Raw genomic sequence first — 47,154 nt, 5'->3', positions numbered from 1 at the left:
AGCCCCGATCGAGGCTTCGGGCGCTCTAGTGATCAATATTTCAAACACGCCCTAGGCGTACTGCCGTCGCGGCACCGTGATGTGGTAGCCGGAATCCAGCAGTTGCGGCAGATAGCCGCGCAGCGCCCGTACGCTCTGCGAGCGGTCGCCGCCCGCGTCGTGCGAGAGCACCACGACGCCCGGGGCGGCACCGCCCTCCACCCGGTTGACGATCGTGCGGGTGCCGGGGGCCGTCCAGTCGAGTGTGTCGACCGTCCAGGCCAGCGGCTCCATACCCAGGTCGGCGCCGAGCTGAAAGGCCGCCCGGTTCCAGGCCCCGTAGGGCGCGCGGAACCAGGTGGGCGGTTCACCGTAGGCGTCGTCGATGACCTCACAGGTGCGTTCCATCTCGGAGTGGATCGCCGAGCGGGAGAGCTTGGTCAGCAGCGGATGGGACCAGGTGTGGTTGCCGACGGTGTGTCCGTCGTCGGCCATCTCGCGCAGCAGGTCCTTGTTGTCGACGGCCATCTCCCCGCACACGAAGAACATCGCCCGCACGTCGTAGTCGCGCAGGGTGCGGAGGATGTCCGGCGTGTAGCGCGGATCGGGGCCGTCGTCGAAGGTCAGCACCATGCTGCGGCCGCGCCCGGAGATACGCAGGAACGGCTCGTGGCGGACGAGGGTCCGCCCGGCCCTGGCGCGCGGCGGACCGTATCCGGTCATGGGCTGGAGCCGGTAGGCGGAGGGCTTGACGGCACTGCGGGCCTGCGGGCCCGAGGCGGGTGGGGCACTGCGTACCGGGTGCGTGGCCGGTTCGGCGGTGAGGACGTGGGCCGTGGCCGCCGCACCGGCCGCCCCCAGGACGGCGGCACCGGCGATCAACGCCCGGCGCCGGGTAAGCAGCTGATCCTTTTTCATGACTCATCAGTCACCCAGTTGAGGGGCGGTGCTGTTCAGCAACACCGGTGCGGGCCCACGAAAGCACCCGATGGGACCATTTCGGCGGCGGCGCACCAATGGCCCCGCGAATTCAGGTGACCCGGGCCGCGGGTGCCCAGGTGGCTCCCGGACCTGGAGGTGGCGATAACCTCGCAGCCGTGACGGAACAGCAGCACTCGCAGGGGTTCGAGCGGGGCACGGACGGTCCCAAGGTCATAGTCGTCGGAGTGGACGGCTCCGACTCCTCTCTCCGCGCGATGGCATACGCGGGAGGCCTGGCCCGACGCCAGCACGCGTTGCTCGCCGTGGTCTATGTCCAGCCCGTGATGGCGGCGGGCGCGGCGATGGGGGTGCCGATCGCCGAGACGACGGACGAGATCGCCGAGGATCTCGTCGCGCAGATCCGGGACTCCGCCGAGCGGCTCAAGGGCATATTCGAGGTGCGCTGGGAGTTCCACACCTTCCGCGGCGACCCGTACAACGGCCTGGTGACCGCGGCGGACCAGCTCAAGGCGGACGCCGTGGTGGTGGGCGCCTCCGAGCAGGCGGGCCACCGGATCGTCGGGTCCGTGGCGATCCGGCTGGTGAAGGCGGGACGCTGGCCGGTCACTGTCGTGCCGTAACAGCACGTCGGTAGCCGGCCTACCGCCCATCAGCAGACCGTCCTGGGCCGCGCCCCGGCTGAGGACGACGGACCCGATCCGGTCGCGTACGCCGACGACCTCGGCCCCCTGCGCGAGGGCGGCGTTGAGGTTGACCACGCGGCCGGCGTCGAGGTCGAATGCCTGCGGGATGAACTCGGCCTTCTTCGCCCCTCGGCCATCTCCGGCGGGGACTTGAAGGTCGGGTAGCCCGTGTGGTCGCCGTCCGCGCCGTACACGGTCTCCATGTGACAGATCGCCAGGCCGGCGCCGGACACGACGGGCCGGACTCCGGCGAGCATCGGCCGGAAGTCGTATCCGTTGCCGCCCGCGTCCGCCTCGCCCGCTCGATGATCGCGGTGTGCGGCAGTACGTCACCGGGGGCGACGAGGGTGAACTCGCGAGGGTCGGAGGATGCTGCGGGCTGCCCACTCTCCCGGACCGGCGGGTCCTGGGCGGCCTGACAGACCGTTACGACGAGTACGGCCGCGATGGCCAGGCTAGTCTGTCGTCCGCGTGTGGTCATACCCAGCCCCGATGCAGTCATATGTACGTCTGAAGTGACACGAATCCACGTCCACGCGTACTCAGGAGTCAGGGAGCAACGCACGCCTTCTGCCCGTCCGGCGTCCGAGGACGAGCCCTCCGGGCGAAAGGGGGCCTGGGCGCAGTCCCCCGCAGCGGGACAGCGCCTCACCGCCCCGATGAACCGCTCACCGCACCGTTCACCGACTGCTTCGACCGCCCAGCGCACAACCGTGTGCCGACCCTGTCCTCACGGAGCGACACCGGCTGGCATACACGCCATGACGGCCGGAGCCACCACCATCACCCGCGGAACGACCGCCGAGCACGAGCTGGCCGCACTCCAGCGCGAGCACGGTCGGCCCCTCTTCGCGCTGCTCCTGCGGCTCTCCGACGGCGACCGGCAGCGCGCCGAGGACCTGGTGCAGGAGACTTTCGTACGGGCCTGGCAGAACCCCGAGGCGCTGCGTGCCGACGCCTTCGACTCCGTACGCCCCTGGCTGCTCACCGTCGCGAGGCGGCTGGCGATCGACGCGCGGCGGGCCCGCCAGGCGCGGCCCGCGGAGGTCGGGGACGCGGTGCTGGAAAGTGCGCGCGTCTGCGCCGATCACGCCGAAAGGTCCGCGGCGACGCTCGATGTGCGGGAGGCTGTGAAGACTCTCACTCCCGAGCACCGTGAAGTCCTGGTGCAGGTGTACTTCCACGGGGCGAGTGTGGCGGAGGCCGCCGCGGCGCTCGGAATTCCGCCCGGTACGGTGAAGTCCCGCGCTTACTACGCGCTCCGCGCCCTGCGCCGGGTACTTCCCGGATACGCGGCCGACCTGCGATGAAACCAAAGGTCGAGTCAAATTTCGGTAAAGCGCCTGCCGAGGACCATGGTTGGGCAATCTGCTGTCTTCATCCGTGTTCCGGACTGGGGCCCGGGGTCGGGCCACGCGCACGCACCGGAGGAAGGCAGGAAGGGATGCTGCACAGAGGTCAAGAGAGCACGGATGGCACCGGAGGCGGCGAACTCACCGTCCCCATGGCGTGGTTGTACGCCGAGTACATCGCCGACGAACTGCTGCGGACCGGCGACCTGATGCCGCCCACATCCTTCGAGTTCCGCGCAGGGCGGGATGCCCTGGCGCTGACCATCTTCCTGTCCGACGCCGGCGGCGAGCTCTCCGGCATCAGGGTCATCACCCAGCTGGAGACCTGGCTTTCGCTGACGGCGTACGACCAGCCGTGGCGGGACTGGGTGCGCGAACACCTGGCGCGGCTCGCTGCCCGGGCCATCGACTCGAGCGCACCGGACCCGGACCTGGAGCTGGCCTCGGCGGCCTGGCGCTGGCTGGAGGAGACCGAACTGCTCGCCCCCGACCTGGACGCCGTGCCTGGCGGCGGGCCTGTCCCGGGCGAGGACGACGGTCCGAAGGTGTGGACGCCGGCCTGGCGACTGGGGCTGCCGCTGGGGCATCTGGCGATCCATCTCTTCTGACCATCCGCCCCGCTCGCCAAACCATTCCGTGCCCGCACCAATCCGCGGGCCCCCTCGCTCCGAACGTCCTGGTCGCCATTCCGAACGAGTCTTGAGTGATTCGGCGGTCTGGTGCGTACCGGTGGGCAACAGCACTCCCACCCCGCACCATCACCCCCATCGCCACGAGGATTCGGTAATCGGTATGAGGTCCCTGGAACGGCATCGCGACGTCGGCGCCTACGCGCTCGGCGTGCTGAACGAGGCGGATGCCTTCCGCTTCGAGGATCACCTCATGGAGTGCCCTCAGTGCGCCGCCCATGTGAGTGAATTCCGGCCCGCGGCACGGCAGTTGATGCTGTACCGGGGTGCCACCCCGCGCTCGGTGCACCCCTTCGCCGCCCCCGGGCCGCGGCTTCTGGACCGGTTGCTCGGCGAGGTGGCGACCCGTCACAAGGCCGGCCGGCGACGGTGGCTGTACGCCGTGGCCGCCTCCGTGGTGTTCGCGGCGGGCGGGCCCGCGATCGCGATCGCCACGGCGGACGGCACCCCCACCACACAGGTCGCCGCGACGGACGCGGAAACCGGTGTATGGGCCCAGGTCACCTCCGAGGATCGGGTCTGGGGCAGCCAGGTCGATGTGCAGGTCAAGGACTCGGCAGGACCGCGGCCCTGCCAGCTCGTCGCGATCGGCAAGGACGGTTCCGAGCAGACGGTGACGAGCTGGATGGCACGCGGGGAGACCAGCCAGACCACCAGCATGCAGGGCGGCGCCGCGCTGCAGTCCAAGGAGATCAGCCGGTTCGAGGTGCGCACGACCGACGGCGAGCACCTGGTGACGCTCGATCCGGGCACCGGCAGCTGACGTCAGGACCAGTCGGTGCGGGGCTACTTCAGGAGCCTTGACATCCGACGGTCCGCGAGCGGCTTCCCGCCTGTCTGGCAGGTCGGGCAGTACTGCAGCGCGGAGTCGCTGAAGGACACCTCGCGGATCGTGTCGCCGCACACCGGACAGGGCTCCCCGGCTCGTCCGTGCACCCGCAGTCCGCTCTTCTTCTCCTTCTTCAGGCGCCCGGCGGCCAGCCCGTGGGAGCGCTCCACGGCCTCGGTGAGCGTGGCGCGCAGCGCCTCGTACAGGCGGCCGGTCTCCTCGGCGTTCAGTGTGGCGGCGAGCTTGAAGGGCGACATTTTGGCGGCGTGCAGGATCTCGTCGCTGTACGCGTTCCCCACGCCCGCGATCAGGCTCTGGTCGCGCAGCGCGCCCTTCAACTGGCGCCGCTCGCCTGCCAGCAGCTCGGCGAACCGCACCTCGTCGAAGTCGTCGGCGAGCGGGTCGGGGCCGAGGCGGGCGACGCCGGGGACATCCGCCGGGTCCCGTACGACGTACACGGCGAGCTTCTTCTGGGTGCCGGCCTCGGTGAGGTCGAAGCCCTCGCCGGTCGCCAGGGCGACCCGCAGCGCGAGAGGGCCCTTGCCGGGGCGGGGCGGCCCGTCCGGCAGGGTGTCCTTCCAGTGCAGCCAGCCCGCGCGGGCCAGGTGCGTCACGAAGTGCAGTCCGTCGGCCTCGATGTCGAGGAACTTGCCGTGCCGGTAGACGGCGGTGACCTCGCGGCCCTCGAAGGCGCTGACCGGAGGGTCGTACGTCTTCAGCACGCTGATGGCGACGGGCAGCACGCGCACGACCTCACGGCCGACGAGGTGGTCGGCCAGGAAGTCCTTCAGCGCTTCGACCTCGGGCAGTTCCGGCATACGTCCAGGGTGCCACCCGGCGCCGACATCACCAGGTGGACCGTTGGTCAGTCCGGTTCCGGCACGGTGAACTCGCACCACACGCACTTGCCGCCACCGCGGGCCTCCACGCCCCAGACGTCGGTGAGCCGGTCGACGAGGAGGAGACCGCGGCCCGAGACGCCGGACTCACCGGCCTCGCGGCGCCGCGGCAGGGCGCTGGAGGAGTCCTCGACCTCGACGCGCAGCCGGCGTTCGGTGCCCGTCAGGACGCGGAGAGTGACGATCGCGGGACCCTCGGTGTGCATCAGGGCATTGGTGATCAGTTCATCGGCGACCAGCTCGATCTCGTCGGCACGCTCCCCCGCACCCCAGGAGGTGACGGCGGCCCGGATCATGTGCCGGGCCTCGGCCAGCGCCTCCGGGTCACCTGCCGCGACATGCTGCTGAAGGCGCCCGCCGGCCTGCTGGGCGGTGAGGGTGCGGCGGCGCAGGAGGAGCAGCGCGACATCGTCGTCGCCGCCGCGGTCCTCGGCCACGTCGATGAGCCGGTCCGCGAGGTCGTGGACGTCGTCCGGGCCGGTGCGGATGAGCGCCCGGAGGGTGCGCATGCCTTCGTCGAGGTCGATGCCCGGCTGCTCGACCAGGCCGTCGGTGTACATCAGCAGGGTCTGTCCGGGGTCCAGCTCGAAGGTGCCGACCGGGTACTCCAGGCGCCCGAACTCGGCGGACAGACCGAGCGGCAGGCCTCCTGCCACGGGCAGGGGATAGCAGCTGCCGTCGACCCGCCGGACCAGTGGGTCGATGTGGCCGGCCCGGACCAGCTGGACGACACCGGTGGACAGGTCGGCCTCCGCGTACAGGCAGGTGGCGAAGCGCTGGGTGTCGAGTTCCTTGAGGAAGACCGAGGCGCGGGCCATCACGGTGGCCGGGGTGTGGCCCTCGGCGGCGTAGGCGCGCAGCACGATGCGCAGCTGGCCCATGACGGCGGCGGCGTGCGTGTCATGGCCCTGGACGTCGCCGATGACGGCGCCGACGCGACCGCCGGGCAGCGGAATCACGTCGTACCAGTCGCCGCCGATGTCCCTGCCGAGCGAGGCGGAGCGGTAGCGGACGGCGATGTCTGCGCCGGGCACGCCGGGGATGGAGCGCGGCAGCATGGCCTGCTGGAGGCCCTGGGCGAGGTCTTTCTCCTGCTCGTAGAACATGGCCCGCTGGAGGCTCTGCGCGATGCTGCTGCCGAGCGCGAGGAGGACGTTGCGGTCCTCCTCGGAGAAGCCGTGCCGGTCGTCGTAGAGCAGTCCGATCGCGCCGATCGGCCGGGCCTGCACGATGAGCGGCAGATACGCGGCCGCGGTGATCTTCAGGTCGGTGATGTGCGGCCACAGGAGGGGGTATGCCTCGGCGAACTCCTCCGGTGACTCGATGAAGTGCGGTACGAGGGTCCGTACGACCTCGTTCATCGGGTACTGCGCGTCCATGCGCGTGATCCGGGTGCCCGGCACGTAGCTGTCCTCGGGGCCGGCGGCGACCATGTTGATGCGGCCGGCCTCCACCAGGCCCATGACCAGGCTCGTCGCCCCGAGATGGGTGATGCCGTGGGTGTCGTCCAGCACGTCGATGACGTCCTGGACGGTGCGGGCGTGGGCCAGTGCCGCCGTGGTGATCTGTACGACGCTCGTCTGCTGGCGGCGGAACTGGTCCTGGGCGGCCTGCTCACGGCGCGCCGCGCGCTCGCTCAGCTCCTGCGTGGCGTCCCGGACGATGCCGATGATCCGGCGGGGTCTGCCGGTACCGTCGCGGCGGATGTAGCCCTGCGTGTGGGTCCAGCGCAGGGAGCCCTCGCGGGTGCGGATACGGAAGTAGGCGCCGTAGTTCTCGCTGCCGTCCTTGAGCGCCTGGGAGACCAGGGTGTCCAGGCGTATGCCCTCGGCCGGAGGCACGCGTATGGCCAGGGTCCTCGGGTTCCCGTCGTACTCCTCGGGAAACACGTCGAAGACCTCGTGGGCCTGGGCGTCCATCTGGAACAGGCCCGTGTCCAGGTCCCAGTCGAAGCTGCCCATGCGGTTGAGCGCCAGGATCGGATCCGGGTGGGCGGGCCAGTCGTCCGGGAGTGACAGGGCGCTCGCTCCCCGATCAACCATGTGGCCACTTTGTCAGGATTTGCCGGATTATTCGACCGCGACTTACAGGGCGAGGGCTCCGGAGTCCATGGCCGAGCGGACGCTCAGGCGCCGGTCACGGCGGTCGCGGCGTCGAAGACGCTGTCCGAGGGGGTCGGGTCGTCGGGGATCAGGCCGCCGCCGTCCGGCGGATCGGGGCTTTCCGGGACGGTGTCGGGGCCGACCTCCTCACTCGATGTCGTCGGGTCCAGCGGGAAGGAGGGCTCGTCGGGGGTGCCGGTCTCCTCCGGTGAGGTGAGGTTTTCGCTGGTCGAGGGGTCCTCGGGGGTGGACTGGCCGGGAGTGATCGTTCCCGTCTCCGGGGAGATGCTCTCGTCCCAGGGGGTCAGGGTGCTTCCGGGATCCGTCGTGGGCGGAGCGGTGACGGTGGCCGTGGCGCAGTCCGCGGGTTCGTCCTGAGTACGGTCCGACGGGTCGGCCGGAGCGCTCCCGGTCTCGCCCGGAGTGACCGTCACGGTCGGTGTCACGCAGTGGGACGCCGTCTCGTCCGGGCGGGTGCCGTCCGGCCTCGGGTGACCGCCCGAGGCCGGGCCCTCGGGCTCCGGGGACCGTGTCCAGTCGTCCGGCCGCGGTACGGCGTGGTCGTGGCGGCCGTCGTCGCCGATCCGTCGCTCGATCCAGGTGTTGTTGACGATGTTGATGATCGTGATGTTGGTGATGACCGTGGACGCCGGGTTCACGACGACGACCTCGGCGGTCCGGTACCCGGACCAGGCCTGTCCGTGGGTGGCCGGGGACCGCCCGGACTCGACGGGCGGCTTCAGCGGGTTTCCGCAGGCGCAGCGGACACGCGGCACTCCCCGGTTGTCGACGAGTACGGCGGTGCCCGCCTGGAGGACCGACTGACGGCCGGTCGCCCGCTCACCGCTGAGGCCATGGTTCGTGACCCGTGTGTCGGCCCGCAGCACGACCGAGGTCAGGCCCCGCAGATAGCTCGGGAGCGAGGCCTGGGAAACGCCGGTGACCTGCGCGAAGGCGCGGGCCTTGGTCCGGTCCGCGGTGAGGAGGGCGACCTGCCGCCCGACGTCGCAGCTGCCGACGGAGGGGACGCCGCCGTAGAGGCCCGGCGTGGAGCCCGAGAGAGAGCGTACGGAGCCGCTGCCGGCGGGGGCCGGTTGCTGCGTTCGGGTGACGGGGGGCGGGGTCGCGGGGGAATCGGCGGTGGAGTCCGTGAAGGGAGCGTCGCCCCGAGCCGCGACGGGCTCCAGGAACAGCTCACCGCCGCCGGACGCCTGGTCCCTGTCCCCGTCGTCGTCGCCGCCGCACCCCGCGACGAGGAACGCCGCCGAGAGAGCGCAGGCCGTGACGAGGGTTCTGGCGGGTGTGTGCACCACGTTCTCCCGTCCATGCCGGGCAGTTCGTCCACCATTGTCAGCGTCACCCGCTTGGGTCACGCAAGCGGAGGCGGTCACCCGGCGTCACACTGGGAATGAGAGGAGCACGCCCGTCGTGGAGTGGTTCGTCGCACCCGAGTACTGGCTGAGCCGACTGGTCTTCCAGCGGGCGCTCGCCGTGCTGTACCTCGTCGCGTTCCTGGGCGCGGCGTTGCAGTTCCGTGCGCTGATCGGGGAGCGCGGGATGCTGCCGGTCCCCCGCTTCGTGGCACGGACGCCGTTCCGCCGGGCGCCGAGCGTGTTCCAACTTCGCTACTCGGACCGCTTCTTCGCCGCCTGGTGCTGGACGGGCTGCGCGGTGTCGGTGGCTCTGATCGCGGGCCTGGACTCTCAACTGCCGCTCTGGGGCGCCATGGTGCTGTGGCTCGTCCCGTGGGTGCTGTACCTGTCCGTCGTCAACGTCGGTCAGACCTGGTACTCGTTCGGCTGGGAGTCGCTGCTCCTGGAGGTCGGCTTCCTCGCCGTCTTCCTCGGCAACGACCAGGTGGCGCCGCCCATCGTCGTGCTCTTCCTGCTGCGCTGGGTGCTGTTCCGCGTCGAGTTCGGCGCCGGGCTGATCAAGATGCGGGGCGACGAGTGCTGGCGGAAGCTGACCTGCCTCGACCACCACCACGAGACCCAGCCGATGCCGGGCCCGCTCAGCTGGTTCTTCCACCACCTCCCGGGGCCCTTCCACCCCGTCGAGGTGGCCGCCAACCATGTCACCCAACTGGCGGTCCCCTTCCTGCTGTTCACCCCACAGCCGATCGCCACGGCCGCCGCCTCGCTGATGATCCTCACGCAGCTGTGGCTGATCCTGTCCGGCAACTTCTCCTGGCTGAACTGGATCACGATCGTGCTGGCCCTGTCGGCGGTCGAGTTCCCCGCCACCGCACCGGAGGTGTCCGGGACACCACTCTGGTACGAGGTCGTGGTCCTCGCCGTGGCCGCGGCGCTGCTGGCACTCGGCTACCACCCGGTCCGCAACATGCTCTCCCGGCACCAGGTCATGAACCGCTCCTTCGACCCGCTCCATCTGGTCAATACCTACGGAGCGTTCGGCAGTGTCAGCCGAGTGCGCCACGAGGTGATCATCGAGGGCACGACGGACGACCTGCCGCGGGAGGACTCGGACTGGCGGGAGTACGAGTTCAGGGGCAAGCCGGGCGATCCGCACCACTGGCCGCGCCAGTTCGCGCCGTACCATCTGCGGCTCGACTGGATGATGTGGTTCGCGGCGCTTTCCCCCGCGTACGCCGAGTCCTGGTTCGCGGGTCTCGTGGAGCGGCTGCTGGAGAACGACCGGGACACGCTACGGCTGCTGCGCCGCTCCCCGTTCCCCGCCGACTCGCCGCCCCGCTATGTCCGCGCGAGCCTCTACCGTTACCGCTACACGACCTGGCGCGAGCTGCGCGAGTCGGGCGCGTGCTGGCACCGGACGTACGTGCGCGAGTTCCTGCCGCCGACCCGGCTCGACTCGGTGGCTCAGAGGCGGTAGACGCGGGTGGCGGTGTCCGTGAAGACCTGCTCACGCTCATCTGCGCTGAGACCGGCGGTCAACTCCCGTGCGGCGTCGGCCACTTGGTCGTAGGTCGCCGCCAGGACGCACACCGGCCAGTCGGAGCCGAACATCAGGCGGTGCGGTCCGAAGGCGTCCAGGACGGTGTTCGCATACGGGCGCAGGTCGTCCGGCGTCCACTTCGCGGGGTCCGCCTCCGTCACCATGCCCGAGAGCTTGCACACCGTGTTGGGCCGGGCGGCCAGGGCGCGGACGTCGGATGCCCAGGGTTCGAGCTCGCCGGCGGCGATGGGCGGCTTGCCCGCATGGTCCAGTACGAAGGTGAGTTCGGGCAGCGCCGCCGCCACCTTGGCGCTGGAGGGCAGTTGGTGGGGCTGGACGATCAGGTCGTAGACGAGCCCCGCCTCCGCGAGGGCGACAAGTCCGCGCCGTACGTCCGGACGCAGCAGCCACTCGGGGTCGGGCTCCCCCTGGACCTGATGACGGATGCCCTTGAGGTACCGGCCGCCCGGCAACTCCCGCAGCCGCGCGAGCTCGTCGGCGACCTCGGGTGCGGTCAGATCGGTCCAGCCGACCACTCCCCCGATCAGCTCGCTCTCGGCCGCCAGGGCGAGGAACTCGGGGGTTTCCTCAGCCACGGTGATGGTCTGCACGAGGACCGTGCGGTCGACTCCGGCGGCCCGCGCTTCGGGTTCCAGGTCCGCGATGGTGAAGTTCCGGCGCAGGGGCTGGAGTTCGGGTCCGGTGATCCAGTCCTGGTCCCGTACGGAGAGGTCCCAGACGTGGTGGTGGGCGTCGACGGTCATGGCAGCTCCCATACGACAGGCAGGGCAGCCTTCGCACCCTCGCCCGAGTAGTCGTGTACGACGTCGAGGAGTTGCGTCATCCTGGCCTGCCAGGCGATGTTGACGGGCAGCTTCTCCAGTTCGGCGAGCATCCGGTCGTAGTCCTCGCACTCCAGGAGGTGGAAGAGGTCGGTGCCGCTGCGCCAGATCGTCCAGGAGGTGGCTCCTGCGGCCCGGATCGCCCTGGTCAGTTCGGCGGGGACCTTGCGATGGGCCGCTTCGTACTCGGCGACGCGGTCCGCGCGGACCTTGGTGTGCAGCGCGACTCTCATGACGGCTCCTGTACGGGTACGGGGGCGTCGCGGGGCAGCAGGTTCTCGGCGCGCAGTTCCTGCCAGAAGGCCGTCGGTACCGCGGTCGCGAACTGCTCGACGCAGTCGCGGACTTCGTGCGAAGAGCGGGCGCCGACGAGGACGCTCGCCACCGCCGGGTGCGCGGCGGGGAAGGCCAGGGCGGCGGCACGCAGGCTCGTGCCGTGCCGTTCGGCGATCGCCTTCAGCCGCAGGGCGCGGTCCAGCAACTCGGGTGGCGCGGCGGCGTAGTTGTAGGTTGCTCCCGGTTTCGGGTCCGCCAGCAGGCCGGAGTTGAAGGCGCCGCCGATGACGACGGACGTGCCGCGGTCCTGGGCGGCGGGTAGCAGGTCGGTGAGGGCGCGGTGGTCGAGCAGGGTGTACCGGCCGGCGCACAGGACCACGTCGACGTCCGTGTCGCGTACGAAGCGGGTCAGCATCTCGGTCTGGTTCATGCCCACGCCGATCGCGCCCAGCACACCTGCCGCACGCAGCTTCTCCAGGGCCGGGTAGGCCTCGCGGAAGGCCTGCTCGGCATGGTCGTCGGGGTCGTGGAGGTAGACGGCGTCCACGTGGTCGAGGCCGAGGCGTTCGAGGCTGGCGTCCAGGCTCCGCCGTACGCCGTCCGCGCTGAAGTCCCAGACACGATGGTGGGTGGCGGGCACGGCGAAGCCGTTGTCCAGGTCGTCGCCGCCGGCATCCCCGTCCGTTGGCTCCAGGAGGCGGCCCGCCTTGGTGGAGACGGTGTACTCGGCGCGTGGCCGGTCGCGCAGGGCCGCGCCGAGGCGTCGCTCGGCGAGGCCGATGCCGTAGTGCGGGGCCGTGTCGAAGTAGCGGATGCCGCCCGACCAGGCGGCGTCCACAGCCTCGTACGCCTGCTCGTCGCCCACGGCGGTGAACAGGTTGCCGATGGCGGCGGCGCCGAAGGCCAGGGGGCTGACCTCGACGCCGTTCTTCCCGAGCGTGCTCACCGGCCCGCCGGGCGCAGCCGCAGGCCCTGCATGCCGCCGTCGACGGCGAGTGAGGTGCCGGTGGTGGCGCCGGACAGCGGGCTCGCCAAGTAGGCGATGGCGCCCGCGACTTCGGCTGCCGAGACGAGGCGCCCTGAGGGCTGGCGGGCCTCCAGGGCGGCGCGTTCGGCGGCGGGGTCGGGGGCCGCGTCGAGGAGGCGGCTCACCCATGGGGTGTCCGCCGTGCCGGGGTTGACGCAGTTGACGCGGACGCCTTCGCGGAGGTGGTCGGCGGCCATCGCGAGGGTGAGGGAGAGGACGGCGCCCTTGGTGGCGGAGTACAGGGCGCGTTGCGGGAGTCCGGCGGTGGCGGCGATGGAGCAGGTGTTCACGATCGCCGCGTGCTCGGAGTCACGCAGGTGGGGCAGGGCCGCGCGGGTCGTACGGACGATGCCGACGACGTTGACGTCCAGGACGCGGTGCCACTGCTCGTCGTCGTTGTCCTCGACGGTGCCGGCGGCGCCGATGCCCGCGTTGTTGATCAGAATGTCGAGTCCGCCCAGCTCCGCGACGGCGGCGGCCACGGCCTCGCGTACGGAGGCGTCGACGGAGACATCGGCGCGGTAGCCGAGGAGCGGCTTCTCGACGGAGGACGGGTCCAGGTCGAGGACGGCGACCTGGGCGCCACGGGCGGCGAGCAGGTCGGCGGCGGCCCGGCCGATTCCGGAGGCGCCTCCTGTGACGAGTGCCTTGAGTCCTTCGAAGTCGGTCATGCCGCTGCTCCCTTCGGGTCGGTGAGTGACTGCTCGGCGAGGTCGGCGGCCCAGAAGGTGCCGTCGGGGAAGGTGAACTCCGCGATGGACTCGGGCCGCATGGTGGCCGAGAAGCCGGGTGCGGCGGGGGCCGCGTAGTGACCCTCGCGGATCACCACCGGGTCGAGGAAGTGGCCGTGCAGATGGTCGACGTACTCGATGACCCGGTCCTCGGTGGTGCCGGAGAGGGCCACGTAGTCGAACATCGAGAGGTGCTGGACGAGTTCGCACAGGCCGACGCCGCCCGCGTGCGGGCAGACCGGCACGCCGAACTTGGCGGCGAGCAGCAGGATGGCGAGGTTCTCGTTGACGCCGCCGACACGGGCCGCGTCGATCTGGAGGACGTCGATGGCGCCGGCCTGGAGGAGCTGCTTGAAGATGATGCGGTTCTGGACGTGCTCGCCGGTGGCGACCTTGACCGGTGCGACGGCCTTGCGGATGGCGGCGTGGCCGAGGACGTCGTCGGGGCTGGTGGGCTCCTCGATCCAGTAGGGCTCGAACTCGGTGAGGGCCTTCGTCCAGGCGATGGCCTCGTCGACATTCCAGCGCTGGTTGGCGTCGACCGCGATGCGGATGTCGGGGCCGACCACGGAACGGGCGACCCGGCAGCGGCGTATGTCGTCCGCCAGGTCGGCGCCGACCTTCAGCTTGATCTGGGTGAAGCCGTCGGCGACGGCCTGGGATGCGAGGCGGGTGAGCTTCTCGTCGCTGTAGCCGAGCCAGCCGGGTGAGGTGGTGTAGGCGGGGAAGCCGCGCTCGACGAGCCGGGCCTGGCGGTCCTCTGCGCCCTGTCTGGCGCGCCGCAGCAGGTCGAGCGCCTCCTCGGGGGTGAGCGCGTCCGTGATGTAGCGGAAGTCGACCTGACCCACCAGCCACTCGGGCTCGGCGTCGGCGAGCAGCTGCCACAGCGGCTTGCCCGCGCGCTTGGCCACCAGATCCCACACGGCGTTGACCACGGCGCCGATCGCCATGTGCATCACGCCCTTCTCGGGACCGAGCCAGCGCAGCTGGCTGTCGCCGATCAGGTCGCGGCCCAGCGAGCCCGGGTCGGCGCACAGCTCGTCGACGGACCGTCCGACCACATGCCCGCGCAGCGCGTCGATCGCGGCGACCTGGACATCGTTGCCCCGCCCGATGGTGAAGGTGAAACCGTGCCCCTCGATGCCGTCGGCCGCGTCGGTGCGCAGGACGACGTACGCCGCCGAATAGTCGGGGTCTGGGTTCATCGCGTCGGAGCCGTCGAGCTCGCGCGAGGTGGGGAAGCGGATGTCGTAGGTGTCGACCGCGGTGACGCGGGCGGGGATCGGGGACACGGAAGGCCTTTCGATCGGTGACAGGGGTCCTCGGTGACCGTGGGGGGGGCGGGGTGACCAAGTGGAGTGGGGTGCCCCTGCGGTGCGGGCTGTCAGTCCTGGGCGCGGCCCGTGGTCACACGGGCGATCATCAGGGCGACCAGGATGATTCCGCCGTAGATGGCCTGGATCCAGAAGGACGGCACCTGGGCGAGGGTGAGCAGGTTCTGTACGACGCCGAGGAGCAGGACGCCGGTCAGGGCGCCGAACATGGTGCCTTTGCCGCCGTCGAGGCTGATGCCGCCGATGACCGCGGCCGCGAACACGGTGAAGATCATGTTGTTGCCCTGGTTGGCGCTGATCGCCCCCACGTACCCGGTCTGCATGATTCCGCCGATGGCGGCGAGGACGCCCGCGACGACGAAGACGCCGAGCATCACGCGCTCGACGCGGATACCGGCCGCGCGGGCCGCGTCCGGGTTGCCGCCGATGGCGTACAGGGCGCGTCCGATGCGGTGGTACCTGAGGATCAGACCCGCGACGCCGAAGGCGACGGCAGCCAGCCACACCGACATCGGGATGCGCAGGAAGGTGGTGGTGGCCAGCGAGAAGAACGAGTCGGGCATCCCGAACAGCGTCTTGCCCTCGGTGGCGCCGACCAGCAGTCCGCGCAGGACGATCAGCATCGCGAGGGTGACGATGAAGGCGTTGAGCTTGAGCTTCACGACCAGGAGGCCGTTGAAGGCGCCGACGACCCCGCCCACCACGAGCATCGCGAGGATGGCGACCACGGCGGGGAACTCCGTGCCCCAGCCGGAGGACGCGACGGGCAGCACAAGGAGCGCGCCGACGGCCGGCGCTATACCGACGACCGACTCGAGCGACAGGTCGAACTTGCCGGTGATGAGGACGAGCGACTCGGCGAGCACCACCATCGCGAGCGCCGCCGAGGCGCCCAGGATGGAGATCAGATTGCGCTCGGTGAGGAAGGAGTCGTTGACGAACGCGCCGAGCACCAGGAGCAGCAACAGGGCTGGTACGAGGGCGAGTTCGCGAGCCCGGCGGAGCAGTACCGCCTTGGCGGCGCGGGGGTCGGGCACGCGTACGGGGGTGGCGGTCGAGGCCGACGGGGCCTTCGTGTCAGCCATGGTCCACTCCTTCGATGGAGGCGATGAGCTCGTGGTCGCGCCAGCCCGCCGGATGTTCGGCGACGACGCGGCCGTGGAAGAGGACGAGGACCCGGTCGCAGCGGCGCAGGTCGTCGAGTTCGTCGGAGACGACGAGGACCGCGGTGCCGTCCTCGCTGGCGCTGTCCACACGGGACAGCAGGGACTCCTTGGACTTCACGTCGACGCCCGCGGTGGGGTTGACGAGGACGAGAAGGCGGGGATCGGAGGCGAGGGCGCGGGCCATGACGACCTTCTGCGCGTTGCCTCCGGAGAGGTCGGACACGGGCTGGTCGGGGCCCTCGGTGTGGATGTCGAGGCGTTCGATCAGCTCGGTGGCGAAGCCGCGTTTGCGGTCGGTGCCGATGAAGCCGTAGCGGCCCAGGCGGTTCAGGACGGTCATGGTGGCGTTGTCACCGATGGTCATCCCGGAGACGAGGCCCTGCTCGTGCCGGTCGCGCGGGACAAAGCCGACGCCCGCCTTGAGCGTGGCCTGTACGTCACCGAACGGGAGCCGTTCGCCGTCGAGTTGAACGGTGCCGCCGGTCGGCGTGTGCAGTCCGGCGAACGACTCGGCCAGCTCGATCTTCCCGCTCCCGCTGGAGCCGGCGAGCCCGACGACCTCGCCGCGGCGGACGGTGAGATCGACGTTCTCGTACGCGTCCGAGGTGAGCCCCTTGGCGTCGAGGATGACCGGCGCCTGCTGGTCCGCCTTCCTGATCTGCACGGACTGTTCGGCGATCACCTCGCCCGCCATGGCCTCCACCAGCGCGGCGCGCGGCAGATCGGCCACCGGAGCGGTGGTGATCCAGCGAGCGTCGCGCAGGACGGTGACCGTCTGGCACACCTCGTACACCTCCTGGAGGTGGTGCGAGATGAACAGGAAGGTGACGCCGGATTCCTGGAGTGCGCGCATGCGGGTGAAGAGCCGCTCGATCTCGCGGTTGTCGAGCTGCGCGGTCGGCTCGTCCAGGACGATGAAGCGGGCGCCGAAGCTCAACGCCCGTGCGATCTCGACCATTTGGCGGTCCTCGACCTTGAGGTCGGCGGTCCGCGCGTCTGGGTCGACGTGCACGTCCCAGGTGTCCAGGACCTCCGCGGCCTCGGACTTCAGCCTGCGCCAGCTGATGAGGCCGCCGCGCCCGGTGGGCTGCCGGTTGATGAAGAGGTTCTCGGCGACCGTCAACTCGGGTACGACGGTGGGCTTCTGGTAGACGCAGGCCACCTTGCGGCGCCAGGCGTCACGGTCGGCGAGCGGGGGCGCCGGTTCGCCGTCGAAGCGGACCGTGCCCTCGTCGGCGGCCTGGAGGCCGGTGAGGATGGTGACGAGGGTCGACTTGCCCGCGCCGTTACGGCCGACGAGGGCGTGCGACTCACCGGGGAGCACGGTGAGTTGGCCGTCTTGGAGGGCGACGGTGGGGCCGTACCGCTTGGCCACCCCCCGTGCCTCCACCAGTGGTGTACTCATCAGACCGTGTTGCCCCAGAGCGAGGCGTCGTCCACGTTGTCCTTGGTCACCAGCGGCGCGGGCAGCTGGTCCTCAAGGATGCCGCTGGGCAGCTTGACGATCGTGGAGTCGTGGTCCGTCGGGCCCGGCTTGAACGTCTTGCCCTGCATCGCCGCCTTGATGTAGTACATGCCGTACTTGGCGTACAGGTCGGCGGGCTGCGAGACGGTGGCGTCTATCTCGCCCTTGCGGATCGCGTCGTACTCCTGCGGGATGCCGTCGTTCGAGACGATGGTGATGTGGCCCGCCTGGCCGACCGTCTTCAGCATTCCCTTGGACTTGAGGGTCTGCAGGGTGGGCGCGAGGTAGACGCCGCCGGCCTGCATGTAGATGCCCTTGATGTCCGGGTTGGCGTTCAGGAGGGTGTCCAGCTTGGAGGCCGCGGTGTCGGACTCCCACTTTGCCGGGATCTCCAGGACCGACAGCTTCGGGTACTTCTCCTTCACACAGGCGCGGAAGGCCTCCGAGCGGTCACGCCCGTTGACCGACGCCAGGTCGCCCATGATCTGGACGACCTTGCCGGACTTGACCTGCTCCCCGAGGTACTCGCAGGCCTTCTCGCCGTACGCCACGTTGTCGGCGCGTACGACCATGGCGACCTTGCCCTTCTCGGGCGCCACGTCGACGGCGACCACGGGGACGCCCTTGCGCTCGGCCTGGTCGAGGCCCGCGGCGATCGCGGCGCTGTCCAGGGGGGCCACGACGATGCCCTTCACGCCCTGGTTGAGCTGGTTGTTGATGTCGGTGATCTGCTGCGACGGGTCGCTGTTGGAGTTGACGGTCTTGAGCGCGTCCACGCCTTCGGACTTCGCCATCTTCGGCACGTAGTCGTTGTACGACTGCCAGAACGGCGAGGTCAGCAGGGGCAGGATCACCCCGACCTTGCCGTTGCCGTCGCCTCCTGCGTCGCCCGAGGCGACGTCGTCCTTGGTGCTTCCGCAAGCCGCGAGCACGAGGGTGGCGCACGCGGCCGCAGCCGCCGCACGCACCGCTCGCGACGAGATTCGCCTGTTCCGCACGGTTCTGCCGGCCATCTGACGGCTCCTCATTGAGCGAGATCGAGCAGGACGCGTGGCCGGAGAGTCCCTCTTCCAGCCGCCGCGACGAATATTTATCAGACCACTTCGGGGTCACAACACCCCCTGACGCCAAATTTTCCTTGTTTTCGGCCGTAGTGGTCCGACCACTTGCCTGGTTAGACTGCGGCGCACCCGGCAACAGGAGGTAGACGCGTGGACGAGCCCGCCCCGCAGAAGGGCACCGTGACGCAGCGCGCCATCGAGCGGATCAAGGCGATGATCGGCGAGGGCAAGCTGGAGCCGGGTCAGCGACTGCCGACCGAGCGCGATCTGGCCGCCCAGCTGGGCATGTCCCGCAGCTCGATGCGCGAGGCGATCCGCGCGCTCACCGTCCTCGGGGTGCTGGAGGCGCGGCACGGATCGGGTATCTACGTCACGCAGCTGGAGGCCGGGGACCTCCTGGAGACCTTCGGCGTGGTGGCCGATCTGTCCCGGGGGCCTCGCCTGGTCGAGCTCCTTGAGATCCGCCGGATCCTGGAGTCGACGGCGACCGCGCTGGCCGCGGCTCGGATCACCGCGGACCAGCTCGCCGACGTGGAGAAACACCTCGCGGCGATGAACGCGACGGACGACCCGGAGGAGATCCTCTCGCACGACCTCGCCTTCCATCGCGCCATCGCCGGCGCGGCCGGAAACGAGACGATGGCGGCCATACTGGAGGGCCTCTCCTCCCGCACCTTCCGCGCCCGGGTCTGGCGCGGCTACCAGGAGGAGGGTGCCTTCGAGCGCACCCGGCGCGAGCACGCGGCGATCCACCGGGCGCTCGTCGCGCACGACCCGGAGGCGGCCAGGGCGGCCGCCGCCGCGCACGTGGGCGAGGTGGAACAGTGGCTGCGGTCCCAGCTCACCTCGGAGCCGGAACCGCCCACGTCGGGCGAGCCGCGATGAGCACGGGCCACAACGGCTGAACCGCGCTCAGCACGGCCGCACCGGACGAACCTCGGTCACCACAGCCCACACCGGATGCCAGGAGTGCCAGGAGCTTCTCAGGCTCGCGTCAGCCGTAGCGTCACCAGCTCGAAGGCACGCAGGCGCAGGGTGATGCGGTCGCCGACCAGCTCGGGCACGGCAGCGTCCGCCAACGGGCGTTCCAGCAAGTCGGTCACCGTGACATCCGCGACCTCGAAGCCCGTCGTCAGCGTGGCGCTCGTACGGGCTCCGCGTGACTCGTGGAAGCGGACGATCACGTCACCGCTGCCGTCGTCGGCCAGCTTGAGCGCCGTGACGACGACGGCGTCCTGGTCGACGGTCACCAGCGGCGCGACCTCCTGGGAGCCGGTCACCCGTCGCTCCGGCAGGTTGATCCGCCAGCCCTCGCGCACCGCGTCCCCGATCGCCGCGCCCGCCACCAGCGCGTGCCGGAAACGGTGCACGCCCTGGTCCGTCTCGGGGTCGGGGAAGCGCGGGGCGCGGAGAAGCGAGACGCGCACGGTGGTGGTCGTCCCGGAGTCGGTGTCACGGACGGTGCGGGTCACGTCGTGCCCGTACGTCGAGTCGTTGACGAGCGCGACGCCCCACCCCGGTTCCTCGATGTGCACGAACCGATGGTTGCACGCCTCGAACTTGGCCGCCTCCCAGCTGGTGTTGGTGTGCGTGGGCCGGTAGAAGTGCCCGAAGTGGGTCTCGGACGCGTACCGCTCGGCGTGCACGTCGAGCGGGAAGGCGAGCTTCAGGAATTTCTCGGTCTCGTGCCAGTCGACCTCGGTGTCGATGCCGAGCCGCCGCTCGCCCGGCGCGAGCGACAGCACCTGGGTGACCCGCGACGCGCCGAAGGACCGGACGATCCGGACCGACACGCCGTCCGCGCCGGGCACGACCTCGTCGGCGTCGACCAGGTCGGTGACGGTGTTGCGGTAGAACTCGTCGACGTCCCAGGCGTCCCACATGTTCGGGAAGTCCGGGTGCAGTTGGAGCAGGTTCGCGGCCTGACCCGGCGCGACCGTCTCCCGGTCGGCCTCGATGTCGTACGCCGATACGACGAGCCCCTGTGCGTCGATGCCGACCCGCAGCAGCCCGTTGTCGAGGACGAACCCGCCGTTGACGCGGGGCGCGAGTGCGACGCTTCCGTCGATGGCCGGGGTCCGCGCGCCGCCCGCCGGAACGCCGTCGCGCAGATGCGGCGCCGAGTTGAAGACCAGATCGGCCGAGCCCTCGCCGGCCAGGGCTTGCTGGGCCGCGTCGATGATGCCGTTCAGCTCGCCGGCAAGACGCTCGTAGGTGGCGCGTGCCTCGCGGTGCACCCAGGCGATGGAGGAGCCGGGCAGGATGTCGTGGAACTGATGGAGCAGCACCGTCTTCCAGATGCGGTCCAACTCCTCGTACGGATAGGGGAATCCGGTCCGTACGGCCGCGGTCGCCGCCCACAGCTCGGCCTCGCGCAGGAGGTGTTCGCTGCGCCGGTTGCCCTGCTTGGTCTTCGCCTGGCTGGTGAGCGTGGCGCGGTGGAGTTCGAGGTACAACTCGCCGACCCAGACCGGGGCGTTGGGGTATTCGGCCTCCGCCTGCTTGAAGAACTCCTCGGGCGTCTCCCACACCACCGTGGCGGAGCCTTCGAGGTCCTTGAGCCGGGCCGCCTTGGCGATCATCTCCCGTGTGGTGCCGCCGCCTCCGTCACCCCAGCCGGTCGGGGCGAGGGAGTGCCGGGCGACGCCCTTGTCCTTGAAGTTGCTCGCCGCGTGGGCGATCTCGCTGCCCTTCATGGAGCAGTTGTAGGTGTCGACGGGCGGGAAGTGCGTGAAGATGCGGGTACCGTCGATGCCTTCCCACTGGAAGGTGTGGTGGGGGAACTTGTTGGTCTGGGACCAGGAGATCTTCTGGGTCAGCAACCACTTGGAGCCCGCCGCCTTGATGATCTGCGGCAGGCCTGCGGCAAAGCCGAAGGTGTCGGGCAGCCAGGCCTCGTCGTTCTCGATGCCGAACTCGTCGAGGAAGAACCGCTTGCCGTGCACGAACTGACGGGCCATCGCCTCCGAACCCGGCATGTTCGTGTCCGACTCGACCCACATGCCGCCCGCGGGCACGAACCGCCCCTCCGCGACCGCCTTCTTGACCTTCGCCCACACCTCGGGCCGGTGCTCCTTCACCCAGGCCCACTGCTGGGCCTGCGACATGGCGAAGACGAAGTCCGGTTCGTCCTCGATGAGCGCGGTCATGTTGGACGTCGTCCGGGCCACCTTGCGGACCGTCTCGCGCAGCGGCCACAGCCACGCCGAGTCGATGTGCGCGTGCCCGACGGCGCTGATCCGGTGCGCGGACGGCACGGCGGGCTCGGCCAGCACCCCGGCCAGCCGTGAACGTGCCGCTTCCGCCGTGCCGTTGACGTCCTGGAGATCGACGGCGTCCAGCGCCCGCTCCACGGCCCGCAGGATGTCCCAGCGCCGCGCGGACTCCACCGGCAGCTCGGCCATCAGCTCGCCGAGCACCTCCAGGTCGAGGACGAGGTGCCACACGTTCTCGTCGAAGACCGCAAGGTCCATGCGCTCCAGCTTGTACTGGGGTTCACTGCCCGCCGTCTCCTTGTCGCCCAACTGGGTCGGCAGGAAGGGGTGGTAGTCGAGGATGACCGGGTTGGAGGCAGCCTCGATGTGCAGCCGGACCTCCTCGCCGCCCTCGACGGCGGCGCCGACCCGGACCCACTGGTTGCGTGGGTTGAGACCCTTCACCGGCGTCCCGTCGGGCCGGTAGACGAGCCCCTCGCACTGGAAGCCCGGCATGTTCTCGTCGAAGCCGAGGTCCAGCAGGGCCTCCACGGCCTTGCCGGCCCACGCCGCCGGGACGGTCCCGGTGACGCGGAACCAACTGGTGCCCCACGGAACACCCCAGCGCGCGCCCACCTCGATCGGCTCCGTGGTGGCCGCGAGTCCCTCGGCCACCGGCACCGGCTCGCCGGGCGCGTGCCACACCGCGACCTCGAGCGGGACGGACTCGGGATACACGGCGGGACGGATGCGCTCGTCGAGAACGCGCTTGAGGCGGGCTTCGACCAGGGTGCGGTCGTCATGCATGAGAGTGCTCCGTGGGGTGAGGGTGGTGCCTGTTACCAGGTGTGGGTGGTCGTGGTGGGAGTCGAGACGGTGAACAGTTCCCCCACCGCACGCAGTTCGAACCGCGCCTCGGTCTCTCCCTGCTCGGGGACGAGACCGCCGACGTAGAACGCGCGCTGGCAGGTGCCACCGAGGAAGCGCCGGGTGCCGTCGGGGAGCGTCCGGTACAGCTCGTAGTGGCGTACGGGGCCGGGGGCGCCGTCCCAGGCGAAGCGCAGGTTGCCCGTGTCGGCGTCCGTGACGCGCAGGCCGGTGGGCTCGGCGGGGGTCACCACCTCGTCGCGCACCGCGAGCCCGCCCAGCCGCCAGCGCACCGGACCGCTGATCGCGGTGAGCCGGACGCCGATGGCACGTATCTCCCCCGAGAGTCCTGTCAGCTGCACGGTTGAAGTCTCCCAGCCGTCGCCCGTGCTCACGGGGAAGTACGTGTAAGGGGGCTCCCCTCCCGCCGTGTCCGGCTCGGCGGTGGCGACAGCCAGCTCGACCTGCACGCTTCCGGAGTCGACGCGGTGGGTCAGCTCGACCACCGTGTCCGCGCCCAGCGGCAACCGTGTCCCGTACAGGTCCAGTGTGGTCGGGGCGTCGAGGGCGCCGTCGACGAGGACACTGCTGCCGCCGCGCCAGGCGTCCGCGAAGTCGAAGGTGACGGCGGGGCGTTGGCCCGTGGTCCGCACCACCCAGCGGCGGGACGGCAGCCGGTCCTGGAGACCGAGGTGGTTCCAGGCCGCGTCCGAGACCGCCGCGCCGTCCTCGTACCACTTCAGGCCGTGGCCGGTGTTGAAGGCGGTCGCGAAGGGCATGGAGCTGACGGTCGAGCGGTCGGCGACGGAGACGGCCGGGGCACGCCAGGTGGCCGTGAGGTTGGGCTTGGAGGGGTCGAGGGTGGCGCCGGTCCAGAACAGGTCGTCCGAGGCGTGGAAGTCGCCGGGGGTGCGGCTCGCGGGCAGGTGGTTGCGGGTCCACTCGGGCCGGTAGAAGCCGATGGAGGTGATGTGGGCCGCGGTGGTCGGCACGATCGCGTTCCAGTTGACCGACTTGCTCGTGCCGCTGGCCTCCACGTCGACGCCCGCCCACAACTCGTAGCGGTTGCGCCCGAGTTGCCCTGCCAGCGTGCCCGACGAGGCCAGGGTGGTCTGCGACCAGCGGAAGTCGATGAACATGGAGTCGGCGGACTGGAAGAAGGTCTGGTTCTGGCTGTTGAGCGCGCCCTGCCAGCTCACCGAGCCGCCGACGGTCATCGAGTCGTACCAGGTGACCCGCTGTCCCTTCGCCGTGCCGAGCGCCTTGAGCTCCTTCAGGAAGCCGAGCATGTCGGTGGCGAGCGCGGCGTTACCGCCGCTCGTCTCGGCGTTGACGAACCAGCCGTCGAAGCCGTACGCCTCGGCGACCGCGACGAGTTGGGCGGCCAGCGGGTAGTGCCCGGTGGCGTCCTTCTGGACCAGGTCGCGGGTCCACTGGAGCTGTCCCCCGTAGGCGGCGGGCGGCAGAAAGACGTTGCCGAGGACGGGCACGCCGTGGCGGTGGGCCGCGTCGACGACGGGTGCGTTCGGGGCGAGGATCAGGCCCTCGCCCGACGAGCCGCCCCAGAAGATGAGTTCGTCGACGTACGCCCAGTGGGTGAGCGCGTAGTAGTCGGCGGTGGCCGCGCCCTGTGAGGGGTTGCTCGCCGTGGGGCCGAAGGAGACGAGGGACTGGATGCGGGCCTGGTCGGTGCGGGCGGTCGTGTTCGCCGGGGTGGGCGTGAAGCGCGCGGCGAGCGGCACGGAGGAGGCGTTGAACGCCAGGTCGGCGTCGGTCGCGGGGCTCCAGGTCTTGAGGCTGCGCCAGCTGATGCCGGTACCCGGGGTGCCCGCGGGCAGCGAGTCGGGGTACCAGTAGGAGGCGTACGGCTGGAGGTCGCGGGTGGCGGCGACGGCCGTGCCGGCGAGGCCGGGGACGAGTCCGGCGGCGACGCCGGCTCCGGCGAGCAGGACGGTGCGTCTACTGAGGTTCACGGTGTGCTCCGCGTGGGTCGTGGGGACGGGCTACTCGGTGACCTGATCGGGGGTGACGACTTCGGTGATGCCACGGGCCGCGAGGTGTTCCTTGTCGTCGGCGCGGCTCGCGAGAACGGCGGTGGGGCGGACCCCGCCGGCGGTCAGCCGGGCGAAGGCCTCGAAGACCTGCCCACCCGGAGCACAGACCGAACGGCCGCCCGGAGTGGTCTCGACCACTAGAGCCGTGGTCCGGGGTGCGGGTGCGTACACCCGCCGCTCCTCGATGATCCGCGCGAGGGTCTCACCGGCGGGCTTGGTCTTTCGGTCGTTGGTCAACAGGCCGAGGCTGTACTCGAGTTCGGGGAAATCGGCGAGGTCCCGGCTCACGTCGTGCGAGCACCACCAGGTGACTCCCCAGACGTCGGGGCAGTCGAGGGCGTTCGCGACGGTCGCCTCGGTGAACGCCGCCGCGTGCCCGGCCGGGATCAGCGGGGCGGGCGCGCCGACCTCCTGGAGCCACACCGGACGGCGCGGGTCGTCGGCCCACGCCTTGGACAGCTCGATGAGGTACGCGGCGTGGTGTTCGGTGGCGACGCCGGTCCGGCCGTGGCGCTGGGCCGTGCCGTTGAACACCCAGGAGTGCACCGCGGTGACCGCGCCGAGCCGCGCGGAGTGCTCGGGGGTGAACGGCTGGTCGTCCTGGTACCAGGCGGCGTCGTAGGAGGCGTGCAGATGCAGCTTGCCCGGCGCGCCTTCCTCGCAGGCGTCCAGCAGCCGCCGAAGCCAGGCCCCTGCCTGGTCCGGAGTGATGCGGTCCGGGTCGGGATGCGGTCCCGCCGCGAACTGGTTGACCTCGTTGCCGATCGTCATGCCGATGAAGTTCGGCCGGTCGGCGAGCGCGCCGGCGAGTACCCGCAGGTACTCGGCTTCCCCCTCGACCACCGCCGGGTCGGTGAAGATGTTCCGCCGATGCCAGGTCTGGGTCCACGCGGGCAGGAAGTCGAAGCTCGACAGGTGCCCCTGCAGACCGTCGACGTTGACGTCGAGTCCGCGCTCGGCGGCGGCGTCGGCGAGCGCGACGAGCTGCTCCACTGCCCGCGGGCGGATCAGGGTGCGGTTGGGCTGGAAGTAGGGCCACAGCGGGAACACCCGGATGTGGTCCAGGCCGAGCGCGGCGATCGAGTCCAGATCGGCGCGTACGGCGTCCAGGTCGAAGTCGAGCCAGTGGTGGAACCACCCGACACTCGGGGTGTAGTTGACGCCGAAGCGCACGGCAGCAGGCATGCGGGATCCTTGCGAATCGGATGGAGGGAAAGGTCCGGGGAGGTCCAGCCCCATGGACAGGGGAGGTCAGCCCTTGACCGCGCCCTCGCCGACCCCGCGGAAGAAGTACCGCTGGAGGCAGGCGAAGAGGGCGATCAGCGGTGCCACGGCGATGATCGTGCCCGCGGCGACGAGCCGTTCGTCGTTGGCGAAGGTGCCGTGCAGATAGTTGAGGCCGATGGTCAGGGTGAACTTCGACGGATCGCTGAGCACGATGAGCGGCCACAGGAAGTCGTCCCAGGCGCCCATGAAGGCGAAGATCGCGACGACGGCGAGGGTCCCCTTCACCGACGGCAGCGCGATCCGCAGGAACCGCTGCCAGGCGTTCGCGCCGTCGACGAAGGCCGCCTCCTCGATCTCGTACGGCAGGTTGAGGAAGGCGTTGCGCATCAGCAGGACGTTCATGGAGCTGACGCAGGCCGGCAGTACCACCCCGACGAGGGTGTTGTTCAGGCCGAGTTCCCGCATGGTGGTGAACTGGGCGATGATGATGCTCTCGGCGGGGACCAGCATCGCAAGGATGAAGACGAGGGTGGCCACCCGTCGGCCCCGGTAGCGCATCCGGGCCAGGGCGTACCCCGCGAGGGCCGAACCGACGCAGTTCGTCACGACGTTGGCGCCCGCGACCTTCAGCGAGTTGAAGGCGTAGTCCCAGACGGGGATGGTCTCGGCGACCCGGTCGTAGTTGTGGAGGGTCGGGTGGCTCGGCAGGAACTTGGGCGTCGCGCTGTAGATGTCCTCGGTCGGGCCCTTGAGCGAGGTGGACAGCTGCCACAGGAAAGGACCGACGGTGAGGGCGAGCACGGCGAGCAACAGCAGGTAGCGCAGGGCGAGTTCCCAGGCGCGTACGTGGCGGCCCTGCTCGTCGGTGACGCGTCGGCGGGGCTTGCGCGGGGCTTCCGGCCGCTCGGCCGGAGGTGCCTTCTCCAGCACACTCATGCGTCCTCCTTCCGGTCGGCGCGCAGCACGAGCAGCATCAGCGCGAGGGTGACGACGAAGACGACGACGGAGATGGCGGAGGCGTAGCCGATGCGGCCGGTCAGACCGGTGCCGGTGCGCTGGACCAGCATGACGAGGGTGGTGTCCTCGCCCGCGGGCCCGCCGGCCGGGCCGGCCATCAGGTAGACCTCGGAGAAGACCTTGAAGGCGGAGACCGAGGAGAGCGCGCCGACCAGCACCATCGTGGAACGGACGGCGGGCACGGTGACCGTGAAGAAGCGGCGCACCGCACCCGCGCCGTCCACCATCGCGGCTTCATGCAGCTCGCGCGGCACATTGGCGAGCGCGGCCAGGTAAATGATCATGTAGTAGCCGAGGCCCCGCCACACCGTGACGGCCATGGCGCTCAGCAGAAGCAGCCACTGGTCGCTGAGGAAGCCGACCTTGCCGACCCCGATCGCCTCCAACAGCGAGTTCACCAGGCCACGTTCGTCGAGCAGCCACACCCAGATGAGCCCGACCACGACGATCGAGGCGACCACCGGGGTGTAGAAGGCCGACCGGAAGAAGGCGATGCCGGGGATGTTCTTCTGGACCAGCAGGGCCAGCAGCAGCGGCAGCAGGACGAGCGCGGGGACGACCCCGAGGACGTACAGCGTGCTGTTGCGCAGCCCGATCCAGAACATGTCGTCGTGCAGCAGCTCCCGGAAGTTGGCCAGGCCCACGAACTCGCCGGGGATCAGGGTCCGGCGGTCGGTGAAGGAGTTGACCAGGGTGGAGACGAACGGGTACAGGATGAAGATGCCGATGATCAGCATGCCGGGGGCGGCGAACAGCCACGGGCTCGTAGGCAGCTGGCGCCTCACCCGCGTACTGCGCCGGGCTCCACCGGAGACGGTGGAAGAGCTCGCCATAACCGGTCAGCCCTGCTGTTCGAGCAGCTTGTCGCAGGCCTCGACAGCGTTGTCGAGAGCTTCCTTCGGGCTCTCCTTCCCCTGGAGCGCCTTGGCGACCTCGTTGCGCAGCTCGGTCTTCATCTGCTCGCTGAACAGAACCGGCGTGTAATTCACCGCGTTCTTCAGGGACTTGGCCGCGGCCACCCGCACCCGCGTGACGTCGGTCCCGTCCTCCTCGGTGAAGTACGGGTCTTCCAGCGAGCCCGCGGTGCTCGGGAAGATCGCCACCTGCTTCGCGAACGACATCTGGTTCTGCGCGTCGGTGACGAAGTGCGCGAAGGCGACCGCGGCCGGGGTGTGCTTGGTCTGCGAGTTGACCATCACACCCATCACGTACATGTTCACCTTGCCGGTGCTGGTGATCTGGTCCGTGATGCCGATGTTCTTGTACAGGTTCGGCGCCTGCGTCTTGAAGTTCTCCAGGTCCAGGGCGCTGCCCGGGTTCATGGCGACGGCTCCGGTGAGGAACTTCTTGCCGGACGACTCCCCGGTCGCGGTCAGCGCCTGCGAGTCCAGCGCCTTGGCGTCGTACAACTCCTTGTACTTGGTGAGGAGTTCGATGCCCTTGGCGTCGTTGAAGGCGAAACCGGTGCCTTCCTTGTTCATCAGCTCGACGCCGTAGCGGCCGAAGTCCTCGATGGTGGGCACGTTGGCGAGCGTGGCCACCTTGCCATCGCTCTTCTGGGCCAGCTCCAGGGCGTCGCTGAAGAGTTCGTCGTACGTCGTCGGGGGCTCGTCGGGGTCGAGCCCGGCCTCCTCGAAGAGCGACTTGTTGTAGAAGAGCGGGCCGGTGTTGAGGTACCAGGGGAAGGCGTACGTCCCGGTCATGCCCGGTATCTGGTGGCTGGCCCAAGCGCCTTCGAGGTACTCCTTCTTGTACTTCGAGGCGGCCTTGTCTAGGTCGAGCGCGAACCCGGCCTTGGCGAGCGGTGCGACGAGGTCGGGCGAGACGTTCACGACGTCGGGCAGGGTGCCGCCGGCCGCGTCCGCGCTGATCTTGTCGGCGTAGCCCTCCGCGGGCTGGTCGATCCACTTCACGTTCGTGTCCGGGTACTGCTTCTCGAAGTCGGCGATCACGCCCTCGAAGTACGTCTTGAAGTTGGCCTGGAGGTTCCAGGTCTGGAAGGTGATGTCGCCCTCGACCTTGCCGGAGGCGTCCGTGGAGCCGCCCCCGTCGTCCCCGGAGCCGCAGGCGCTCAGCGGCAGGACGAGGGCGATGGCGGCAGCGGCGAGTGCTCTGCGAGATGTGCGCACGGTGACCGGGCTCCTCTGCGGCAGGATGGGCGAACAGTGCCGGGGCAGACCTTGCAGGCAACTCGCCGAGCAAGTCAATGGATTGACGCGAGCTAAATTTATTAGTAGCGCAACAGAGCAGGTCAGAGCCGTGTGACCCACCTCTTGCTATCGATCACTAATGCGCTTTAGATTGCATCAGCTCAAGCGCATTAGTACACGGCCTCGGATGACTCCGGAAGAGGGTCCTGAAAGAACGGGGAGCAAGGGTGCCAGCCAAGCGGTCTCCGGCACGCCGGCCGACGATGAAGGACATCGCGCGCCGCGCCGGAGTCTCCGAGAGCGCGGTCTCCTTCGCGCTCAACGACCGGCCCGGTGTCTCCGAGATCACCCGCGACCGGGTCCGCCGGGTCGCCGAACAGCTGGGCTGGCGACCGAGTACGGCGGCACGCGCGCTGTCCGGGGAGGGCGCGGCCACGGTCGGTTTCGTGCTGGCGCGGCCCGCGGACACCCTCGGCGTGGACTCCTTCTTCCTCCAGCTCGTCTCCGGCATCCAGGAAGTGCTGGCGGAGCGTCATCTCGGCCTGCTCTTCCAGGTGGTGGAGGACGTGGCCGCCGAGTGCGCGGTCTACCGGCGCTGGTGGGCCGAGCACCGGGTCGACGGGGTGCTGGTCGTCGACCCGCGCGTCGACGATCCGCGTCCGGACCTCCTGGACGAACTGGGCCTGCCCGCCGTGGTCATCGGCGGGGTGCCGGACGCCCGGCACCCCGGCCTTTCCACCGTCTGGGCCGACGACGCGGCCGCGATGGCCGCGGTCGTGGACGAGCTGTACGCGCTCGGCCACCGCCGGATCGTGCACATCGCGGGGCTGCCCGGCCTCGCCCACACCGAGCGCCGGATCCGTACCCTGCACGCCGAGGCCGAGCGCCGGGGGCTGACCGAGGTCCGTTCCGTGCCCACGGACTACTCGGACACGGAGAGCACCGCCGTCACCCGCCGTGTCCTGGAGAGCGGCACCCCGCCGACCGCGCTGGTCTACGACAACGACGTGATGGCCGTCGCCGGGGTCGCCGCCGCCACCGAGCTGGGCTTCTCCGTGCCGGGCGACGTCTCGGTCGTGGCCTGGGAGGACTCCGCGCTGTGCCGCATGGTCAAGCCGTGGTTGTCCGCGCTCTCCCGCGACACCGTGGAGTTCGGCCGCACGGCCGCGCAGGAGCTGACCGCGCTGCTTGATGGCGGTCCGGCACGGACCGTGCAGGTGCCGGTGCCGCGACTGATCGAGCGGGACAGCACGGGACCCCGCGGGAAATGAAGAGGGCGGACGTCACCCCGGACGCCCGCCCACGAACGTCAGCTCTGCCATTCCACCTTGAACACCCACACATGCTGCCCGGCCTTACGGGCGGCCTCCGGCACGTCGATCACCAGCGACCCGTTGCCGGCCGTCCAGGTCAGCGGCCGGTCGTGGCCGAGCATGGTGACCTTGTCCCCGCTGCGGATCGGTACCGGCGCCTCGACGGTCAGCTTGCTGCCGGGTGCGGTCAGCGAGTGGATGTAGAAGGCCTTGTTCTGCTTGACCGTGAAGCGCAGGTCCGCGCCGAGTTCCGCCATCCGCGACCAGTACGTCGTGTCGTAGATCGCCTCGCCGTTGGTCTTCAGCCATCGGCCGGTCTCGCGCAGCCGGGTCTCCATGATCTCCGGGATGGTCCCGTCGGCGCGCGGGCCGATGTCGAGGAGGAAGTTGCCGTTCTTGGAGACGATGTCGACGAGGCTCCGCACGACCTCCTCGGTGGTCATGTAGGCGTCGTCCGGGGTCGCCTGGTTGTAGCCGTAGCTGCGCGGGTCCAGGCCGCGGCTGGACTCCCATTTGGCGACGACGGTGTTCTCGTACGTCGTGTACTCGGGGGTGGTGAAGTCGTGGAAGCCGATCCCCGAACGGTCGTTGACCGTCACCTCGTACGGCTTGTGCCGGTTCTTCCCGTGGTTGAAGTACTCGGCGAGCACCTCGACGCTGTCGTTCGCGCCGCCGATGTCGCACCAGATCAGGGCAGGGTCGTAGCCGTGGATCAGCTCCAGCATCTGCGGCGCCTGATAGCCCTTCACATAGTCCTTGCCCGCCGTGTATCCGGTGTACGGAAGCCGCTCCAGGGTGTACGGGTTGCGCGGGGCATGGCCCATCCACGGGTTGTCCGGGTTGAACCACTCGGGCATCGAGAAGTACAGGCCGCGCTTCAGCTCCGGCGTGAACTGCTTGGAGGCGTCGAGGAGTTCGCGGATCAGATCGCGCTTCGGGCCCATCTTCACGGAGTTGCGGTCGGCGAACTTGGTGTCCCACAGGGCGAAGCCCTCATGATGCTTCGAGGTCAGCACGTGGTACTCCGCGCCCGCGTCCCGGAACAGCTCCACCCACGCCCGCGGGTTGAACTTCTTCGCCGTGAACATCGGGATGAAGTCGTCGTACGCGAAGTCCTCGCCGTAGGTCTCCCGGTGGTAGGCGTACACCTCGTTGTCCGGGCTCTCCATGTGGTTCCAGTACCACTCGGCGTACTGCTTGCCTACCGGCGACCAGGCGGGCACCGAGTACACGCCCCAGTGGATGAAGATGCCGAACTTGGCACGGTGGAACCAGTACGGCGCCTGATGTCCCGTCAGTGAGGCTGCCCTGGACGCCGGGGAGCTCGACCCGCGCCTGCTCACCCGGCGCACCCGCGTGCACGCCGCGGTGGGACGCCGCTTCCTCAACAGCGTCCGCAAGGGTGACCGCCGCGAGCAACTGCGCAGGCGTCTGGAGCCTTTCTTCGCCGAGCACGACGTGCTGATCACTCCTGCGCTGGCCCGGCGGGGTCCGGCAGCCGCGGCCTGGCACGAACGCGGTTGGCTGCGCAATCTGCTGGCCAACACCAACTACTCGCCGCTGACCCCGCCGTGGAACCTCACCGGTTGGCCCGCGATGTCGGTACCGTTCGGCACGCTGCCGGGCGGCGCCCCGTGCGCCGTACAACTGGTCGGACGCCCGGGTTCGGAGCTCGATCTGCTCGCCCTGGCGGGGCAGTTGGAGGAGCTGCATCCGTGGCGGCGTACGGCATCACTGGATTGAGTTACAACGCCCTGTACATGATATGCAGCCCCACCCGTCCGTGCCGGGGATGCTCGAACGCGTCCGGCACGGTGCCCAGGATGATGAAGCCGAGCGAAGTCCACAGCTTGACCGCCGGGTTGGTCTCCACGACGGCGTTGAACACCATGCCCCGGTAGCCGTCCGCCTTCGCTGCGACGAGGACGTGTTCGGCGAGGGCGCGGCCGATGCCCCGCCCGCCCTGCTCGGGGTCGACCATGAATCCGGCGTTGGCGATCCGGTCGGCGGGACCGGCGTAGTTGGCGGTGACGAAGGCCGAGCCGACGACGGCTCCGGTCAGGTCCTCGGCGACGTACACGCGCTTGCCCGGCGCCATCCACAGGGCGCGGGCCGCTTCCTCGGAGGTGTCCGGGTCCCAGGTGTAGGTCTCGCCCGCGGAGACGATCCGATGCCAGAAAGGCCAGATCCGCGGCCAGTCGTCGGCCGCGGCTTCTCTGATCAGCATGGGCGTGAGTCTGACACGCCCATGCTGTCAGGGTTCGCGATGGGTCCTGCCGGGGGATCGCGAGGGGTTCTGCCGGGGTCAGTCGACGCTGGGCAGGATGTGCGGCTCGGCGAGGTCGTCCTCGTAACCCGCCAGACGGATCGGGGCCGACCTGGCCCACACGTCGAGGCTGCCTAGCTTCTTCTCGGGCCGACGGCCCGCAACCTCAGTGAGTTCACTGGGGCGTTGATCGCGATTCTTCTCCGGTGTCACCGCGCACTCCTTATGTGTCGGGTCGCCCTTGAGACGCAGAGGACCAGTCAACTGCCGGCCGCGTGACGTCCGCTCGGGTCTGAGTCGAAAGCAGTTAGGACGCGGTGGCGCCGGTAACTCATGTGAGAGCAGGCCGTGGTGACCGGCTTGTCCCGTGACGGACCGTGGGTGTGGGTGGAACCCAGTAGGGCTGCCCGTCCGGTACAGACTAACCAAATGAGCGGGTGCCCGCTCTATGGGGCTGAAAACACGAGGTAACCGTCTCGCGTCATTCAGTGTCCGCCCAGCCCCGGTCTGCGGCGATTTGGAATATAACGACCTCTTCCCCGCCACCCATTCGGCTCAATACCGACTAGGGATGCAGGTCACCACAGGCCAGGCGATCACGGTCGGCACGGAAGACGGAACGCAGTTCAGATCCCGTTGGCCGGTTCGCAAGGAGGCCATGATCTGCTGACGATCCGCAACGGCTTTGCTCGCGGGAGGACTGACCCATGGAGCTGCGCAGCGTCGAGGAGCTGATGGATCTGCTGCACGCCTGCCGGGGGGCCTGGGACACCCCGGACCGCAGTGGCGACCCGGTCGATCTGCACGATCACGCCCTGCAGACCGCCGCGCTGCTGCGCCGCGGTCATCCCGCCGACAAGGAACTCCAGGTGGCGGGCCTGGTTCACGACATCGGGCAGCTGCTCAGGCCGGGCGACTACGCCGGTCACGCCGACCTCGCGGCCGAAGCGGTACAGCCACTCCTCGGCGAACGGGTCTCCCGTCTCGTACGGCTGCATGTGGCGGCGAAGCGCTATCTGGCCACGACTTCGCCGGGCCGCGGGCTGTCCGCCCAGAGCGCGCTGACCCTGACCGTGCAGGGCGGTGCGATGACCCCACTTGAAGCGGCCTCGTTCGAGCGTGATCCGTACGCCGAGGACGCGATCACGCTGCGACAGGCGGACGACGCGGGCAAGGTCGTCGGCCTCGACGCCGGAGTCATGGAGGACTGGCGCACGGTCCTGGAGCTGGTGGCGACATGGCACTCACGGCTGAAGGCAGAGGACCGGCCGACGACGCGGGGCCGGTGACCTCCCGACGGCACAGTGCCCTGACCATTCGACAGCACGGGGACGGTGGCCTCCCGACGGCTTACTGCTGAGGGCTGTTGACTGACGCCCCGTCATGAGACCACCTTGCCTCCGAGCGGCTCGGCGGCGTCGGGCTCGCGGGTTCCGTCGCCGACCCCCCTCATCTGCGGGAGCTGACCGAGCTGGCGCTGCCGGAGTTCGGGCGCATCGACGTCGTGGTGAATCACGCGGCGGCCAACGAGCCGTACGGCCCCCTCATGAAGGCGGACCCGGACCGCCGGCGCGAGGCGTTCACCGTCAATGTGGAGGACCGCTGCGGCCGGTGCGGGTGCGCCTGGCAGGCGTGGATGAGAGGGCACGGCGGCTCGGTCGTGACCATCTGCACGGAGGGTGCCTGGCACGTCGGCCCCGACGTGGGCGCGTACGGCACCAGCAAGGCCGCCCTGCTCCACCTCACCCAGCAGCTCGCGGGCGAGCCGGCCCCCGGGGCGCGGGTCCACTCGGTCTCTCCCGGACTCGTCCGTACGGAGAGGGCCCGCTTCGTGTGGGAGGACGCCGAGGACGAGCTCGGCGCCGGCCTCCCGCTGGGCCGCATCGGCCAGCCCGAGGACATCGCCCAGGCGGTGACATGGCCGGCCTCGGACGCGGCCGACTGGATCACCGGTGCCGACCTGCTGGTCGACGGAGGGACACGGGTCAGGGCCGCCTACGCCGACTCCCCCGGGCCATGCGGTCCACGAGCGGCTGAGGACACGGGCGCCGGGCGCCTTGGGAACGCGCGGACTCGACAGGACAAAGGCCGTGACCGCGCGTTGAATGGTGACCATGGGTGTTCGGCGTCAGGCGAGACCCCACAGGTGGACGGCGCTCATCGCAGCGGCTGTGGCCTCCCTGTTCTCGGCGAGCTACGCGGCCTCCGGATCCGCCGCGGCAGCGGACGCACCACCGCCTCAGCCGCCCCCGCAGCTCACGCAGGCGAAGGTGGACGACGCCGTCGACGCTCTCGACCGCGTCATCCAGGACGGCATGAGGAAGACCGGCGTCCCGGGCGTCGCCGTGGCCGTCGTTCACAAGGACAAGGTCGTCTATCTGAAGGGCTTCGGCGAGCGGCGGGTCGGACAGTCCGGAGCCGTCGGCCCGGACACCGTCTTCGAGCTGGCGTCGCTGTCCAAGCCGCTGGCCTCGACCGTGGTCGCGGGCGCCGTCGGCGACAAGACCATCGGCTGGGACGACCCGGTGGCCGGGCAGCTGCCGCGCTTCGCGCTCAAGGATCCCTGGGTCACCGACCACGTCACCGTCGCGGACCTCTTCTCGCACCGCAGCGGCCTGCCCGACCACTCCGGAGACCTCCTCGAAGACCTCGGCTTCGACCGGACGTACATCCTGGAGCATCTGAAGTACGAGCCGCTCTCCCCCTTCCGCGCGAGTTACGCGTACACCAACTTCGGAGTCACCGCCGCGGGGCAGGCCGTCGCGAACGCGAACGACACCACCTGGGAGAAGCTCGCCGAGGACACCCTCTACGACCCCGCCGGCATGAACTCCACCAGCTCCCGCTTCACCGACTACGACCAGGCCAAGGACAAGGCAGTCACGCACGTGAAGGGCGCGGACGGCTCCTGGGAGGCCAAGTCCGTCCGTGACGCCGACGCCCAGTCGCCCGCGGGCGGTGCGAGTTCCACGGCCCGCGACATGGCCACCTGGATGCGGCTGCAACTCGCGAACGGCAAGCTCGGCGGCGAGCAGATCATCCCCGCCGACCCGCTGGAGCGCACCCACCTGCCCGAGATCGCCAGCACCCCGCCGCGTGCCCCGGCGGGCCGCACCGGCTTCTACGGCCTCGGCTGGAACGTCAGCTACGACGACCAGGGCCGGCTGCGCCTCAGCCATTCCGGCGCCTTCGCCCTCGGCGCGAACACCAACGTGTCGTTGCTGCCCGGCGAGCAGCTCGGCATCGTGGTGCTCACCAACGGAGCGCCCGTGGGACTCGCCGACTCGGTCGCGCTCGACTTCTTCGACACGGCCCAGTACGGCAGGCCGACGACCGACTGGCTCACCCTGGCCGCACAGCTCTACCAGCAGCAGGAAGAGGCGGGCCGCTCCCCCACCGACTACACCAAGCCCCCGGCGAACGCGGCCGGCGCCCGGTCCGACGACACCTACACGGGCACCTACGACAACGACTTCTACGGTCCGCTCACCGTCGCGGCCGCGAAGAGCGGTGAACTGACGATGAGTCTCGGCCCCGAGCCGATGACGTTCCGGCTCACGCACTTCGACGGCGACACGTTCTCCTTCGAGACGGTCGGCGAGAACGCGACCGGCCTGTCGGGAGTCACCTTCAAGGGCGCCTCGAACGGCGCGAAGGCGGGGAAGGTGACCGTCGAGGCGTTCGACGAGAACGGCCTGGGCACCTTCACCCGCCCCTGAAGCGGCCGTCAGATCACCACTTGCCGGGCGCGTAGTCCTTCATGAAGACGCCGTACAGGTCCTCGCCCTGCTCGCCGCGGACGATCGGGTCGTACACGCGGGCGGCGCCGTCGATGAGGTCGAGCGGGGCGTGGAAGCCCGCGTCGGCGAGGCGCATCTTGTCGGGATGCGGGCGCTCGTCGGTGATCCAGCCGGTGTCGACGGCGGTCATCAGGATGCGGTCCTTCTCGAACATCTCCTGGGCGCTGGTGCGCGTGAGCATGTTCAGGGCGGCCTTGGCCATGTTGGTGTGCGGGTGGCCCGCGCCCTTGTAGCCGCGGTTGAAGACGCCCTCCATGGCGGAGACGTTCACGATGTACGTGCGGTTGGCGTCAGCCGCGGACATCGCCCCGCGCAGGCGGCTGATGAGGATGAACGGCGCGGTGGAGTTGCAGAGCTGGACCTCCAGGAGCTCGACCGGCGTGACCTCCTCGACGGACTGGATCCAGCTGTTGGTGTCGTGCAGGTCGGGGACGAGCCCGCCCGCGTCGATCGCCGTACCGGCCGCGATCCGTTCCAGGGACGCCGAGCCGGACACCAGAGCCAGGTCGGTGACCTCCTTCGCGGTCAGCGCACCCCCTCCGGCGACCGGGAGCGCTGCCACGGCGCCCGAGCCGAAGGTGCCGATCACCTCGGCGGGCGGCAGCTCACCGGCGGGCAGCGGGCCCGACTCGGCGGCGAGCAGCTCGCTGTAGGCGCCGGGCGAGCGACGTACGGTCTGGGCCGCGTTGTTGATCAGGATGTCGAGCGGGCCCTCGGCGGCCACCGACTCGGCGAGCGCGACGACCTGGGCGGGGTCGCGCAGGTCGAGGCCGACGATCTTCAGTCGGCCGATCCACTCGTCGCTGTCGGGCATGGCCTTGAAGCGGCGGATCGCGTCGTTCGGGAAGCGCGTGGTGATCGTGGTGTGCGCGCCGTCGCGCAGCAGCCGCAGCGCGATGTACATGCCGATCTTGGCGCGGCCGCCGGTGAGCAGTGCGCGCCTGCCGCTGAGGTCGGTGCGGGCTTCGCGGCGGGAGCGGTTCTCGGCCGCGCACTCCTGGCAGAGCTGGTGGTAGAAGTAGTCGACCTCGACGTACCGCTTCTTGCAGATGTAGCAGGAGCGCGGGCGCTGGAGTATCCCCGCGATCTCACCGGCGTCGGTCACGGACGAGGGCAGGATGCCTTCCGTCTCGTCGTCGATGCGCTGGGCGGAGCCGGTGGCCGTGGACTCCGTGACCGACTTGTCGTGGGCGGTCTTGGCGGCCCGGCGGTCCTGGCGGCGGCGCTGCTTGACCGTGCGGTAGACGCCCGCGGTGGCGCGGCGGACGGCGATGGCGTCGGGGTGGTCGACGTCGATCTTGTCGAGTTCGTCGAGCACGCCGAGGCAGACGGCCAGCCGTTCCGGGTCGATGCCGGGCCCGTATGACGCCTCCGCGACCTCTGCCGTGTGCACGGCGGGGGTCGCCGGGCTGTCCTCTGTCACCGTCATCGCCGTTGCCGTTCCTCGGGTTCTGCGCCGCGCTCGAACCGCGCTCGCTTTCGAAGGCGGAATTTTACGGAGCAATCGCGCGTGGACCAAACCCGCGATGATCACCGGCCTCCGCAGGGGGCGCGGGCGGCGCTTTCAGGGGGCGCAGGCGGCCTTCAGTGCCGCCACCTCCTCGGTCAGCGCACGGGCCAGCACGTCGAGGTCCGGCACGGCCTCCGCGTCGGCCACGAGCCCGTAGTGGACCTGCCCGCGGTACGTCGAGACGGCCACGGCGAGGGCCTGGCCGCGGGCCAGCGGGGCGAGCGGGAACACCTCGTTGAGGGGGCAGCCGCCGAGCTTCAGGCCGAGGCTGGGCAGCGGCACGCTGGTGACGAGGATGTCGAACAGCAGCCGTGCCGCCTGGCCGACGACGGGTCCGCCGATCCGGTGCCCGAGCGGCGGTACATGGTCGGCGAGCAGTGCGACGGCGCCCGCGCCCCGGTTGGGTCCGGCGTCCTTGTTGCGGTCCATGGCCGTGCGGACCGCGCGCAGCCGTGCGAGCGGGTCCGGGTCGTCGACCGGAAGCCTTATCAAGTAGCCGGAGAGCCGATTGCCCTGCGGGTGCGCGGTGCGCGGGCGGCGCTTGGAGACGGGGATCAGGGCACGCGGTACGACGCCCTCGCTGCTGTCGCCGCGCTCGTCGAGCCAGCGGCGCAGGGCGCCCGCGACGACGGCGATCAGGACGTCGTTGACGGTGCCGCCCACGGTCTTGCGGACGTGGTGCACGTCGTCGAGGTCGACGACCACGCCCGCGGTGCGGCGGGTGCCGGTGGGCTCCGAGGTGAGGGCGGGTGAGGACCGTACGTCCAGGGTCGCGCGGGCGACGGAGGCGCCGATGTCCAGTGCCCGGCCCACGTCGGAGAGGGCGCCACGGACCAGTCCCGGCAGTTTGCGGATGTCCGGGAAGAGCCCACGGGGCGGCTCGGCGCGACGTGGGCGGGGCTCCGGCAGGTCCACCGGGTCCATGATCGCGGCCGCGAGCATCAGCGCCCGCAGACCGTCGGCGAGCGCGTGATGGAACTTGAACAGCACGGCGAAGGACACACCGTCCTCGCCGGGCAGCACATGTGCCTCCCACGGCGGCCGGTCACGCACCAGCGGGCGTTCCATAAGACGGCCGGCGTCCACGTGGAAGTCGGCGGTCGGCGCGTGCAGCGTGACGTGGTCGAGCGGCTCGAAGTCGGGCGCGGGCTCGCGCGTCGCCCCGCCGAAGGCCGGCGGGAAGGTGAGCGGGAAGGCAAGCGGCTGCCACACGTCACGGATCCGCATGCGCAGCCCGGGAACTCCGGCCGCGCGGGCCGCGAGCAGCTCGGCGGCGTGCGCGCCCGCGGTGGGTGAGTGGGCCGCGAAGACCCCCAGGGCACCGAGGTGCATGGGGTGCTCGGCGGACTCGATGTTCCAGAACGCCAGGTCGAGTGGTGCGAGCAGGTCGGAGGTCAAAGGCTTGCTCTCGCGTCGACGACGGGTGAACAAGCAGTCAAACCCGGACAGGCGATTACGGTCAAGTACGATCAAGCTACGCTCAGTTAACTTCAGATTAAGTCCAGCCACCGGTCCCGCCCCTCGGGGAGGGGCGGGGCTCCTGTGACTTCGGCCAAACGGTCCCGCAGCCCGTGGTGCCCGCTCGGGACGCGTCACGGATCAGCGCCTCGCGCACGGTCCGGCCCTCACCCGCCCCACGTCCGGCTTCAGAATCTTGCGGTCATAGGTTCAGGAGCCCCGTTGGGCTCGCCGTCGACGTCCGAGATCCAAGCGGCCCTGGCGGGCACTCCGCCCACCAGGGCCGTCGTCACGGGGTTACGACACGTGCTGGCCCTTGCCCAGCGCGATCACTCCGCCCTTGGAAACCGTGTACAGCTCGGAGTCCCGCTCCGGGTTGACGCCGATCGTCGCGCCCGGCGGCACCTCGACGTTCTTGTCGAGGACCGCGCCACGCACGACGGCACCCCGCCCTATGTGGACGTTGTCGTGCAGGACCGAGCCCTGGACGACGGCTCCTGGGTCGACGACGACACCCGGCGAGAGCACCGACCTCGTGACCTGCCCGCGGATCAGGCAGCCCGCGCTGATGATCGACTCGCTGGCGATGCCCCCGGCGTTGAATCTCGCCGGCGACAACTGCCCGGAGTGGGTGTAGACGGGCCAGCTGCGGTTGAAGAGGTTGAAGGCGGGGCGTTCGGCGATCAGGTCCATGTGGGCGTCGAAGTACGCGTCGAGGGTGCCGACGTCGCGCCAGTAGCCCTGGTCCCGGGTGGTCTCGCCGGGTACGTGGTTGTCACTGAAGTCGTACAGCTGTGCCTCGCCCCGGTCGGTGAGCATGGGCAGGATCGAACCGCCCATGTCGTGCACGGAGTGCTCGTCCTCGGCGTCCCGCTGGAGCGCCTCGATCAGGGCCTTGGTGGTGAAGATGTAGTTGCCCATCGAGGCGAAGACGCGCTCGGGGTCGTCGGGCAGGCCGGGCGGGTCGGCGGGCTTCTCCAAGAAGCCCTGCACGGTCTGACCGTCCGAGCCGGGGCTGATGACCCCGAACGACGAGGACTCGGCGCGCGGCACCCGGATACCCGCCACGGTCACGCCCGCGCCGCCCTCGATGTGCTGAGCGAGCATCTGCCGCGGGTCCATCCGGTAGACGTGATCGGCGCCGAACACCGCTATGTAGTCGGGCCGTTCGTCGTGCACCAGGTTCAGGGACTGCAGGATCGCGTCCGCGCTGCCCAGGTACCAGCGCGGGCCGAGCCGCTGCTGGGCGGGGACGGGGGTGACGTAGTTGCCGAGCAGGCTCGACATCCGCCAGGTGGTGGTCACATGGCGGTCCAGCGAGTGCGACTTGTACTGCGTCAGGACGCAGATGCGCAGGACGTCGGCGTTGACGAGGTTGGACAGGACGAAGTCGACGAGGCGGTACGTGCCGCCGAAGGTGACCGCGGGTTTCGCGCGGTCCGCGGTGAGGGGCATGAGCCGTTTGCCCTCTCCACCCGCAAGTACGATTCCCAGCACCGAAGGTCCACCGCGCCGCATGCCGCCGCCCCTCTGAACACGGTCGGGCCACACTCTCCTCGCGGAGCCTGGCCCCTGTTGCTGAACTGCGCCTGTCCGATGGTTACCCCGCTTTGAGGACTTCTTCGTACAACTGGACGGTGCGCCTGGCGACCGCGTCCCAGCCGAACTCCCCCGCCGCACGCTCCCGTCCGGCCTCGCCCATCCGCCGGGCGGCCTCGGGGTCCGCGAGCACCGAGTCGAGAGCGAGTGCCAGATTGGCCTCGAAGTCCCCCTCGACCTGCACCAGGACGCCGGTCACGCCGTCCTCGACCACCTCGGGAATCCCGCCGACCCGGGACGCCACCACGGCCGTTCCGCAGGCCATCGCCTCCAGGTTGACGATGCCGAGCGGCTCGTACACCGAAGGGCAGGCGAAGACGGCGGCGTGGGTGAGGAGTTGGATCACGTCCGGGCGCGGCAGCATCTGCGGGATCCAGTGCACTCCTTCGCGTACGCGGCTCAGCTCCTGGAAGAGGTCACGGAACTCGCGGTCGATCTCCGGGGTGTCGGGGGCGCCCGCGCACAGCACCACCTGCACGGCCGGGTCGATGTCCCGGACCGCGCGCAGGAGGTGGGGCACGCCCTTCTGGCGGGTGATACGGCCGACGAAGAGGATGTACGGGCGGCCGGTGTCGATGCCGATGCGGTCGAGGACGTCCGTGCCGTGGTCCGCCTGGTAAAGGGCGGTGTCGATGCCGTTGTGCACGACGTGCACCTTGGCCGGGTCCAGGGCGGGGTAGCAGCTGAGGATGTCCTCGCGCATTGCGCCGGAGACGGCGACGACGGCGTCCGCCGCCTCGATGGCGGTGCGCTCGGCCCAGCTGGAGAGGGCGTAGCCGCCGCCGAGCTGCTCGGCCTTCCAGGGGCGCAGGGGCTCCAGTGAGTGGGCGGTCATGACGTGCGGGATGCCGTACAGGAGCTTGGCGAAGTGGCCCGCGAGGTTGGCGTACCAGGTGTGCGAGTGGACGAGTTCGCGGCCTTCGAGGGCGGCCGCGATGGAGAGGTCCACGGAGAAGGTGCGCAGGGCGTCGTTGGCACCGTCCAGCGCGGGCCAGGGACGATGGCGTACGACTCCGTTCGCGACGCCCTCGCCCCAGCAGTGCACGTCCAGCTCGGTGAGGGCGCGCAGCTCCCGGGCGAGGAACTCGACATGGACGCCCGCACCGCCGTACACGTCCGGCGGGTACTCCCTGGTCAGCAGTCCGACTCGCACTCAGAACCCCCGTCGTAGCGACTGGTGCCCTCATGGTCACTCACCTGGGGCGGATGGGGAAGAGCTCGGCTTCCCCAACGAGGCTTTCCCGCTCAGGGGTTTCATGAACGCGGCCGCCGTCAATGCTTTGGCGGTCGGGTGAAGCAGCAGTCGCCGCAGAGTCCCCCTGCCGGGACGCGGTAGTAGAGGCAGCAGCTGCGACGGCGGAGCGTGCTGGGATCAAGGGTGCCGGAGAGGTCGGAGTGGGCGAAGAGTTCGGCGGCGAGCGTGCGGGCTCGGTCACCCACCTCCGCACGGCCGTTGGCGTGTGCCCAACAGTCGAGCTGGCGCACGGCGCCGGCCAGGGCCGATCCCGCGTTGCCCCACAACAGGCCTGCGGAGATACGGCAGCGGGAGCGCAGGGCCGCCGCCAGCGGGACGAGGTGACCTTCTCGTACGACCGCGCCGATCGCCGTCGCGGGCAGGGGGCGCACCTCGGACAGCCACAGGTCGTCCGGAGCGCTGCCGTCCGGATCCCAGTGCAGCAGACGGGGATCGAGGTCGGGCAGGTGTCCGTACAGCGCGGCGGTGCCCAGCGCGACGGACCACAGGCGGGCGGCGAGGGCCTGGTACGCCACGGAAGCGGCGACCCGCGACTCGGGCGGCTGGATACTCTCCGTGACCTTATGAATCCGAAAAGTTACCGGATCCTCGTAAACATCTCCGTGGGTGTCGAGTCGGGGTGCCGCGTACGCCTGCGCGAGCGTGGGCAGCGGGCCTCGCGGTGGTACGCCGGTGCGTAGTACGAAGAAGCCGCCGAGCGGGCCGAGCGCCGCGAGTTGGGGGTCGAGGTCCACGAAGAGCAGTAGTACCAAGCCCCCTAGGGGTTTTCACCAGCGGGCTCGCCTCCCCTGTCGCCCACCTTGGGTATGACACGGGGCGATTCGTACTCCATCGGCAGTAGGACCCAATGACTGCTCAGGTACGACGACGCGAACAGTTTCGCGAGGCATCGTAGTCACCATGGAAGCCGACCGTTCGTGGCGCCGGGCACAGCGCCCCCGCCGTACGCAGAGGAGGGACTCATGAGCGCCCTCGCTTTGTCCGTGTTGCTCTCGTTCGTCTCCGCCGTCGCGTATGCCGGCGGAGCGATCGTGCAGGAGCAGGTCGCGGTGACCTCCCCCGAGCAGACGTACGCGCCGCTGCGCAGGCCGATCTGGTGGGCGGCGGTGGCGCTGAACGGCCTCGGCGGGCTGCTGCACGTGGTGGCCCTCGCCTACGGCCCGCTGAGCCTCGTGCAGCCGCTGGGCGCCCTGACCATCGTGTTCGCCCTTCCCATGGCGGCCCTGTTCGTCGGCCGCAAGGCCGGGGCGACCGCCTGGCGCGGCGCGATCATGGCCACGGTGGGCCTCGCGGGCCTGCTGTCACTGGTCGGCTCCTCGGATTCACACTCCCTGGGCAGCACCCAGCGCATCGTGCTGGCCGTGGTGACCGGCGGCGCGGTGGTGGCGCTGATGGTGGCGGGACGCGCCGCGCACCGGCATCCGGCCGTGCGCAGTGTGCTGCTCGCGGTCGCGGCGGGCATCGCCTTCGGTATGTCCTCGGTGTTCACGAAGACGGTGGCGGTCGACTGGACGAACCAGGTCTCACTGGCCGACCTCCCCAGCCTCGCCGTGATCGGTGTCTTCGCGACGGCCGGAATGCTGCTGTCGCAGGCCTCGTACAAGGGCGCCGGTCTCGCGGCGCCGCTCGCCACGCTGACGGTCGTGAACCCCGTCATGGCGGCAGCCGTCGGCATCACGATGTTCGGCGAAACCTTCCGCTACGGCACGACGGGCACCGTTCTCGCGCTGGGCTGCGGGGTCGTCGCGGCGGGTGGCCTGATCCTGCTCACGACGGAGCGGATCGGCGGTACACGGCGCGCGCCGGTATCAGCCGAGCTCGAGGACAGCTCGGCTGCTGTACCGATTGGGTCGATCCCGGTTCCAGCCGCCGCACTGACGACTGCCAAAACCACCAGCGAGCCGAAGGCCGGGGCGACGGTCGAGTCGACGGTCGAGTCGGCGGTCGAGTCGGCGGTCGCGGGGCTGCTCGCGGCGCTTCCCGACCAGCCCGCCGGTCCGGTCGGCGCGGCCCGCGAGGACGTTCTCGTGCGGGGTCCGCTGCCGGCCCCGGAGGAGACGGAGCCGTCGGACGAACTGCCGTACTACTCCGCCCTGTACGGCGCGCCCTACGTACCCCTGCCGTTCGTCAACCACCGCCGCACCCGAGTCAGATCCTGACTCCGCCCGCCCTCAAGTAGGCGACCGGGTCGACGTCCGTACCGAAGCCGGGCCCCGTCCGCACCTCGAAGTGCAGATGCGGGCCCGTGCTGTTGCCGGTGGACCCGGACCGCCCGATGCGCTGGCCGCCCGCCACGCTCTGGCCGGTCTTCACGGAGATCGCGGACAGGTGGGCGTACTGCGTGTAGCGGCCGTCGGCGTGCCGGACGACCACCTGGTAGCCGAAGGAGCCACCCCAGCCGGCGCTGACGACGCTGCCGGCCGCGACCGACTTCACGGAGGTGCCGGTGGGCACGGGGAAGTCGACGCCCGTGTGGTAGCCCTTCGACCAGGAGGATCCGGTGGCGTGGTAGGGCGTGCCGGTGGCGGCGTTCACGGGGGCGACGAGGGTGGCTGTCTTGGTGGCGGTCTTTTCGGAGGACGCCTTGTCCGTGGAGGGCTTCGGTGTCGCCGTGGACTTCGGCTTCGCCACGGGCTTCTTGGGCGTGGTGGCCGTCGAGGCGGAGGCGCCCTCGGTGCCCGTGTCGCGCAGGCTGAGCCGCTGCCCGGGGAGGATCAGATCGGGGTCGGAACCCACGGTCGTGCGGTTCGCGGTGTAGAGCTGCTGCCAGCCGCCCTTGACGTCCCGGGAGTCGGCGATGCCGGAGAGGGTGTCGCCGTGGACGACGGTGTACATCTCGGCGGTGCCCGCCCGCGACTGCGGCGTGGTCTGCGGCTTCACGTCCTGCACGGAGAGCTTGGCGCCCTGGGCACTCTTCGTACTCTGGGAGGTCGCCGGGGAAGGGCTGATGTCGGGGGTGTCGCCGCCCCTGGTGAGACCGGCGCGGACTGAGCACACCGGCCAGGCGCCGGGCCCCTGGCCCTTGAGCACCTTCTCCGCGATGGCTATCTGCTGGTCCTTGGTGGCCTGATCCGCACGCTGCGCGTAGACGCTGCCGCCGTACGACTCCCAGGTGGACTGGCTGAACTGCAGCCCGCCGTAGTAGCCGTTGCCGGTGTTGATGCTCCAGTTGCCGCTGGACTCGCAGGCCGCGACCTTGTTCCAGGTGCTCACGTCGGCCGCGTGGGCGACACTGGTTCCGACGAGCGGGAGCGCGATACCCGCGCCGCCTGCCGTGACGGTGAGGGAGGCGCGGTTGATCCTGTTCGGCTGATACCGGCGGTGCCGGCCGCGTATGGCCATGAAGGAGCCCCCTCGACATGCTCAGGAGCGGCAAAAGTAAGCGCTGCGAACAGGCCATGACAAGAGGGCAATCAGCCGTCCCAGCGCCTCAAGTGACCAGGAATCCACCCTGGTTGCGCGGACCACTGAGGCGAGTGGGCCCTTCGCCGCGTACAGAACACTGCCAAGTCAGGGTGCGCTGACGGCGAACCGACGCATTACGGTCTCGCCGGTCGATGACCGCTGTCTCGCCGATCGGGCGGGACGGCGTGACACAGCCCCGGCGGCGCGATACTGGCGGGCAGCACGGCATTACCGATTACAGCAGCTATGGGAGCCAACCGTATGAGCACTTCAGCCCAGATCGGCGTCACGGGTCTCGCGGTCATGGGGCGCAATCTCGCCCGCAACTTCGCGCGCAACGGCTATACCGTCGCGTTGCACAACCGCACCGTGGCAAAGACGAACGCGCTGGTGGAGGAGTTCGGCCACGAGGGCGAGTTCGTGGCGGCCGAGACCGCGAAGGAGTTCGTGGAGGCGCTGGAGCGTCCGCGCCGCCTGGTGATCATGGTGAAGGCGGGCGAGCCGACCGACGCGGTGATCCAGGAGTTCGCCCCGCTCCTGGAGCCCGGCGACATGATCATCGACGGCGGCAACGCCCACTTCGCGGACACCCGGCGCCGGGAGCACGACCTGCGCGAGCAGGGCATCCACTTCGTCGGCATGGGTGTCTCGGGAGGCGAGGAGGGCGCGCTGAACGGGCCGAGCATCATGCCGGGCGGTCCTGTCGAGTCGTACGACTCCCTCGGTCCGATGCTGGAGAAGATCTCCGCGAAGGCCGAGGACGGGGCGCCCTGTGTGACGCACGTCGGTCCGGACGGCGCCGGGCACTTCGTGAAGATGGTGCACAACGGCATCGAGTACGCGGACATGCAGCTGATCGGCGAGGCGTACCAACTGCTGCGTGATGTGGCCGGTTACTCCCCCGCGCAGATCGCGGACATCTTCCGCACCTGGAACACGGGCCGGCTCGACTCCTACCTGATCGAGATCACCGCCGAGGTCCTGTCGCACGTGGACGCGGCGACGGGGAAGCCGTTCGTCGACGTGGTGGTGGACCAGGCGGAGCAGAAGGGCACGGGCCGCTGGACCGTGCAGATCGCGCTGGACCTGGGCGTTCCGGTGTCCGGCATCGCGGAGGCCGTCTTCGCCCGCTCGATCTCGGGCCACGCGGCGCTGCGCGAGGCCTCGCGGGGTCTCGCAGGGCCCACGGCGACGGCGCTCGGCGAGGCGGAGGCCGCGGCCTTCGCCGACCGGGTGGAGCAGGCGCTGTACGCGTCGAAGATCGTGTCGTACACGCAGGGCTTCCACGAGGTCGCCGCGGGCAGCGACGAGTACGACTGGAACATCGACCTCGGTGCGGTCTCCGCCATCTGGCGCGGCGGCTGCATCATCCGCGCGGCCTTCCTGGACCGGATCCGCGCCGCGTACGACACCCGGGCCGACCTGCCGAGCCTGCTGTCCGACGAGACCTTCGCGCAGGAGATCGCCGCCGCGCAGGACGACTGGCGCGAGGTGCTGGTCGCCGCGACCCGCCAGGGCGTCCCCACGCCCGGTTTCGGCGCGGCTCTCGCCTACTACGACGCCCTGCGCGCCGAGCGCCTGCCCGCCGCCCTCACCCAGGGACAGCGGGACTTCTTCGGTGCGCACACCTACCGGCGCACGGACCGCGAGGGCTCGTTCCACACGCTGTGGGGCGGGGACCGGTCCGAGGTGGCCGGCTGAGCGAGGTCCGGGACGAAAGACCGGTGGCCCGGTGCGGAGGTTCCGCAC

Annotated in this window: 38 protein-coding genes and 3 pseudogenes; 13 read left to right on the top strand and 28 right to left on the bottom strand. The window is 70.1% G+C overall.

Going from position 1 to position 47,154, the window contains the following annotated elements; genetic code table 11:
- Positions 1-51 precede the first annotated feature (51 nt).
- Positions 52-897: a polysaccharide deacetylase family protein gene (locus tag ACFWP7_RS36705; RefSeq protein WP_384390957.1), complete on the bottom strand. Its 846-nt coding sequence runs from the start codon at positions 895-897 to the stop codon at positions 52-54.
- Positions 898-1,076: 179 nt separating this feature from the next.
- Here ACFWP7_RS36705 and ACFWP7_RS36700 point away from each other — a divergent pair, with 179 nt between their 5' ends.
- Positions 1,077-1,541, top strand: a complete 465-nt coding sequence (locus ACFWP7_RS36700) for a universal stress protein (RefSeq protein WP_384390955.1) — start codon at positions 1,077-1,079, stop codon at positions 1,539-1,541.
- Between the two features lie 191 nt (positions 1,542-1,732).
- Here the strand turns inward: ACFWP7_RS36700 and ACFWP7_RS36695 are convergent.
- Positions 1,733-2,085, bottom strand: a pseudogene (locus tag ACFWP7_RS36695) (CapA family protein); the annotation flags it as partial.
- Positions 2,086-2,365: 280 nt separating this feature from the next.
- On the opposite strand from ACFWP7_RS36695, the gene ACFWP7_RS36690 reads away from it, so the two are divergent.
- From ACFWP7_RS36690 to ACFWP7_RS36680, 3 genes are all read left to right on the top strand, one after another.
- Complete coding sequence (locus tag ACFWP7_RS36690; protein ID WP_384390952.1) at positions 2,366-2,914, top strand: sigma-70 family RNA polymerase sigma factor; 549 nt, start codon at positions 2,366-2,368, stop codon at positions 2,912-2,914.
- A gap of 134 nt (positions 2,915-3,048) precedes the next feature.
- Positions 3,049-3,564 carry a hypothetical protein gene (locus tag ACFWP7_RS36685; protein WP_384390949.1) on the top strand — a complete coding sequence of 172 codons (516 nt, stop codon included), beginning with the start codon at positions 3,049-3,051 and terminating at the stop codon, positions 3,562-3,564.
- A 184-nt stretch (positions 3,565-3,748) separates the two neighbouring features.
- Entirely contained in the window at positions 3,749-4,408 is a 660-nt protein-coding gene (locus tag ACFWP7_RS36680; protein WP_384390946.1) for an anti-sigma factor family protein, read from the top strand.
- A 23-nt stretch (positions 4,409-4,431) separates the two neighbouring features.
- Here the strand turns inward: ACFWP7_RS36680 and ACFWP7_RS36675 are convergent, their stop codons facing one another.
- The 3 genes from ACFWP7_RS36675 to ACFWP7_RS36665 all read right to left on the bottom strand — a co-directional run bounded on the left by ACFWP7_RS36675 (position 4,432) and on the right by ACFWP7_RS36665 (position 8,788).
- Entirely contained in the window at positions 4,432-5,292 is an 861-nt protein-coding gene (locus ACFWP7_RS36675; RefSeq protein WP_384390943.1) for an Fpg/Nei family DNA glycosylase, read from the bottom strand.
- Between the two features lie 47 nt (positions 5,293-5,339).
- Positions 5,340-7,415, bottom strand: coding sequence for a SpoIIE family protein phosphatase (locus ACFWP7_RS36670; protein ID WP_384390941.1), 2,076 nt, complete (start codon positions 7,413-7,415; stop codon positions 5,340-5,342).
- Between the two features lie 83 nt (positions 7,416-7,498).
- Positions 7,499-8,788 carry a DUF6777 domain-containing protein gene (locus ACFWP7_RS36665; protein ID WP_384390938.1) on the bottom strand — a complete coding sequence of 430 codons (1,290 nt, stop codon included), beginning with the start codon at positions 8,786-8,788 and terminating at the stop codon, positions 7,499-7,501.
- A gap of 115 nt (positions 8,789-8,903) precedes the next feature.
- Here ACFWP7_RS36665 and ACFWP7_RS36660 point away from each other — a divergent pair, with 115 nt between their 5' ends.
- Positions 8,904-10,325 (top strand): lipase maturation factor family protein, encoded by a 1,422-nt coding sequence (locus ACFWP7_RS36660; RefSeq protein ID WP_384390935.1) that lies wholly within the window; start codon positions 8,904-8,906, stop codon positions 10,323-10,325.
- Here ACFWP7_RS36660 and ACFWP7_RS36655 read toward each other — a convergent pair.
- The 8 genes from ACFWP7_RS36655 to ACFWP7_RS36620 form a co-directional block, all read right to left on the bottom strand.
- Complete coding sequence (locus ACFWP7_RS36655) at positions 10,313-11,152, bottom strand: amidohydrolase family protein (protein ID WP_384390932.1); 840 nt, start codon at positions 11,150-11,152, stop codon at positions 10,313-10,315. The genes ACFWP7_RS36660 and ACFWP7_RS36655 overlap by 13 nt on opposite strands.
- Positions 11,149-11,463, bottom strand: a complete 315-nt coding sequence (locus tag ACFWP7_RS36650; RefSeq protein ID WP_384390929.1) for an L-rhamnose mutarotase — start codon at positions 11,461-11,463, stop codon at positions 11,149-11,151. The genes ACFWP7_RS36655 and ACFWP7_RS36650 overlap by 4 nt, the downstream gene beginning before the upstream one ends.
- Entirely contained in the window at positions 11,460-12,452 is a 993-nt protein-coding gene (locus tag ACFWP7_RS36645; RefSeq protein WP_384390926.1) for an aldo/keto reductase, read from the bottom strand. Before ACFWP7_RS36645 ends, ACFWP7_RS36650 begins: the two co-directional genes overlap by 4 nt.
- Entirely contained in the window at positions 12,449-13,204 is a 756-nt protein-coding gene (locus tag ACFWP7_RS36640; RefSeq protein ID WP_384390923.1) for an SDR family NAD(P)-dependent oxidoreductase, read from the bottom strand. The genes ACFWP7_RS36645 and ACFWP7_RS36640 overlap by 4 nt, the downstream gene beginning before the upstream one ends.
- Positions 13,201-14,556 (bottom strand): L-fuconate dehydratase, encoded by a 1,356-nt coding sequence (locus tag ACFWP7_RS36635; protein ID WP_384390920.1) that lies wholly within the window; start codon positions 14,554-14,556, stop codon positions 13,201-13,203. The genes ACFWP7_RS36640 and ACFWP7_RS36635 overlap by 4 nt, the downstream gene beginning before the upstream one ends.
- Before the next feature lie 92 nt (positions 14,557-14,648).
- Positions 14,649-15,683, bottom strand: a complete 1,035-nt coding sequence (locus ACFWP7_RS36630) for an ABC transporter permease (protein WP_384390918.1) — start codon at positions 15,681-15,683, stop codon at positions 14,649-14,651.
- A complete protein-coding gene (locus ACFWP7_RS36625) occupies positions 15,676-17,169 on the bottom strand; it encodes a sugar ABC transporter ATP-binding protein (RefSeq protein WP_384390915.1) in 1,494 nt (497 codons plus the stop codon). The genes ACFWP7_RS36630 and ACFWP7_RS36625 overlap by 8 nt, the downstream gene beginning before the upstream one ends.
- Positions 17,169-18,242 (bottom strand): sugar ABC transporter substrate-binding protein, encoded by a 1,074-nt coding sequence (locus ACFWP7_RS36620; protein ID WP_384390912.1) that lies wholly within the window; start codon positions 18,240-18,242, stop codon positions 17,169-17,171. The genes ACFWP7_RS36625 and ACFWP7_RS36620 overlap by 1 nt, the downstream gene beginning before the upstream one ends.
- Before the next feature lie 198 nt (positions 18,243-18,440).
- Between ACFWP7_RS36620 and ACFWP7_RS36615 the strand changes: the two genes are divergently transcribed.
- Positions 18,441-19,175 carry a FadR/GntR family transcriptional regulator gene (locus ACFWP7_RS36615; protein WP_384390910.1) on the top strand — a complete coding sequence of 245 codons (735 nt, stop codon included), beginning with the start codon at positions 18,441-18,443 and terminating at the stop codon, positions 19,173-19,175.
- A 98-nt stretch (positions 19,176-19,273) separates the two neighbouring features.
- Here ACFWP7_RS36615 and ACFWP7_RS36610 read toward each other — a convergent pair whose 3' ends face one another.
- The 6 genes from ACFWP7_RS36610 to ACFWP7_RS36585 form a co-directional block, all read right to left on the bottom strand.
- On the bottom strand, positions 19,274-22,291 hold the full coding sequence (locus ACFWP7_RS36610) for an alpha-mannosidase (RefSeq protein WP_384390907.1): 3,018 nt from the start codon (positions 22,289-22,291) through the stop codon (positions 19,274-19,276).
- 32 nt (positions 22,292-22,323) lie between these two features.
- Entirely contained in the window at positions 22,324-24,324 is a 2,001-nt protein-coding gene (locus tag ACFWP7_RS36605; RefSeq protein ID WP_384390904.1) for an endo-beta-N-acetylglucosaminidase, read from the bottom strand.
- Between the two features lie 30 nt (positions 24,325-24,354).
- On the bottom strand, positions 24,355-25,590 hold the full coding sequence (locus ACFWP7_RS36600; RefSeq protein ID WP_384390901.1) for a glycosyl hydrolase: 1,236 nt from the start codon (positions 25,588-25,590) through the stop codon (positions 24,355-24,357).
- 66 nt (positions 25,591-25,656) lie between these two features.
- The gene (locus ACFWP7_RS36595; protein ID WP_384390898.1) at positions 25,657-26,568 is read right to left on the bottom strand and encodes a carbohydrate ABC transporter permease; all 912 of its coding nucleotides are present in this window, start codon (positions 26,566-26,568) and stop codon (positions 25,657-25,659) included.
- The gene (locus ACFWP7_RS36590; RefSeq protein WP_384390896.1) at positions 26,565-27,482 is read right to left on the bottom strand and encodes a carbohydrate ABC transporter permease; all 918 of its coding nucleotides are present in this window, start codon (positions 27,480-27,482) and stop codon (positions 26,565-26,567) included. The genes ACFWP7_RS36595 and ACFWP7_RS36590 overlap by 4 nt, the downstream gene beginning before the upstream one ends.
- A 6-nt stretch (positions 27,483-27,488) precedes the next feature.
- Complete coding sequence (locus ACFWP7_RS36585; protein WP_384390893.1) at positions 27,489-28,778, bottom strand: ABC transporter substrate-binding protein; 1,290 nt, start codon at positions 28,776-28,778, stop codon at positions 27,489-27,491.
- A 248-nt stretch (positions 28,779-29,026) separates the two neighbouring features.
- On the opposite strand from ACFWP7_RS36585, the gene ACFWP7_RS36580 reads away from it, so the two are divergent.
- A complete protein-coding gene (locus ACFWP7_RS36580) occupies positions 29,027-30,070 on the top strand; it encodes a LacI family DNA-binding transcriptional regulator (protein WP_384390890.1) in 1,044 nt (347 codons plus the stop codon).
- A 38-nt stretch (positions 30,071-30,108) separates the two neighbouring features.
- On the opposite strand, the gene ACFWP7_RS36575 is transcribed toward ACFWP7_RS36580, so the two are convergent.
- Positions 30,109-31,455, bottom strand: a complete 1,347-nt coding sequence (locus ACFWP7_RS36575) for an alpha-L-fucosidase (RefSeq protein ID WP_384390886.1) — start codon at positions 31,453-31,455, stop codon at positions 30,109-30,111.
- Between ACFWP7_RS36575 and ACFWP7_RS36570 the strand changes: the two are divergent.
- Positions 31,418-31,855, top strand: a pseudogene (locus tag ACFWP7_RS36570) (amidase family protein); the annotation flags it as partial. The gene ACFWP7_RS36575 and the pseudogene ACFWP7_RS36570 sit on opposite strands and share 38 nt — an antisense overlap.
- A 1-nt stretch (position 31,856) precedes the next feature.
- On the opposite strand, the gene ACFWP7_RS36565 reads toward ACFWP7_RS36570, so the two are convergent.
- Together ACFWP7_RS36565 and ACFWP7_RS36560 are read right to left on the bottom strand one after the other, a co-directional pair.
- Positions 31,857-32,339 carry a GNAT family N-acetyltransferase gene (locus tag ACFWP7_RS36565; protein WP_384390883.1) on the bottom strand — a complete coding sequence of 161 codons (483 nt, stop codon included), beginning with the start codon at positions 32,337-32,339 and terminating at the stop codon, positions 31,857-31,859.
- 78 nt (positions 32,340-32,417) lie between these two features.
- A complete protein-coding gene (locus tag ACFWP7_RS36560) occupies positions 32,418-32,591 on the bottom strand; it encodes a hypothetical protein (protein ID WP_384390879.1) in 174 nt (57 codons plus the stop codon).
- Positions 32,592-33,085: 494 nt separating this feature from the next.
- Between ACFWP7_RS36560 and ACFWP7_RS36555 the strand changes: the two genes are divergently transcribed.
- The 3 genes and pseudogenes from ACFWP7_RS36555 to ACFWP7_RS36545 all read left to right on the top strand — a co-directional run bounded on the left by ACFWP7_RS36555 (position 33,086) and on the right by ACFWP7_RS36545 (position 36,097).
- Positions 33,086-33,667: an inositol oxygenase family protein gene (locus ACFWP7_RS36555; RefSeq protein ID WP_384390877.1), complete on the top strand. Its 582-nt coding sequence runs from the start codon at positions 33,086-33,088 to the stop codon at positions 33,665-33,667.
- A gap of 107 nt (positions 33,668-33,774) precedes the next feature.
- A pseudogene (locus tag ACFWP7_RS36550) lies at positions 33,775-34,483 on the top strand (SDR family oxidoreductase); the annotation flags it as partial.
- Positions 34,484-36,097, top strand: a complete 1,614-nt coding sequence (locus tag ACFWP7_RS36545; RefSeq protein ID WP_384390874.1) for a serine hydrolase — start codon at positions 34,484-34,486, stop codon at positions 36,095-36,097.
- A 13-nt stretch (positions 36,098-36,110) separates the two neighbouring features.
- Here ACFWP7_RS36545 and ACFWP7_RS36540 read toward each other — a convergent pair whose 3' ends face one another.
- The 5 genes from ACFWP7_RS36540 to ACFWP7_RS36520 all read right to left on the bottom strand — a co-directional run bounded on the left by ACFWP7_RS36540 (position 36,111) and on the right by ACFWP7_RS36520 (position 42,752).
- The gene (locus ACFWP7_RS36540) at positions 36,111-37,607 is read right to left on the bottom strand and encodes an SDR family NAD(P)-dependent oxidoreductase (protein WP_384390871.1); all 1,497 of its coding nucleotides are present in this window, start codon (positions 37,605-37,607) and stop codon (positions 36,111-36,113) included.
- A 135-nt stretch (positions 37,608-37,742) separates the two neighbouring features.
- The gene (locus tag ACFWP7_RS36535; RefSeq protein ID WP_384390868.1) at positions 37,743-39,086 is read right to left on the bottom strand and encodes a wax ester/triacylglycerol synthase family O-acyltransferase; all 1,344 of its coding nucleotides are present in this window, start codon (positions 39,084-39,086) and stop codon (positions 37,743-37,745) included.
- Between the two features lie 357 nt (positions 39,087-39,443).
- A complete protein-coding gene (gene glgC, locus ACFWP7_RS36530) occupies positions 39,444-40,664 on the bottom strand; it encodes a glucose-1-phosphate adenylyltransferase (protein WP_384390865.1) in 1,221 nt (406 codons plus the stop codon).
- Positions 40,665-40,746: 82 nt separating this feature from the next.
- Positions 40,747-41,898 carry a glycogen synthase gene (glgA, locus tag ACFWP7_RS36525; protein WP_384390862.1) on the bottom strand — a complete coding sequence of 384 codons (1,152 nt, stop codon included), beginning with the start codon at positions 41,896-41,898 and terminating at the stop codon, positions 40,747-40,749.
- 119 nt (positions 41,899-42,017) lie between these two features.
- Positions 42,018-42,752 (bottom strand): (2Fe-2S)-binding protein, encoded by a 735-nt coding sequence (locus tag ACFWP7_RS36520; RefSeq protein ID WP_384390859.1) that lies wholly within the window; start codon positions 42,750-42,752, stop codon positions 42,018-42,020.
- A 210-nt stretch (positions 42,753-42,962) separates the two neighbouring features.
- On the opposite strand from ACFWP7_RS36520, the gene ACFWP7_RS36515 reads away from it, so the two are divergent.
- A complete protein-coding gene (locus ACFWP7_RS36515) occupies positions 42,963-44,159 on the top strand; it encodes a DMT family transporter (RefSeq protein ID WP_384390857.1) in 1,197 nt (398 codons plus the stop codon).
- Here ACFWP7_RS36515 and ACFWP7_RS36510 read toward each other — a convergent pair.
- Positions 44,149-45,342 (bottom strand): transglycosylase family protein, encoded by a 1,194-nt coding sequence (locus ACFWP7_RS36510; RefSeq protein ID WP_384390854.1) that lies wholly within the window; start codon positions 45,340-45,342, stop codon positions 44,149-44,151. The genes ACFWP7_RS36515 and ACFWP7_RS36510 overlap by 11 nt on opposite strands.
- A gap of 324 nt (positions 45,343-45,666) precedes the next feature.
- Here ACFWP7_RS36510 and gndA point away from each other — a divergent pair, with 324 nt between their 5' ends.
- Positions 45,667-47,106: an NADP-dependent phosphogluconate dehydrogenase gene (gene gndA, locus ACFWP7_RS36505; protein ID WP_384390852.1), complete on the top strand. Its 1,440-nt coding sequence runs from the start codon at positions 45,667-45,669 to the stop codon at positions 47,104-47,106.
- The last annotated feature ends 48 nt before the right edge of the window (positions 47,107-47,154 follow it).

Source organism: Streptomyces sp. NPDC058470, from assembly GCF_042721055.1.
Taxonomy (GTDB): domain Bacteria; phylum Actinomycetota; class Actinomycetes; order Streptomycetales; family Streptomycetaceae; genus Streptomyces.
This window is presented reverse-complemented; position numbering and strand designations above follow the sequence as displayed.

Bases quoted from the DNA above. Each gene is read 5' to 3' on its own strand.
- ACFWP7_RS36705 (WP_384390957.1), bottom strand. From the start codon at position 897: ATGAAAAAGGATCAGCTGCTTACCCGGCGCCGGGCGTTGATCGCCGGT.
- ACFWP7_RS36690 (WP_384390952.1), top strand. From the start codon at position 2,366: ATGACGGCCGGAGCCACCACCATCACCCGCGGAACGACCGCCGAGCAC.
- ACFWP7_RS36685 (WP_384390949.1), top strand. From the start codon at position 3,049: ATGCTGCACAGAGGTCAAGAGAGCACGGATGGCACCGGAGGCGGCGAA.
- ACFWP7_RS36680 (WP_384390946.1), top strand. From the start codon at position 3,749: ATGAGGTCCCTGGAACGGCATCGCGACGTCGGCGCCTACGCGCTCGGC.
- ACFWP7_RS36675 (WP_384390943.1), bottom strand. From the start codon at position 5,292: ATGCCGGAACTGCCCGAGGTCGAAGCGCTGAAGGACTTCCTGGCCGAC.
- ACFWP7_RS36670 (WP_384390941.1), bottom strand. From the start codon at position 7,415: ATGGTTGATCGGGGAGCGAGCGCCCTGTCACTCCCGGACGACTGGCCC.
- ACFWP7_RS36655 (WP_384390932.1), bottom strand. From the start codon at position 11,152: ATGACCGTCGACGCCCACCACCACGTCTGGGACCTCTCCGTACGGGAC.
- ACFWP7_RS36650 (WP_384390929.1), bottom strand. From the start codon at position 11,463: ATGAGAGTCGCGCTGCACACCAAGGTCCGCGCGGACCGCGTCGCCGAG.
- ACFWP7_RS36640 (WP_384390923.1), bottom strand. From the start codon at position 13,204: ATGACCGACTTCGAAGGACTCAAGGCACTCGTCACAGGAGGCGCCTCC.
- ACFWP7_RS36630 (WP_384390918.1), bottom strand. From the start codon at position 15,683: ATGGCTGACACGAAGGCCCCGTCGGCCTCGACCGCCACCCCCGTACGC.
- ACFWP7_RS36625 (WP_384390915.1), bottom strand. From the start codon at position 17,169: ATGAGTACACCACTGGTGGAGGCACGGGGGGTGGCCAAGCGGTACGGC.
- ACFWP7_RS36620 (WP_384390912.1), bottom strand. From the start codon at position 18,242: ATGGCCGGCAGAACCGTGCGGAACAGGCGAATCTCGTCGCGAGCGGTG.
- ACFWP7_RS36610 (WP_384390907.1), bottom strand. From the start codon at position 22,291: ATGCATGACGACCGCACCCTGGTCGAAGCCCGCCTCAAGCGCGTTCTC.
- ACFWP7_RS36600 (WP_384390901.1), bottom strand. From the start codon at position 25,590: ATGCCTGCTGCCGTGCGCTTCGGCGTCAACTACACCCCGAGTGTCGGG.
- ACFWP7_RS36595 (WP_384390898.1), bottom strand. From the start codon at position 26,568: ATGAGTGTGCTGGAGAAGGCACCTCCGGCCGAGCGGCCGGAAGCCCCG.
- ACFWP7_RS36590 (WP_384390896.1), bottom strand. From the start codon at position 27,482: ATGGCGAGCTCTTCCACCGTCTCCGGTGGAGCCCGGCGCAGTACGCGG.
- ACFWP7_RS36565 (WP_384390883.1), bottom strand. From the start codon at position 32,339: ATGCTGATCAGAGAAGCCGCGGCCGACGACTGGCCGCGGATCTGGCCT.
- ACFWP7_RS36555 (WP_384390877.1), top strand. From the start codon at position 33,086: ATGGAGCTGCGCAGCGTCGAGGAGCTGATGGATCTGCTGCACGCCTGC.
- ACFWP7_RS36545 (WP_384390874.1), top strand. From the start codon at position 34,484: ATGGTGACCATGGGTGTTCGGCGTCAGGCGAGACCCCACAGGTGGACG.
- ACFWP7_RS36540 (WP_384390871.1), bottom strand. From the start codon at position 37,607: ATGACGGTGACAGAGGACAGCCCGGCGACCCCCGCCGTGCACACGGCA.
- glgC (WP_384390865.1), bottom strand. From the start codon at position 40,664: ATGCGGCGCGGTGGACCTTCGGTGCTGGGAATCGTACTTGCGGGTGGA.
- ACFWP7_RS36515 (WP_384390857.1), top strand. From the start codon at position 42,963: ATGAGCGCCCTCGCTTTGTCCGTGTTGCTCTCGTTCGTCTCCGCCGTC.
- ACFWP7_RS36510 (WP_384390854.1), bottom strand. From the start codon at position 45,342: ATGGCCATACGCGGCCGGCACCGCCGGTATCAGCCGAACAGGATCAAC.
- gndA (WP_384390852.1), top strand. From the start codon at position 45,667: ATGAGCACTTCAGCCCAGATCGGCGTCACGGGTCTCGCGGTCATGGGG.